Origin of the sequence: Ottowia sp. SB7-C50 (assembly GCF_033110285.1) — a bacterium.
Lineage (GTDB): Bacteria > Pseudomonadota > Gammaproteobacteria > Burkholderiales > Burkholderiaceae_C > Ottowia.
In genome coordinates, this window is record NZ_CP136995.1 from 1,927,358 (window position 1) to 1,983,848 (window position 56,491).

51 protein-coding genes and 2 pseudogenes (2 of these 53 cut by a window edge) are annotated in these 56,491 nt (G+C 67.6%); 30 read left to right on the forward strand and 23 right to left on the reverse strand.

Translation table 11 applies throughout. The features are described from left to right. Together R0D99_RS09200 and hrpA are read right to left on the reverse strand one after the other, a co-directional pair. Position 1, reverse strand: partial view of a cation diffusion facilitator family transporter gene (locus R0D99_RS09200; protein ID WP_317747956.1) — a 1-nt sliver only. 1,040 nt of this gene lie to the left of the window's left edge; only 1 of the gene's 1,041 nt is visible here; only part of the start codon is in view: it crosses the left edge, with 1 base visible at position 1; its stop codon lies off the left edge, out of view. Positions 2-204: 203 nt separating this feature from the next. Further along, positions 205-4,485: an ATP-dependent RNA helicase HrpA gene (hrpA, locus tag R0D99_RS09205; RefSeq protein WP_317747957.1), complete on the reverse strand. Its 4,281-nt coding sequence runs from the start codon at positions 4,483-4,485 to the stop codon at positions 205-207. Between the two features lie 101 nt (positions 4,486-4,586). On the opposite strand from hrpA, the gene R0D99_RS09210 reads away from it, so the two are divergent. From R0D99_RS09210 to R0D99_RS09230, 5 genes are all read left to right on the forward strand, one after another. Further along, positions 4,587-5,009, forward strand: coding sequence for a cupin domain-containing protein (locus R0D99_RS09210; protein ID WP_317747958.1), 423 nt, complete (start codon positions 4,587-4,589; stop codon positions 5,007-5,009). 43 nt (positions 5,010-5,052) lie between these two features. After that, positions 5,053-5,247, forward strand: a complete 195-nt coding sequence (locus R0D99_RS09215) for a hypothetical protein (protein WP_317747959.1) — start codon at positions 5,053-5,055, stop codon at positions 5,245-5,247. Between the two features lie 73 nt (positions 5,248-5,320). Beyond that, a complete protein-coding gene (locus tag R0D99_RS09220; RefSeq protein WP_317747961.1) occupies positions 5,321-6,487 on the forward strand; it encodes a helix-turn-helix domain-containing protein in 1,167 nt (388 codons plus the stop codon). A 149-nt stretch (positions 6,488-6,636) separates the two neighbouring features. Further along, positions 6,637-7,983: an amino-acid N-acetyltransferase gene (gene argA / locus R0D99_RS09225; RefSeq protein WP_317747962.1), complete on the forward strand. Its 1,347-nt coding sequence runs from the start codon at positions 6,637-6,639 to the stop codon at positions 7,981-7,983. Positions 7,984-8,120: 137 nt separating this feature from the next. Then, positions 8,121-8,441 carry a GlsB/YeaQ/YmgE family stress response membrane protein gene (locus R0D99_RS09230; protein ID WP_317747964.1) on the forward strand — a complete coding sequence of 107 codons (321 nt, stop codon included), beginning with the start codon at positions 8,121-8,123 and terminating at the stop codon, positions 8,439-8,441. Position 8,442: 1 nt separating this feature from the next. Here the strand turns inward: R0D99_RS09230 and R0D99_RS09235 are convergent, their stop codons facing one another. Both R0D99_RS09235 and R0D99_RS09240 read right to left on the reverse strand, forming a co-directional pair. Further along, positions 8,443-8,964: a disulfide bond formation protein B gene (locus R0D99_RS09235; protein ID WP_317747965.1), complete on the reverse strand. Its 522-nt coding sequence runs from the start codon at positions 8,962-8,964 to the stop codon at positions 8,443-8,445. Between the two features lie 251 nt (positions 8,965-9,215). Further along, complete coding sequence (locus R0D99_RS09240; protein WP_317747966.1) at positions 9,216-9,764, reverse strand: NADPH-dependent FMN reductase; 549 nt, start codon at positions 9,762-9,764, stop codon at positions 9,216-9,218. 184 nt (positions 9,765-9,948) lie between these two features. On the opposite strand from R0D99_RS09240, the gene R0D99_RS09245 reads away from it, so the two are divergent. The 7 genes from R0D99_RS09245 to R0D99_RS09275 all read left to right on the forward strand — a co-directional run bounded on the left by R0D99_RS09245 (position 9,949) and on the right by R0D99_RS09275 (position 15,745). Beyond that, complete coding sequence (locus R0D99_RS09245) at positions 9,949-10,782, forward strand: IclR family transcriptional regulator (protein ID WP_317747967.1); 834 nt, start codon at positions 9,949-9,951, stop codon at positions 10,780-10,782. Continuing rightward, positions 10,779-11,567: a hypothetical protein gene (locus R0D99_RS09250; protein WP_317747968.1), complete on the forward strand. Its 789-nt coding sequence runs from the start codon at positions 10,779-10,781 to the stop codon at positions 11,565-11,567. Before R0D99_RS09245 ends, R0D99_RS09250 begins: the two co-directional genes overlap by 4 nt. Further along, positions 11,449-12,075, forward strand: a complete 627-nt coding sequence (locus R0D99_RS09255; RefSeq protein ID WP_317747969.1) for a hypothetical protein — start codon at positions 11,449-11,451, stop codon at positions 12,073-12,075. Before R0D99_RS09250 ends, R0D99_RS09255 begins: the two co-directional genes overlap by 119 nt. Before the next feature lie 83 nt (positions 12,076-12,158). Next, positions 12,159-13,121: an MBL fold metallo-hydrolase gene (locus R0D99_RS09260; RefSeq protein ID WP_317747970.1), complete on the forward strand. Its 963-nt coding sequence runs from the start codon at positions 12,159-12,161 to the stop codon at positions 13,119-13,121. Between the two features lie 146 nt (positions 13,122-13,267). Further along, the gene (locus tag R0D99_RS09265) at positions 13,268-14,935 is read left to right on the forward strand and encodes an FAD-dependent oxidoreductase (RefSeq protein WP_416365856.1); all 1,668 of its coding nucleotides are present in this window, start codon (positions 13,268-13,270) and stop codon (positions 14,933-14,935) included. A gap of 12 nt (positions 14,936-14,947) precedes the next feature. Further along, a complete protein-coding gene (locus R0D99_RS09270) occupies positions 14,948-15,172 on the forward strand; it encodes a DUF2783 domain-containing protein (RefSeq protein WP_317747971.1) in 225 nt (74 codons plus the stop codon). 27 nt (positions 15,173-15,199) lie between these two features. Then, a complete protein-coding gene (locus R0D99_RS09275; RefSeq protein ID WP_317747972.1) occupies positions 15,200-15,745 on the forward strand; it encodes a VOC family protein in 546 nt (181 codons plus the stop codon). 395 nt (positions 15,746-16,140) lie between these two features. Here R0D99_RS09275 and R0D99_RS09280 read toward each other — a convergent pair whose 3' ends face one another. From R0D99_RS09280 to R0D99_RS09295, 4 genes are all read right to left on the reverse strand, one after another. Then, positions 16,141-16,497: a heavy metal-binding domain-containing protein gene (locus R0D99_RS09280; protein ID WP_317747973.1), complete on the reverse strand. Its 357-nt coding sequence runs from the start codon at positions 16,495-16,497 to the stop codon at positions 16,141-16,143. Between the two features lie 74 nt (positions 16,498-16,571). Next, entirely contained in the window at positions 16,572-17,489 is a 918-nt protein-coding gene (locus R0D99_RS09285; protein WP_317747974.1) for a hypothetical protein, read from the reverse strand. Beyond that, on the reverse strand, positions 17,486-18,778 hold the full coding sequence (locus R0D99_RS09290) for an O-acetylhomoserine aminocarboxypropyltransferase/cysteine synthase family protein (RefSeq protein WP_317747975.1): 1,293 nt from the start codon (positions 18,776-18,778) through the stop codon (positions 17,486-17,488). Before R0D99_RS09290 ends, R0D99_RS09285 begins: the two co-directional genes overlap by 4 nt. A 187-nt stretch (positions 18,779-18,965) precedes the next feature. Beyond that, positions 18,966-20,072, reverse strand: coding sequence for a DUF6817 domain-containing protein (locus R0D99_RS09295; protein ID WP_317747976.1), 1,107 nt, complete (start codon positions 20,070-20,072; stop codon positions 18,966-18,968). Positions 20,073-20,229: 157 nt separating this feature from the next. Between R0D99_RS09295 and R0D99_RS09300 the strand changes: the two genes are divergently transcribed. From R0D99_RS09300 to mnmC, 4 genes are read left to right on the forward strand one after another with little or no spacing between them, the layout of a single operon-like run. Further along, positions 20,230-20,502 carry an oxidative damage protection protein gene (locus R0D99_RS09300; protein ID WP_317747977.1) on the forward strand — a complete coding sequence of 91 codons (273 nt, stop codon included), beginning with the start codon at positions 20,230-20,232 and terminating at the stop codon, positions 20,500-20,502. After that, complete coding sequence (locus R0D99_RS09305) at positions 20,499-20,924, forward strand: hypothetical protein (RefSeq protein ID WP_317747978.1); 426 nt, start codon at positions 20,499-20,501, stop codon at positions 20,922-20,924. Before R0D99_RS09300 ends, R0D99_RS09305 begins: the two co-directional genes overlap by 4 nt. 39 nt (positions 20,925-20,963) lie before the next feature. Further along, a complete protein-coding gene (locus R0D99_RS09310) occupies positions 20,964-21,716 on the forward strand; it encodes a tRNA (5-methylaminomethyl-2-thiouridine)(34)-methyltransferase MnmD (protein ID WP_317747979.1) in 753 nt (250 codons plus the stop codon). Next, positions 21,713-22,978 carry an FAD-dependent 5-carboxymethylaminomethyl-2-thiouridine(34) oxidoreductase MnmC gene (gene mnmC, locus R0D99_RS09315; RefSeq protein WP_317747980.1) on the forward strand — a complete coding sequence of 422 codons (1,266 nt, stop codon included), beginning with the start codon at positions 21,713-21,715 and terminating at the stop codon, positions 22,976-22,978. Before R0D99_RS09310 ends, mnmC begins: the two co-directional genes overlap by 4 nt. 49 nt (positions 22,979-23,027) lie before the next feature. On the opposite strand, the gene R0D99_RS09320 is transcribed toward mnmC, so the two are convergent. The 4 genes from R0D99_RS09320 to R0D99_RS09335 all read right to left on the reverse strand — a co-directional run bounded on the left by R0D99_RS09320 (position 23,028) and on the right by R0D99_RS09335 (position 26,728). Then, complete coding sequence (locus R0D99_RS09320; protein WP_317747981.1) at positions 23,028-24,161, reverse strand: branched-chain amino acid ABC transporter substrate-binding protein; 1,134 nt, start codon at positions 24,159-24,161, stop codon at positions 23,028-23,030. Between the two features lie 142 nt (positions 24,162-24,303). Further along, entirely contained in the window at positions 24,304-24,702 is a 399-nt protein-coding gene (locus R0D99_RS09325) for a hypothetical protein (RefSeq protein WP_317747982.1), read from the reverse strand. A 3-nt stretch (positions 24,703-24,705) separates the two neighbouring features. Continuing rightward, positions 24,706-25,134: a DNA polymerase III subunit chi gene (locus R0D99_RS09330; protein WP_317747983.1), complete on the reverse strand. Its 429-nt coding sequence runs from the start codon at positions 25,132-25,134 to the stop codon at positions 24,706-24,708. Positions 25,135-25,192: 58 nt separating this feature from the next. Then, on the reverse strand, positions 25,193-26,728 hold the full coding sequence (locus R0D99_RS09335) for a leucyl aminopeptidase (protein ID WP_317747984.1): 1,536 nt from the start codon (positions 26,726-26,728) through the stop codon (positions 25,193-25,195). Between the two features lie 120 nt (positions 26,729-26,848). Here R0D99_RS09335 and lptF point away from each other — a divergent pair, with 120 nt between their 5' ends. From lptF to R0D99_RS09365, 6 genes are all read left to right on the forward strand, one after another. Beyond that, positions 26,849-27,952: an LPS export ABC transporter permease LptF gene (gene lptF / locus R0D99_RS09340; protein WP_317747985.1), complete on the forward strand. Its 1,104-nt coding sequence runs from the start codon at positions 26,849-26,851 to the stop codon at positions 27,950-27,952. Beyond that, entirely contained in the window at positions 27,949-29,055 is a 1,107-nt protein-coding gene (lptG, locus tag R0D99_RS09345) for an LPS export ABC transporter permease LptG (protein WP_317747986.1), read from the forward strand. The genes lptF and lptG overlap by 4 nt, the downstream gene beginning before the upstream one ends. Before the next feature lies 1 nt (position 29,056). Continuing rightward, positions 29,057-29,428, forward strand: a complete 372-nt coding sequence (locus R0D99_RS09350) for a CbiX/SirB N-terminal domain-containing protein (RefSeq protein WP_317747987.1) — start codon at positions 29,057-29,059, stop codon at positions 29,426-29,428. Positions 29,429-29,468: 40 nt separating this feature from the next. After that, a complete protein-coding gene (locus R0D99_RS09355) occupies positions 29,469-30,410 on the forward strand; it encodes a CysB family HTH-type transcriptional regulator (protein WP_317747988.1) in 942 nt (313 codons plus the stop codon). Positions 30,411-30,607: 197 nt separating this feature from the next. Continuing rightward, entirely contained in the window at positions 30,608-31,711 is a 1,104-nt protein-coding gene (locus R0D99_RS09360) for a pyridoxal phosphate-dependent aminotransferase (protein WP_317747989.1), read from the forward strand. A 73-nt stretch (positions 31,712-31,784) separates the two neighbouring features. Beyond that, entirely contained in the window at positions 31,785-32,579 is a 795-nt protein-coding gene (locus R0D99_RS09365; RefSeq protein ID WP_317747990.1) for a hypothetical protein, read from the forward strand. Positions 32,580-32,723: 144 nt separating this feature from the next. Here the strand turns inward: R0D99_RS09365 and R0D99_RS09370 are convergent, their stop codons facing one another. From R0D99_RS09370 to aceE, 9 genes and pseudogenes are all read right to left on the reverse strand, one after another. Next, positions 32,724-32,969 carry a YlcI/YnfO family protein gene (locus R0D99_RS09370; protein ID WP_317747991.1) on the reverse strand — a complete coding sequence of 82 codons (246 nt, stop codon included), beginning with the start codon at positions 32,967-32,969 and terminating at the stop codon, positions 32,724-32,726. Position 32,970: 1 nt separating this feature from the next. Continuing rightward, positions 32,971-33,588: an NAD(P)/FAD-dependent oxidoreductase gene (locus R0D99_RS09375; protein WP_317747993.1), complete on the reverse strand. Its 618-nt coding sequence runs from the start codon at positions 33,586-33,588 to the stop codon at positions 32,971-32,973. 10 nt (positions 33,589-33,598) lie between these two features. Further along, positions 33,599-34,567, reverse strand: a complete 969-nt coding sequence (locus tag R0D99_RS09380) for a class I SAM-dependent methyltransferase (protein WP_317747994.1) — start codon at positions 34,565-34,567, stop codon at positions 33,599-33,601. 252 nt (positions 34,568-34,819) lie between these two features. Continuing rightward, positions 34,820-35,224 (reverse strand): hypothetical protein, encoded by a 405-nt coding sequence (locus R0D99_RS09385; protein WP_317747995.1) that lies wholly within the window; start codon positions 35,222-35,224, stop codon positions 34,820-34,822. A 146-nt stretch (positions 35,225-35,370) separates the two neighbouring features. Continuing rightward, entirely contained in the window at positions 35,371-37,215 is a 1,845-nt protein-coding gene (locus tag R0D99_RS09390; protein ID WP_317747996.1) for a beta-galactosidase, read from the reverse strand. A gap of 180 nt (positions 37,216-37,395) precedes the next feature. Beyond that, entirely contained in the window at positions 37,396-38,745 is a 1,350-nt protein-coding gene (locus R0D99_RS09395) for a dihydrolipoyl dehydrogenase family protein (protein ID WP_416365859.1), read from the reverse strand. Beyond that, positions 38,681-39,235 (reverse strand): annotated as a pseudogene (locus tag R0D99_RS17340) (biotin/lipoyl-containing protein); the annotation flags it as partial. The gene R0D99_RS09395 and the pseudogene R0D99_RS17340, both read right to left, overlap by 65 nt. Positions 39,236-39,250: 15 nt before the next feature. Beyond that, positions 39,251-40,958 (reverse strand): annotated as a pseudogene (gene aceF / locus R0D99_RS09400) (dihydrolipoyllysine-residue acetyltransferase). 12 nt (positions 40,959-40,970) lie between these two features. Further along, complete coding sequence (gene aceE, locus R0D99_RS09405; protein WP_317747997.1) at positions 40,971-43,697, reverse strand: pyruvate dehydrogenase (acetyl-transferring), homodimeric type; 2,727 nt, start codon at positions 43,695-43,697, stop codon at positions 40,971-40,973. Between the two features lie 172 nt (positions 43,698-43,869). Between aceE and R0D99_RS09410 the strand changes: the two genes are divergently transcribed. The 5 genes from R0D99_RS09410 to R0D99_RS09430 all read left to right on the forward strand — a co-directional run bounded on the left by R0D99_RS09410 (position 43,870) and on the right by R0D99_RS09430 (position 50,909). After that, entirely contained in the window at positions 43,870-46,392 is a 2,523-nt protein-coding gene (locus R0D99_RS09410) for a PAS domain S-box protein (protein ID WP_317747998.1), read from the forward strand. After that, the gene (locus R0D99_RS09415; protein WP_317747999.1) at positions 46,389-47,015 is read left to right on the forward strand and encodes a response regulator transcription factor; all 627 of its coding nucleotides are present in this window, start codon (positions 46,389-46,391) and stop codon (positions 47,013-47,015) included. The genes R0D99_RS09410 and R0D99_RS09415 overlap by 4 nt, the downstream gene beginning before the upstream one ends. An 89-nt stretch (positions 47,016-47,104) precedes the next feature. Then, on the forward strand, positions 47,105-47,959 hold the full coding sequence (locus R0D99_RS09420; protein ID WP_317748000.1) for a bifunctional methylenetetrahydrofolate dehydrogenase/methenyltetrahydrofolate cyclohydrolase: 855 nt from the start codon (positions 47,105-47,107) through the stop codon (positions 47,957-47,959). A 246-nt stretch (positions 47,960-48,205) separates the two neighbouring features. After that, positions 48,206-50,236, forward strand: a complete 2,031-nt coding sequence (locus R0D99_RS09425) for a M3 family metallopeptidase (RefSeq protein ID WP_317748001.1) — start codon at positions 48,206-48,208, stop codon at positions 50,234-50,236. 37 nt (positions 50,237-50,273) lie between these two features. Next, positions 50,274-50,909 (forward strand): glutaredoxin family protein, encoded by a 636-nt coding sequence (locus R0D99_RS09430; RefSeq protein WP_317748002.1) that lies wholly within the window; start codon positions 50,274-50,276, stop codon positions 50,907-50,909. A gap of 22 nt (positions 50,910-50,931) precedes the next feature. Here the strand turns inward: R0D99_RS09430 and R0D99_RS09435 are convergent, their stop codons facing one another. Beyond that, positions 50,932-51,912 (reverse strand): AEC family transporter, encoded by a 981-nt coding sequence (locus R0D99_RS09435; RefSeq protein WP_317748003.1) that lies wholly within the window; start codon positions 51,910-51,912, stop codon positions 50,932-50,934. Positions 51,913-51,970: 58 nt separating this feature from the next. Next, a complete protein-coding gene (locus R0D99_RS09440; protein WP_317748004.1) occupies positions 51,971-52,936 on the reverse strand; it encodes a tripartite tricarboxylate transporter substrate binding protein in 966 nt (321 codons plus the stop codon). A gap of 144 nt (positions 52,937-53,080) precedes the next feature. On the opposite strand from R0D99_RS09440, the gene R0D99_RS09445 reads away from it, so the two are divergent. The 3 genes from R0D99_RS09445 to R0D99_RS09455 all read left to right on the forward strand — a co-directional run. Continuing rightward, entirely contained in the window at positions 53,081-53,881 is an 801-nt protein-coding gene (locus R0D99_RS09445; protein WP_317748005.1) for a crotonase/enoyl-CoA hydratase family protein, read from the forward strand. A gap of 180 nt (positions 53,882-54,061) precedes the next feature. After that, positions 54,062-55,963, forward strand: coding sequence for a feruloyl-CoA synthase (locus R0D99_RS09450; protein ID WP_317748006.1), 1,902 nt, complete (start codon positions 54,062-54,064; stop codon positions 55,961-55,963). Positions 55,964-56,092: 129 nt separating this feature from the next. After that, positions 56,093-56,491: the 5' end (the start) of a thiolase family protein gene (locus R0D99_RS09455; protein WP_317748007.1), read on the forward strand. Its footprint extends 849 nt past the window's final position; only the first 399 of its 1,248 coding nucleotides appear in the window; it begins with the start codon at positions 56,093-56,095; its stop codon lies beyond the right edge, outside the window.

The window sequence follows — 56,491 nt, forward strand, 5'->3', positions numbered from 1 at the left end:
TCGGATCAGTTCGGGGGCATGAAGCGATGTCGGCATTCTAGGCGGCCGCCGATGCCGGCAAAGGCGATAGGGCTGTGCGCTTCGGTGCAATCCTTGTGCTTCAATTTGCCCTTGTACGCTTGCCAGAAGCCGGCCTGCAGCTACCAATACGATAGCTTCATCACCGTCACGCCCCAGGTGACGATGCGGTCCGCCGCGTGGGCGCTACGCCGCCAGTTGGGCCCACACCTTGTCCAGCCGCTTCACGCTGACCGGCTGCGGCGTGCGCAGTTCCTGTGCGAACAGCGACACGCGCAGTTCCTCCAGCAGCCAGCGCAACTCCTGCATGCGCGCGTCCTGCTGGCCCTTGCGTTCGGCCACCAGGCGCCAGAAGCGCTGGTCCTGCGCGCGCGCCTCGGCCATGCGCTGCGTGTCGCGCGCGGGGTCGGCGCGCAGCTTGTCCAGGCGCAGCACGATGGCTTTCAGGTAGCGCGGAAAGTGTTGCAGCGCGGTCCACGGCGTGGCGGCCAGAAACTGCCTGGGCATCAGCCGCTGCAGCTGTTCGGCGGCGTCGCGCGTGGCGTCGGGCGCGCCCTTGGTGTCCTTGATCTTGCGCGTGGCGGTGGCGTATTCGGCCAGCACCGTGCCGGCCAGGCGCGCCACCTCGTTGGCGATGAGCGTCAGGCGCGCACGCCCTTCGTCCACGCGGCGCTTGAAGTCGGCCTGGTGGACGGGCAGCGGCTCGGTCAGGAAGGCGCGGTCGAGCGCCACGTCGATGATCTGCTGCCGCAGTTCCTCTGCCGTGCCCAGCGGCATGTAGGCCACGCCCATCTTCTGCAGGTCGGGGATGTTCTTTTCGAGGTACTTCAGCGCGTCCTTCACCTGCAGCGCGAACAGCCGGCGCAGGCCCAGGCGGTGGCGGGCGGCGGCGACTTCGGGTTCGTCGAACACCTCGATGCCGACCGCATCGCCCGCGTCGATGAGCGCCGGAAAGCCCACCAACACCTGCCCCTTGCGGCGGATTTCCATCAGCTCGGGCAGCTCGCCAAAGTCCCACGCGGTGTGGCGGGCGTCGGCCGACGTCGCCGGGGATTCTATGGTTTTGATAGCTGCCGGCGCTTGTCCAGAGAGCGCTGCAGGCTGTTTTTTCTCATGATGCGGGGGCGCACCGGGTGCTGAACTGCCCTCCGCCTCGCCGCCCGCCGCGGTCGCAGGCAAGGCGGCACGCAGGCCAGCCAGCGCCTGGAAGGCGCCTCGCGCCTCGCCGCCCAGCTCGGCCTTCAGCGCGCCCAGGTTGCGGCCCTGCCCGCGCTGGCGACCGTGTTCGTCGACCACGCGGAAGTTCATGAACAGGTGCGCGGGCAGCATGTCCAGCTTGAAGTCGGTGCGCTTCACATCGAGGCTGGTGGCCTCGCGCACCTGCTTCAGCAGCGCGTCGACCAGGCTGCCCTGGCCAAAGACGTCAGGCGCGCCCAGCAACTCGTTCAGGCGCGCGGCGCTGTCGGGCAGCGGCACGAAGCGGCTGCGCGGCTTTTGCGGCAGGCTTTTCAGCAGCGCCTGGATCTTGTCCTTCAGCATGCCCGGCACCAGCCATTCGCAACGCGCCTCGCTCACCTGGTTCAGCACGAACAGCGGCACCGTCACGGTCAGGCCGTCCTTGGCGTCGCCGGGCTGGTGCAGGTAGCTGGCAGCGCAGTCCACGCCGCCCAGGCGGATCATGCGGGGGAAGGCGCTGGTGGTGATGCCCGCGGCTTCGTGGCGCATCAGCTCGTCGCGCGTCAGGTGCAGCAGCCTGGGCGCGCTGCGGCTGGCTTCGCGCCACCAGGCCTCGAAGTCGCGCCCGTTGCAGAGGCCCTGCGGGATCTGGCTGTCGTAAAAGGCGTAGATCAGCTCGTCGTCGACCAGCACGTCCTGGCGGCGGCTCTTGTGTTCCAGCTCTTCCACCTGGGCGATGGTCTTCTGGTTGGCCGCCAGGAAAGGCAAGCGCCGCGACCAGTCGTCGGGCCATTCGCCGCCGACCAGCGCCTCGCGGATGAACAGATCGCGCGCGGCGTGCGGGTCGATGCGTCCAAAGCTGACGCGGCGCCCGGTGTACACCGGCAGCCCGTACAGCGTGGCGCGCTCCAGCGCGATCACGTCGGCCGCCTTCTTTTCCCAATGCGGGTCGAGCAGCTGCTTTTTCAGCAGGTGGCCGCCGACTTCTTCGAGCCACTGCGGCTCGATGTGGGCGATGCCCCGGCCGAACAGGCGCGTGGTTTCGACCAGTTCGGCGCAGACGATCCAGCGGCCCGGCTTCTTGCTGAGGTGCGCGCCCGGATGGCGGTGAAACTTGATGCCGCGCGCGCCCACGTATTCGCCGCTGGCGGCGTCATCGCCTTCCAGCTTGTGGCCCACGTTGCCCAGCAGGCCGGCCAGCAGCGACTTGTGCAGCGCCTCGTAGCCGGCCGGCTGCGCGTTTTCCTTCCACTGGTGCTCGGCCACCACGGTGTGCAGCTGCGTGTGGATGTCGCGCCATTCGCGCACGCGGCGGATGCTGATGAAGTTCTGGCGCAGCAGGCTTTCCCATTGGCGGTTGCTGAGCTTGTGGGCGGGCGCGCCCTCACCCCCGCCCTCTCCCGCAGGCGGGAGAGGGGGTTTCATGTCGCTTGCAGTCGCTGTGCCCGCCGCACGTGCGTTGCCCCCTCTCCCGCTGGCGGGAGAGGGTTGGGGTGAGGGTGATTCGCCCAGCGCGCGCCGGGCGGCCTCCATCGCCAGCGCCGCCCGCTGCGCCGCCGGCAGCGCGGCCAGGTTGGCGGGCTTCTTCGTCGCGCCGCGCCCTTCGGCCGCCGCCATTTCGCCGCGCGTCTTGACCACATGGCCACCGCGCGCATCGTGCAGCCATTTCCACAGGCGCAGATAGCCGCTGAATTCGCTCTTCTCGTCGTCGAACTTGGCATGCGCCTGGTCCGCCTGGGCCTGCGCCTCCAGCGGGCGGTCGCGCACGTCCTGCACGCTCAGCGCGGCGGCAATCACGAGCACCTCGCGCAGCGCGCCGCGGTCGCGGCCTTCCAGAATCATGCGGCCGACGCGCGGGTCCAGCGGCAGGCGCGCCAGTTCGCGGCCCAGCGGCGTCAGCGCCTGCGCGTCGTCCACCGCGCCCAGTTCGTTCAGCAGCTGGTAGCCGTCGCCAATGGCGCGGCCCGACGGCGCTTCGAGAAACGGAAAGTCCTCCACCCGCCCGCCCTCGCCCAGCAGGTTCAGGCTCTTCATGCGCAGGATCACGCCAGCCAGCGACGAGCGCAGGATCTCGGGGTCGGTAAAACGCGGCCGGCTGGTGAAGTCCTTCTCGTCGTACAGGCGGATGCAGATGCCGTCGGCCACGCGGCCGCAGCGCCCGGCGCGCTGGTTGGCCGCCGCCTGGCTCACCGGCTCGATCAGCAGCTGCTCCACCTTGCTGCGATAACTGTAGCGCTTGACGCGTGCCGTGCCTGCGTCAATGACGTACCGGATGCCCGGCACGGTGAGCGAGGTCTCGGCCACGTTGGTGGCGATGACGATGCGCGGCGCGCCATGCGTGTCGAACACGCGGTCCTGCTCGGCCTGCGACAGGCGCGCGAACAGCGGCAGCACCTCGGCGTGGCGCGTCAGCGGGCTGTGCGACAGGTGCTTGCGCAGGTGGTCGGCGGCTTCGCGGATTTCGCGCTCGCCGGGCAAAAAGATCAGGATGTCGCCCGCGGGCCTGCCGGTCCACAGCTCGTCCACCGCCTCGGCCATCGCGTCGTTCAGGTCGTGGTCGCGGCTTTCCTCGAACGGGCGGTAGCGCTGCTCGACCGGGAACATGCGGCCCGACACCATCAGCACCGGCGCGGGCTGGCCCTTGCCATCGGCAAAGTGCCTTGCAAAGCGGTCCGCATCGATGGTGGCCGAGGTGACGATCAGCTTCAGGTCGGGCCGGCGCGGCAATATCTGCTTTAGGTAGCCCAGCAGAAAGTCGATGTTCAGGCTGCGCTCGTGCGCCTCGTCGATGATGAGCGTGTCGTAGGCGCGCAGCAGCGGGTCGGTCTGCGTCTCGGCCAGCAGGATGCCGTCGGTCATCAGCTTCACGCTGGCGCCGGGCGACAGCCGGTCGTTGAAGCGCACCTTGTAGCCCACCACGTCGCCCACCGGCGTCTGCAACTCGTCGGCAATGCGCTTGGCCACCGACGTGGCGGCAATGCGGCGCGGCTGCGTGTGGCCGATGAGCCGCCCGCGCTGCCCGGCCGGCGCGTTGCAGCGCCCGCGCCCCATGGCCAGCGCGATCTTGGGCAACTGCGTGGTCTTGCCCGAACCTGTTTCGCCGCAGACGATGACGACCTGGTGCTGCGCCAGCGCCGCCATGATCTCGTCCTTGCGCGCGCTGACCGGCAGGCTGTCGGGAAAGTCGATCAGCCTGGGTTGGTTGGGTGCTACAAAATCAGGACGCGCCGCGCGCTCGGGGCGCGGGCTGCGGGGCGATCTGGCTTCGGAAGTGGGGCGCGGTTCGGTCATCGGGTGCGGGATTATCCCAGTGCGTCGCGCGCACGAAAATGCGCAGGGCGACCGTAGCATGTGCGCCCTGCCACCCCGAATTTCAACCGGAGCCCACCACCATGATCCGCACCCTGGCCACCCTCGGCGTCTGCGCCGCCCTTGCCGCCTGCGCCTCCGCGCCCGACACCACGAAGATCGCCGCCCCCAGCACCAACAGCGGCCTGGGCGGCGACGTGGCGGTCGGTCTGGTCGACCTGGCCGCGCACAAGCTGCCCGGCAGCAGCGCCGATTACGACCTGCGCGCCCGCGCGCTGACGCTGGCGCCGGGCGGCGGCGTGGGCAACCACCCGCACGCCGGCCGCCCCGGCATCGTGCGCGTGGTCAAAGGGACGGTGGTCGAAGGCCGCGGCAGCGCCAAGCGCGTGCTGAAAGCCGGCGACTTCTGGCTCGAAACGGCCGAGATCAGCCACTGGTTCGTCAACCCCAGCGCCACCGAGGCGGCAGAACTGTGGGTGGTGGACATCGTGCCGAAGAAGAAGTGAAACGGCCGCGCGCGCACCCCGTATTGCACAACGGCATAACGCCATGACACCCCGATTCCGCCCACGCCAGCCGCAGGCGAAAGTCCCCGCGCCCGCGCCGCGCAATGCCGTGGCGCGCGCCTTGGCCGGGCGGCGGGCGTCCAATGCGGCGGGCAAGCATTTGCGCAGCACCGCCGCGCAGCGCCGGGCCGAGCGCGTGGCGTTGGAAAAGCGCCTCAAGGGTGGTCTGGAAGACTGAGGCGCACCCTGCGCGCGGCCCCTCGGCGCTGCATTGACAGGCGGCCATCCGCTGGCACCCGGTTGGTGTGACAATGGTTCCACTCCTGTCGTACACGCACCCTCCGTCCGATTTTTTTTCAGCCATGGCGCCCGACGACCGCATCCGTCAGATCGCCGAAGCCCGCCACGCGGTGCTGGAGGCGGGTTCGTCATCGCCTGAGGCGATGGCAGGCGCCTGGCATGAGCGGGCGTGGCTCGAACGGTCCTGGCGCCGCTGCCTGAGCCAGGGCCAGCGGCCCGATCAGGCCGTCAGCTTCGACATGGTGCCGGCCGCGGCGCGGCGGCGCGCCGAAGACACGCACCACGCGCTGCTGCAGGCCGCGCGCCCCGAGATGCAACGCCTGGCGCGCGCGGTGGCGCCGATCCGGTACTTCGCCATCCTGACCGACGCGCAGGGCACGGTGGTCGAGACCGCCGGCGCCGTCGACCGGTCCGACCGCCGCGCCGAAGCCATCGCGCGCGTGGGCGTCGACCTGTCGGAGCGCAGCATTGGCACCAGCGCCATCAGCGCGGCGCTGGGCGAGCAACGCGCGGTGTGGCTGCACCGCGGCGAGCATTTCTTTCGCGACACCAGCGTCTATTCGTGTGCCGGCGCGCCGCTGTTCGGGCACGACGGGCGCTGCGTGGGCATGCTCGACCTGACCGGTGTCGACGTGGACGAGCGGCCCGAACTGCAGCACCTGGTGGCGCGCGCCGCGCGCAGCATCGGCAATGCGCTGGTGCACGGGGTGCCGCACGCGTTGCGCCTGGGCCTGACCTGGGCCGACGCCTTGCCCGGTGAGGCCCGCGACGATGCCCTGCTGTGCCTGGACGCCGAGGGCGCCGTGGTCAGCGCCAATGCGGGCGCACGGCAGATGCTGCCGCGCCTGGGCGACCTGGCGCACGGCCCCGTCCACGCCAGCGACCTGTTCGCCGTGCCGTGGAGCCAGCTGTTCGACCTGCGCCGGCGCGGCGGCCCGCTGGACGTGCCGCTGTGGTCGGGGCTGCGGGTCAGCGCCCAGGCGCTGCCGCCGCTGACGGACGCGTCGACCGCTACCGGCCCGTCGGCGGGCGCGCGCCCGTCCTTGAAGGCGCTGGAACACACGCTGATCCACCAGGCCGTGCGCGATGCCGGCGGCAACGTGGCCGACGCCGCGCGCGCGCTGGGGCTGAGCCGGGCCACGGTGTACCGGCGGCTGCACGCGCGGCGGTCGTCGTAGATGGGGGGCCGTTTCGGGCCCTTGCCCTTGTGGCGACTGCGCACACAGCTATCATTGTTGAAGTAACCTGCGCGCACTACACTCGCGGCATCGACGCTTTTTGCAGCGCTTTCTGACGGTGCCGCGCGCCGCCCCGCTGAAACCCATCCATGTCCGCTGTCTTCAATTTCACCTTCGTCCCCTGGTTTCGTGCGGTCGCGCCCTACATCCACATGCACCGCGGCAAGACCTTTGTCGTCGGCGTGGTCGGCGAGGCGATTGCGGCCGGCAAGCTGGGCTCCATCGCCACCGACCTGGCGCTGATCCAGAGCATGGGCGTCAAGATCGTGCTGGTGCACGGCTTTCGCCCGCAGGTCAACGAGCAGTTGCGCGCCAAAGGGCACGAGCCGCGTTATTCGCACGGCATCCGCATCACCGACGAAGTGGCGCTGGATTCGGCGCAGGAGGCCGCGGGCCAGCTGCGCTTTGAAATCGAGGCCGCCTTCAGCCAGGGCTTGCCCAACACGCCGATGGCGGGCTCCACGGTGCGCGTGATTTCGGGCAACTTCATCACGGCACGGCCGGTGGGCATCATCGACGGCGTGGATTTCAAGCACACCGGCGTGGTGCGCAAGGTCGACGTCGCGGGCATCACGCGCACGCTCGACACCGGGGCGATGGTGCTGATTTCGCCGTTCGGCTTTTCGCCCACGGGCGAGGCCTTCAACCTCAGCATGGAAGAAGTCGCGACCTCGGTGGCGATTGCGCTGCAGGCCGACAAGCTGCTGTTCCTGACCGAGACGCCCGGCCTGCGCGTGCGACCCGAAGAGCCGCCCGGCGACGACAACCCGATCGACACCGAACTGCCGCTGGAAGCCGCGCAGCGCCTGCTGGCGCGCCTGCCCTCGCCCGAGAAATCGACCGACCTGGCGTACTACCTGCGCTCGTGCGTCACCGCCTGCGTGCACGGCGTGGAGCGCAGCCACATCCTGCCCTACGCGGTGGATGGCGCGCTGCTGCTGGAGGTGTACGTGCACGACGGCATCGGCACCATGGTGGTCGACGAAAAGCTGGAAAGCCTGCGCGAGGCCACGCCCGACGACGTGGCGGGCATCCTAGCGCTGATCGAGCCGTTTGAAAAAGACGGCACCCTGGTCAAGCGCAGCCGCACCGAGATCGAGCGCGACATCGGCAACTACACCATCGTCGAGCACGACGGCGTGATCTTTGCCTGCGCGGCGCTCTACCCCTATCCCGAAGCCAAGACCGGCGAGATGGCCGCCGTCACCGTGTCGCCGCAGTCGCAGGGCCAGGGCGACGGCGAGAAGATCCTCAAGCGCATCGAGCAGCGCGCGCGCGCCATGGGCCTGCAGAGCATCTTCGTGCTGACCACGCGCACCATGCACTGGTTCATCAAGCGCGGATTTCAGCAGGTCGACCCCGAATGGCTGCCCGAGGCACGCAAGCGCAAGTACAACTGGGACCGCAAGAGCCAGGTGCTGGTCAAAAAGCTGTAGTGCGCGGGGGCGCGGGGCCGTCAGACGTGTAGGCGCTTTTCCTACTGTGCGAGCGCGCGTTCATCCCTAGATTGATAGGCAGGATCAGCGGGCGGCCCGTCGGCCGTTTCGCTGCGAAGCATTCAAGGGACGGAACAATGGCTATCGCAGGATTTCTGCTCGTCGGCCTGGTTGCGGGTTGGCTCGGTGGACTGTGGTTGGGAAACCGGGTGTACGGGGTGGCCGGCGATGTGATCGTGGGCATGCTGGGCGCAATGCTCGGCGGCTATGTCTTTGGCGCGCTGGGGCTTCAGCTGGGCGTGGGCGTGTGGGCCAGCGTGGCGGTGGCGGCGCTGGGTGCGCTGATACTGATAGTGGTGATGCGGCTGGTGAAGTCGCCGCCGTCGCTGGGCCGGCGGGCCAAGCCGCACGAAGGTGCACCGCGCCCCGATACGGACGGCGACGCAAAATCGCGCTGACTCAGCGCATCGACCAGGCGGTGCGGCGCGGCGCCTTCTGCAGCGCCGCCAGGATCACCACCATGAAGATCACGAACCACACGAAGGACCAGTTGGCGATGGTGCCGCCAAGGAAGGTCCAGTCGATAGCGCTGCAATCGCCCGAGCCCTTGAAGATCATGGGAATGGCGCGCTGCAGCGGAAAGGATTCGATCATGCCGTACAGGTCGCGCCCGCAGGTGGCCACCTCGGGCGGGTGCCACTGCAGCCAGCTCTGGCGCGCGGCGGTAAAGGCGCCGAAGGCCGCCATGCCCACCGCCAGTAGACCCCACAGCCGCCAGCCCGCCATCGACCTTGAAAACGCCGCCAGCGCGCAGAACACGCCGACGATGATCAGGGCATAGCGCTGCACGATGCACATCGGGCAAGGCTCCAGACCCACCACGTTCTGCAGGTACAGGATGCCGAACGCCAGCATGGCAAGGCAGATCAGGGCAATGGCGCCAAACACGCGGCGCGGACGAGCGAACAGGGAAGCAGACAAACGGGTTCTCCAGGCGGCGCCCAGCGGCGCGGGCGGCCAAGCGGCCGCAGGTGTGAGCCAGCGGCGCCGCTGAAGGTTCCAGGCCCCACGGTCTGAGCGCCACGCCACCGCCGCCAGCAACTACGATTCTAATAGCAGTCTACCCAGACTGAATCTGCGCAGGCGGCGATTTTAGTGCGCTTTTTGTGCGTGCTGATCCGCTCGGCTCGGGCGCGCAAGCCAGCCGGCCGGCGCGCGCCGATGGAGGACGGTCAGGCCGACAGCTTGTTCACCCAGGCCGCGAAGTCGTCCACGAACTTCTGCACGAAGTCCTTGCTGGCCGGCCCAATGGCGCCGTTTTCGACCAGGCCTTCCTTCCACTGGATGAACATCTCGGGTGCGCCCAGGGTCGGCATGTTCAGGTAGGCGATGACGTTGCGCAGGTGCTGCTGCGCCAGCGCCGTGCCGATGGCGCCCACCGACACGCCGCACACGGCCGCCGGCTTGCCGTTCCACACGCTCTTGCCCCAGGGGCGCGAGGCGTGGTCGATGGCGTTCTTCAGCACGCCGGGCATGGAGCGGTTGTATTCGGGCGTGACGAACAGCACGCCGTCGGCCGCCTTGATTTCGTCGCGCAGGCGCGTGACCTGCGGCGCCGGGTTGCTGTCATCGTCCTGGTCGTAGAGCGGCAGGTCGTCGATGCGCACGAAGGTGGCCTTCATGTTGGCCGGCAACTGCTTGACCAGCGCCTCGGCAAACTGGCGGTTGAACGATTCCTTGCGGATGCTGCCGACGACGACGGCGATGTTTTTCTGGCTCATGAGCGCTCCTTGAAGGGGTTGAATCGAATCACCCTTCGACCACACGCGGCCAGACGCCGAGGCACCGCCTGGGCAGCGGCCGTGGACGAAGGGTTCAGCCACGGATGATGCGCGAAATTCAACAGCACCGCGCGCTGCAGAGTTCGTCGGGCTCGTGTAGTGGTGATCGCACCATAATTCCCGCATGACAGAGTTGGACGCGACGGATTTGACGGCTTCACCCGACGACGAAGGCGATGGCGCGGGCGCGCGACGGCGCCAGCGCGGCATCCAGTCGATCGAAGTGGGCATGCGCGTGCTGCAGGCGCTGACCGAGCAACGGCGGCCGCTTCCGCTGAAAGAGGTCGCGCGCCTGGCCGACATGCCGCCGGCCAAGGCGCACCCGTATCTGGTGAGCTTCATGCACGTCGGCCTGGTCAAGCAGAACCCGCTGACAGGCCACTACGAACTGGGCCCCGGCGCCCTGCAGATGGGCTTGGCGGCGCTGCAACAGCTTGACCCGCTGACCGAAGCCAGTCAGGAAGCCGCACAGCTGGCCGCGCGCTCTGACCTCAGCATCGCGCTGGCGGTGTGGGGCCAACTGGGGCCGACGGTGGTGCGGCTGGACGAGCCGCGGTATCCGCTGCATGTGAACCTGCGTGTGGGCACGGTGATGTCGCTGTTCAACACCATTACCGGACGCGTGTTCGCCGCCTACCTGCCCGAGAAGATGGTGCGCAGCATGCTGGAGGACGAACATCGCCGCGTGGTGGGCGGCACATCCAGCCCGTTCGACACGCCCGAGGTGCAGGCGCTGCTGACCGAGATCCGCGCCACCGGCATGGGACGTGGGCTGTCGACGCCGCAGCCGGGCGTCAACACGCTGTGCGCGCCGGTCTTTGGCGCCGACGGCCGCATCGCGCTGGTGATGACCATGATCGGCCCGCAGGGCGTGTTCGACGCCGAGATCGACAGCCCGGCCGGCCGCCTGCTGCGCGAACACGCCGCCAACGTGTCGCACCGGCTGGGGGCGCGATGAACGGCGCGCGGGGCAGCGCGCGCGAGCTGAAGCACCAGGTGCTGGTGATGCTGGCGGCCGCCATGACGGCGGTGCTGGCGCGCTGGTGGGGCGGCTACCCCAACTGCCCGACCGACGAACTGAACTGGGCGCACATCGCGCAGCAACTGGACCAGGGCGTGGACTGGCCGGTGTCGGGGCCGCTGTACCTGGCCGTGCTGCGCGCGCTGGGCGGCAGCCTGCGCCACGACTACCCCCGCACGCTGGCGCTGATGGGCGTGCTGTTCGTGCCCCTGGCCATGCTGGCGCTGATCTGGCGCTACCGGCGGCTGGGCGTCAGCCCGCTGCGCATGACGCTGCTGGCGCTGTGCCTGAGCAGCTACTTCTGGGCGGCGCTGATCGAAAGCCGACCGCAGCAATGGGGCCAGGTGCTGGTGCTGGTGGGCAGCACCAGCCTGTGGCTGGCGCTGTCGGGGCGCGGCCCGTGGCTGGTGTACGCGGCCACCCTGGTGCTGACGGCGTTCACGCACATCCGGTCGTATGCGCTGCTGGTGATGCTGTCGCTGTGGCTGATGGGGTACTTCTTTTTGCTGCGCAACATTTCGCTGGGCACCCTGGCGCGGTGCGCGCTGGCGCTGGCGCTGTCGGCGGGGGGTGTTTCTGTTGCCGGGCGGCCCGTACGGGGCCATGCTGAACGACATCGCGCACAACCACCTGCAGGGCAACGGCTGGCGCATGGCGGGGCTGGCCGCGCTGGGTGCGACGGCGCTCATCATCCTGCTGCTGCAGCGCCATCACCTGCGTGACGTCGTGCTGCCGTGGTTCGAGCACCGGCTGCGGCGCGCGCGGGCACGGCCGCTGCTGTTCGGGCTGGGTACGCTGGCGGTGGTGGGTGTCACGCTGTCCGCCCAGGCGGCCATCCTGCCCGCGGACGCCTGGCGGCCTTACGGCGGCTCGGTGCTGCGCTTTGCGCTGTCGCAGTCGGGCAACCTGGCGTTTGCCACGCTGGTGGTGGCGGGCTGGATCGACACCGTCACGCGCGCCGACGCAACGCCCGCCCTGCGAGCCTTCACGGTGATGGGTCTCGGCTGGGCATGCATCGGCGCCCTGTTGCTGGCCGCGTCGGCGTTTCTGCTCGACACCAACTGGTTGCTGCGCGTACTGAACTACGCCATCCTGTTCGGTGCGCCGCTGGCGGCCGTGCCTTTGGCGGCGCTGCTGCGCAGCCGCCCCGCCGCGTGGCTGCTGGTGACGGCCATCGGTGGCGTCAGCTTCATGCTGGCGGTGCGGCACCTGGCGGTCTACAGCTGCTGATCGATAAAATTTAGATATAGACAAATTCGTTGACTCATAACTAATTTTGTCCTACCATTCACTTCAACACACAGGAGACACGCATGTCCGAAAAGAAATTCGCCTCCCAGGCCGATCTGGAAGAAAAGAAGATCAGCTGGGAAAAGCTGTCCGACAACGCCTATGCGTACACGGCCGAGGGCGACCCGAACACCGGCGTCATCATTGGCGACGATGGCTGCATGATCATTGACGCCACCGCCACGCCCGTGGCCGCGCAAGGTGTCATCAGCAAGATCCGCGAGATCACCGACAAGCCCATCAAGTACGTGGTGCTGACGCACTACCACGCCGTGCGCGTGCTGGGCGCATCCGGCTACAAATCGGAGGGGCTGGAGCAGATCATCGCCAGCCACGACACCTACGACCTGATCGTCGAGCGCGGCCAGCAGGACATGGATTCGGAGATCGGCCGCTTCCCGCGCCTGTTCCAGGCGGTTGAAAGCGTGCCCGGCCTCACTTGGCCCACGATGACGTTCAAGGGCGAGATGACGCTGTGGCTGGGCAAGCTCGAGGTCAAGATCCAGCAGATCGGCCGCGGCCACACCAAGGGCGACTGCATCGTGTACCTGCCCAGCCAGAACATCTGCTTCTCGGGCGACCTGGTCGAGGCCGACGCCGCCTGCTACACCGGCGACGCCTACCTGGCCGACTGGCCGCAGACGCTCGACAACCTGGCGGCCATGAAGTTCGACAAGCTGGTGCCCGGCCGCGGCCCGGCCCTGATGACGGCCGCCGACGTGCAGACAGGCCTGGCCTACACGCGCGACTTCGTGTCCACCCTGTATCGCAGCGCGCAGGAGGCGGTGGCCCAGGGCATGGACCTGAACGCCACCATGAAGCACACGCGCCAGGCCATGGACCCGAAGTTCGGCCACGTCTTCATCTACGAGCACTGCCTGCCGTTTGACGTGACCCGCGCGCACGACGAAGCCAGCGGCATCCGCGATCCGCGCATCTGGACGGCCGAGCGCGACCGCGAGATGTGGCACGAATTACAGAAGTAACCCCCTGAGCGCCTGACGGCGCTTCCCCCTTCTGCTTCGCAAGGGGGACAACGCCGATGCCCGGCGCAGGTCCGGGCATGGCGTTCGCTGGCATGGCCTGCTCCGCGGCCTTCGGATTCGATGCGGAGCGCTCTCGGAGACAAATCGTGCAAAAAACCTTCACCTACCCCAAGTTTGATTTCGTCACACCGCCCGAGCTGGCGGGCGCCGAGCCGGGCCATTACCCGGTCGTCGTGGTCGGCGCCGGGCCGGTCGGGCTGTCGGCGGCCATTGATCTGGCGCAGCAGGGCCAGAGCGTGCTGCTGCTCGACAACGACGACACGGTGTCGATCGGCTCGCGCGGCGTGTGCTACGCCAAGCGCGCCCTGGAGGTGCTGGACCGCATGGGTTGCGGCGACAAGTTTGTTGACAAGGGCGTGAGCTGGGACGTGGGGCGCACCTTTCTGCGCGAGGGCGAGGTGTTCAACTTCAACCTGCGGCCGGAAAGCGACCATCACCGCCCCGGCATGATCAACCTGCAGCAGTACTACCTGGAGGAATACCTCGTCGAACGCGCGCGCCAGTTGCCCAACGTGCAGATGCGCTTCAAGAACGAAGTCATCGCCGTCACGCCGGCGGACGACCGCGTGACCTTGCGCGTCGAAACGCCCGAAGGCGCCTACACCCTGACGACCGACTGGCTGGTGGTGGCCGATGGCGCGCGCAGCCCCATTCGCACCATGATGGGGCTGGACATCGAAGGCAAGATCTTCATGGACCGCTTCCTCATCGCCGACGTGGTGATGAAGGCCGACTACCCCGCCGAGCGCTGGTTCTGGTTCGACCCGCCCTTCCACCCCAACCAGTCCGTGCTGCTGCACAAGCAGGCCGACAACGTGTGGCGCATCGACTTCCAGCTGGGCTGGCAGGCCGACCCAGTGGAAGAGAAAAAGCCCGAAAACGTCATCCCGCGCATCAAGGCCATGCTGGGCGACGAACGCGAGTTCGAGCTGGAATGGGTCAGCGTCTACACCTTCCAGTGCCGCCGCATGAACCAGTTCACCCACGGTCGTGTGCTGTTCGTGGGCGACGCGGCGCACCAGGTCTCGCCGTTTGGCGCGCGCGGCGCCAACAGCGGCATCCAGGACACCGACAACCTGGCGTGGAAGCTCAAGCTGGTGATGGACGGCAAGGCGCCGCCCGCGCTGCTCGACACCTACAGCGAAGAGCGTTGCTACGCCGCCGACGAAAACCTGATGAACTCGACCCGCTCGACCGACTTCATCACGCCCAAGAGCGCCACCAGCAAGACCTTCCGCAACGCGGTGCTGGAACTGGCCGCCGACTACCCGTTTGCCCGCGCGCTGGTCAACTCGGGCCGCCTGTCGGTGCCCAGCTGGCTGCAGACGTCCCGCCTGAACACGCCCGATGCCGACGAGTTTGCCGGCCAGATGATTCCCGGCGCGCCCATGGCCGATGCGCCGGTCAGCGCCGCCAGCGGCGACGCCTGGCTGCTGCGCCAGCTGGGCAACCGCTTCCAGGCGCTGCACTACGTCGAAGACGCCAGCGCGCTGGACGCCGCCACGGCGCAGTCGCTGGCCGACCTGGCGGCCCATGGCATCGCCGTCGAGCCCATCGTGGTGGCGCAAAAAGGCCAGGCGCCGGGCGGCATCAAGACCCTGATCGACACCAAGGGCTGCATCGCCCAGCGCTACGACCTGAAGCCGGGCAGCACCTACCTGGCACGGCCTGACCAGCACGTCGCCGGCCGCTGGCGCGGCTTCGATGCTTCCAAAATCAAAGCGGCCGTGGCCCGCGCCACCTGCAACGCCTGACGGAGACCGACGATGCCCCTGAACACGCAACCCAACTTCAGCGAAGCCGGCAAACGCTACTTCCAGGCCTATTCGCCCGGCGACGACTTCTACGAGGCGCTGATCGACATGCACCGCGACCTGAGCGACGAGCAGAGCGCCATGGTCAACGCGCGGCTGATCCTGCTGCTGTCCAATCACATTGGCGATATCGTCATCCTGCGCGAAGCGATGCAGATCGCCCGTGCCGGCGTATAACCCGGCTCAACCGAAGGAGACACCGCCATGGCCCTGATCGAAAAAATCCACCACGTCGCCTACCGCTGCAAGAACGCCAAGCAGACCGTGGAGTGGTACCAGAAGTACCTCGAGATGGACTTCATCCTGGCGATTGCCGAGAACGAAGTGCCCTCCACCAAGGAGCCGGACCCGTACATGCACATCTTCCTGGATGCGGGAAATGGCAACGTGCTGGCCTTCTTCGAGCTGCCCACCCGTCCCGAGATGGGCCGCGACCCCAACACCCCCGCCTGGACGCAGCACCTGGCGCTGAAGGTCGATTCGGTCGACACCATGATGAAGGTGAAGGCCCGGCTCGAGGCCGACGGCATCGAGGTCATCGGCCCGACCGACCACACCATCTTCAAGTCGATCTACTTCTTCGACCCCTCGGGCCACCGGCTGGAACTGGCGGCCAACACCTCGACGCCGGAAATGGACAAGGAGCTGGACCGCGTCAAGTGGGACATGCTGAACGAGTGGGACCGCACCAAGAAGGCGCCCGAGCACGCGCGCTGGATGCACGATGGGAAGGGACTCACCACCCCCTGAGTCGCTGACGCGCCTTCCCCTTCTGCTGCGCGAAGGGGACACCCCTGCCCGACACAGGTCTGGCCACGGCGTTCGCCGGGATGGCCTGCGCCGCGGCCGCATGACGACGCGCATCGCCCCGGTAACCAGGGGCTTGAACAAATTCCGTTATTCCCGCGTAGGCGGGAATCCCTGCATCCAGCACCAGCGGCACCTGCCAACGCCTCGTGGATTCCGCCGTCGCAGAAATGACGGCGTCAGCGGGAGCCGTTCAAGGCACTGGCTTTCGGTTCAATCATTTCACGTGCGCAGAATTCGCCGTCTTTTCGGGCGCTGACGCTTGTCACGCCACGCCATTATGCTATCGTCCGTATAGCAGACGACTCACGACGCCGTTGCGGCCTGCACCCACCGCCTCACGCCATCTTGACGGCGGTGCCCGTCACCGACACCAGCATCATGCCGTTGGTTTCGCCCAGCACCTCGTAGTCGAAATCGATGCCGACGATGCCGTTGGCGCCCATGTCCCTGGCCACGCTCTTGGCTTCTTCCAGTGCCGCCTCGCGCGCCCCGGCCAGTGCCCGCTCGTAGCCGCCGGCGCGGCCGCCCACCACGTCGCGCACGCTGGAGAACACGTCGCGGAAGATGTTGGCGCCGATGATGGCTTCGCCATTGACCAGCCCCAGAAACTGGGCCACCTGCGCGCCGCCCTGCCCTTGCGGCACGACGGTCGAAAGAAAGAACTGGTCAGAGGACCTTGAAAACCAGGCCATGCGGAGACTCCCAAATTGATAGCACCATCGGCCGTATTTTAAGCGCCTGCAGCCAGTTTTAACGGTCAACGGCGTCAGCGCAGACGGCCCGGGTCCAGCCGGAACAGCAGCGGAAAGCGCTCGCGCCAGTGGCGCCAGCGCAGCGAGCCGGCTTCGGACACGCACCACAGGCGGCCAGCGTCGTCGAAGGCGATGTCTTCGCTGCCGGTCGGCAGTTCAAACGCGGCGTCTGCGTCGCCGGCAGCCGCCAGACGCGTGACACGACCGAACTGGCTGCCGCTGCTGGTGACCCACAGCACGCCATCGCGGTCGAACGCCGCGCCCTGGGCCAGCACCGGCAGCGCGCGCACGCGCACGGCGTGGCGTTCGTCCACGGTGGCGCCGTCGTGGGTATCGAACAGGCTGAGCGGCAGCCAGTACCCCCGCGAGCGGGCGGCGTCCCGGTCGTAACGGCCGATGAACAGCGCTTGCCCGTCGAAGTCGGCAAACGAGCCGCGCAGTTCACCGCCCAGCGCCAGGCTGGCCGTCACCGCGCCCGCAGCGCCGTCGGATGAGAAAGCGCGTTGCACGTCGACAAGATACAGGCGCCGGGTATCGGCCACCACCAGCGTGCCCGGCCCGACCCAGGCCAGCCCGCCCGCATGACCGCAGTCGGCCGGCAACTCGAACTGGCCCAGCGTGGCGCCGCTGTCAGGGTCGATTCGAAACAGCCGGCACGGGCCGCGGTCCACCTTCGGGTCGGTGCTGCGGTAGGCGCTGAGGTACAGCGCGCCCTCGCCCCAGGCCAGGCCCTGCGGCACATAGCCGTCGTCAAGGCCCGGCGCCCAGATCAGCCGGTCGATGGCCTGATGGTTGGCAACGCCAGTGCTGAACGCGCCGATGTGCGCCGGCCGCACGCCCAGCGGCTGCGGCAGGGTGTCCTGCCCGGGCGCCAGCGCCGGCAAAGCCAGCAGGCCGGCGCACCACCAGCGGCGCACGGACCGGAGATTCACACCTTCGCCAGCGCCTGATCCAGATCGGCCAGCAGGTCGTCGATGTGCTCGATGCCGACGCACAGGCGCACGGTTTCTTCCTTCACACCCGTCTTGGCCAGTTCTTCGGGCGACAACTGGCGGTGCGTGGTGCTGGCCGGGTGCGTGGCCAGCGACTTGGTGTCGCCGATGTTGACCAGCCGGGTGAACAGCTGCAGCGCGTCCAGGAAGCGCGCACCGGCCTCGCGCCCACCGGCGGCGGCCTTGACGCCGAAGGTGAGCAGGCCCGATGCGCGCCCGCCCATGTACTGCCGCGCCAGCGCGTGGTCGGCGTGGCCGGGCAGGCCGGCGTAGCTGACCCAGCCCACCTTGGCGTGCTTTTCAAGAAACTGCGCCACCTTCAGCGTGTTGTCGCAGATGCGGTCCATGCGCAACGCCAGCGTCTCGATGCCCTGCAGGATCTGCCAGGCGTTGAACGGCGACAGCGCAGCGCCGGTGTTGCGCAGCGGCACCACGCGCGCGCGGCCGATGTAGGCGGCCGGGCCCAGCGCCTCGGTGTAGACCACGCCGTGGTAGCTGACGTCGGGCTCGTTCAGCCGCTTGAAGCGCGCCTTGTGTTCGGCCCAGGGGAATTTGCCGCTATCCACGATGACGCCGCCCAGCGTGGTGCCGTGGCCGCCCATGTACTTCGTCAGCGAGTGGATGACGATGTCGGCGCCGTGCTCGATGGGACGCATCAGGTACGGGCTGGCCACGGTGTTGTCGACGATCAGCGGCACACCCGCCGCATGCGCGATGGCGGCCACGCTGGCGATGTCGGTCACGTTGCCGGCCGGGTTGCCAATGGTCTCGACGAACACCGCCTTGGTGCGCTCGTCGATCTGCTGGGCAAACGACTGCGGATCGCGGTGGTCGGCAAAGCGCGTGGTGATGCCCAACTGCGGCAGCGTGTGCGCAAACAGGTTGTAGGTGCCGCCATACAGCGCCGTGCTGCTGACGATGTTGTCGCCCGCCTCGGCAATGGTCTGGATGGCGTACATGATGGCCGCCTGGCCGGACGCCACCGCCAGCGCGCCGATGCCGCCTTCGAGCGCTGCGACGCGCTTTTCCAGCACGTCGGTGGTGGGGTTCATGATGCGGGTGTAGATGTTGCCCGCCACCTTCAGGTCGAACAGGTCGGCGCCGTGCTGCGCGCTGTCGAAGGCGTAGGCCACGGTCTGGTAGATCGGCACGGCGACCGACTTGGTGGTCGGGTCGGGGCTGTAGCCGGCGTGGACGAGTTGGGTTTCAAGCTTCCAGGGCTGCGACATGGGGACTCCTTCGAATCGTTGTTGTTGCTATTCAATCAATAGCTGATTGCGCTTGACAGACAAGCGCTGAGGGCCAAAAAAGGCTTCAAACATTGCCCGGCCGATGACGGCACACGGCGCCGTCCGGCCAGTCTAGCGGCCGGCGCACGCGATCCCGCCGCCGGCGTCAGACCGTTTGGTCATGAGCTTATGTCGCGCCGGCCCGCAGCGCGACGTTGTTCAGCTTGTCCAGCCGCTCCGGCCACAGTGCCGGGTCGCGCGCGCCCTGCAGCAGGATGCGCGTCCAGGCGATCCAGGCGTCCCATTGCACGCGCTTGTCCCAGGCGTTGCCCCAGGCGCAGAAGGCGGCCAGCGCGCTTTCGGCCACGCGTGCGGCATCGGCGTGGCGGCCGGCGCTCAGGTAAAGCTGCGCCAGCACCATCTGCGGCTCGCCTACCCAGGGGTTCAGGCGCACGCCCTGCTCCAGCACGCCGGTGGCCACGTCCGGGTCGACCAGCGGCTGATCCTGCTGGATGACGGACCAGTACAGCGACGCGGCGGCCGCGTCGTCGGACGCGGGCAGCGCGGCGCGGCAGTGGTCGAACACGGGCGGCATCGGCAGCAGGCCCTTCAGCGCCGGATGCTGCAGCGCCAGGCCCAGCGCGTTGATCTGGTGCAGCATGCGCCCGCTGGGGCGCATCGGGCCGGGCCAGAGCGATGCCATCCAGTGCACCGGCTGCGGGCGGTGGTCGTTGGTGGCCGGAAAGCGCGAATAGATGTCGTCCTGCCAGCTGAACCACTGCTCGATGGTGTCGGCCATGCTGACGATGATGAAGCTGGCCACCAGCCCGGGCGCCAGCGTGACCGGCTCGCCGGCATTGGTGTGCAGCGCCACCGAGCCATCGGCCTCGATCTGCCCGGCCAGCACCTTCTGTACGAATTCGCGCCGCGACGCGGTGCAGAACAGGTATACCTGTTCCTCGGCCGCGTCGCCGATCAGCGCACGCAGGCGCCCGCGCTCCGACGCGGCGTCGAACTTCACCAGGTCGACAAAGGCGTTGCCGTACACGCTGTGCAGCAGGCCCAGCAGGCGCACCTCGCGCGGCTGCTGCCACAGCGCCAGGCTGCGCGCCACGCCCACCAGGTGGTGGCGGAAGGTGCCGGCCTTGTGCCAGTCCTGCCCCACGCCGCGCGCCAGCACCGTGGGCAGCACGGGTGCCAGGTCGGCGTCCTGGGCCAACCATTCGTCGTCCAGCAGCGGCAGCGCGCGCGCCAACAGGTCCGGATCGAGGGCGTGCAGGGGCAGGTCGGTCATGGTCAACAAGCGCCGGGCGCGGCGGAATACAAAACGATCCGCCAGTGTAGTGAACCGGCGATCCGTCACCCGGGCCGTGGCCATGCAAAGCTTGCTACAGTGGCGGCAGAAATCCGCGCGGCCCGCCGCGCCCCACCATCATGAGGAATTTTTGTTCATGGCACGCATGGTCAACTGCATCAAGCTCGGCACCGAAGCCGAAGGGCTCGACTTTCCGCCCTACCCCGGCGAGCTGGGCAAGCGCATCTGGGAAAGCGTCAGCAAGCAGGCTTGGGCCGACTGGATCAAGCACCAGACCATGCTGGTCAACGAAAACCGCCTGAACCTGGCCGACCAGCGCGCGCGCGACTACCTCAAGCGGCAAATGGAGCAGCATTTCTTCGGCGCCGGCGCCGACCAGGCCGCGGGCTACGTGCCGCCCAGCGCTTGACGCCACGGCCCACGCCCGCCGAATCCGACGCGGCGCTGGCGCGCCTGCGCCGCCAGTACCACTTTCGGCCCGGCCCGCAGGGCTTGCGCGCCTGGGACGTGCACCGGCTGATCCGGCTGGCAGCTGCGCTGCCGGTGGTTCGCCTTCCCCTGGCCGACATCCGTGAACTGGACGTGCCCTACTGGTTCAGCCACGAAGGCGATCTGCCGACCCCGCGCGCGATGGTGGAACACGTGAAGCTCATGGACGCCTGCGACCTGCGCTGGCCGATCATCCTGTGTGCCGATGGCGGCGTGATGGACGGCATGCACCGTGTGGCGCAAGCGCTGCGGCTGGGCCACACGCACATTCCGGCGGTGCGTTTCGCCGAAACCCCCGCGCCCGACCACGTCGGCGTGGCGCCGGCGGACTTGCCGTATTGACCGCGGCAGCGACGCCACGCGACCTGCCACACCCACGCTATGCCAGACGACACCGGCCACGGGCACGATGATCGCCGGCCGCTCGACCCATCATTAGACGACGTAGCGCCTCAGGTTGAGGGTCAAGCCGCATCGGCGCTGGCTGAGGCGCGCGGCCTGTTCCTCAGCGGCTGCGGCCTGCTGGATGAAGGCGCCCAGCCCGCCGTGTGGCGCGGCGTCGCGCGCTGGGCCGTGCTGGAAGCCGGCTTCGACCACGGCCTCCACTTTCTCGCCACCTGGGCCGCCTGGCGGCAGCAGGCGCAGCGCCCGACGCGTCTGTTCTACACCGCCGTCATGGCCGCCCCGCCCGAGGCGCAGGCGCTGATCGGCAGCGCAGCGCGCTTCGCAGACCTGGCGCCACTGGCGTCCGAGCTGGCCGCGCAGTGGCATGGCCTGCTGCCGGGCGTGCACCGCCTGCGCCTGGACGGCGGGCGCGTGCAGCTGACCCTGGCCATCGGCGAAGTCCAGCCCCTGCTGGCCGACATCACGGGCGAATACGACAGCATTTTTTTCGACGGACTCGACCCCGACAGTGACTGGGGAAGCCTGCACACCCTGAAAGCCCTGGCACGCCTGGCCCGGCCCGGCACGCGGGTGGCAGCGGCGTGCGGGGACGACGCACTGCGCGAGCGGCTGGCGGCGTGCGGCTTCAACGTCGGGGCGGATACCGATCCACGAGCGCTGCGCGCCACCTACGCGCCGCGCTGGACGCCTCGCTCCCGGCGCGACGCGTTCGCCCCCCCCCCGTGGTGACGCAGCCGGCGCGCTGCGCCGTCGTCGGTGCCGGGCTCGCCGGCGCCGCGGTGGCCCGCGCGCTGGCGCAGCGCGGCTGGCAGGTCACCGTGCTCGACCGCACCGCGCCCGCCGCAGGCGCCAGCGGGCTGCCCGCCGGGGTGGTGGCCGCGCACGTGTCGCCCGACGACCGGCCGCTGTCGCGCCTGACGCGGGCCGGCGTGCGCGCCACGCTGGCGGCGGCGAGAGCATTGCTCAGCGAAGGCCGCGACTTCGGGCTGACCGGCGTGCTGGAGCGCCACGCGCCGGGCGAACGTCGCCTACCCGACGACTGGAACGGCACTGCCCCTTCGGTCCAAAGCGCGGGCGTGAACCCCGCCAACGCCACGGTCACGCAGGCCAAGGCGCGCGCCGCCCACGTGACGCTGGACGCCGAGCACCCCGCGCTGTGGCACGCCCATGCCGGCTGGCTGCGCCCGGCCGCATTGGTGCAGGCCATGCTGCAGACGCCGGGGGTGCGTCTGCAAGCCGGCGTGGCCGTGCATGGCATCGATCAGGACGGTGCCCTGTGGCAGCTGCGGGACGACGCGGGCGGCGTGCTGGCCGAGGCCGAGCTGGTGGTCATCACCGCCGGCTTCGATTCGCTCGCCTTGCTGGGCTCGGCGTCCGGCCAGGGCGCGTCTGCCCTGCCCTTGCATGCGCTGCGCGGCCAGGTCGCGTGGGCGCCGATGCCGGGCGGCGCCGCAAACGAAGCGCTGCCGCGCTTTCCGGTCAACGGCCTCGGCAGCCTGATCGCCCACGTGCCGGGTCCGGACGGTCCGTGGTGGATCACCGGCTCTACCTTCGAGCGCGGCAACCCGGTGGCCGAGCTGCTGCCGCAGGACCACGCGCACAACCGGCAGCGGCTGGCGCAGCTGCTGCCTGCCGCCGCGGCGGCGCTTCAAGACGCCTGGGACCGCGGCGACGTGCGCGCCTGGGCAGCCGTGCGTGCGACCTTGCCCGACCGCCTGCCCGCCGTCGGCGCCTGGTGGCCAGAAGATGAAGAAAAAACCGTGCCCGCGCTGGCTGAATCAGCGCAGGCAGCTATTAAAACTGCAGCAAAACCCGCCGCACTGCCGCTGCACCTGCTCACCGGCCTGGGCGCGCGCGGGCTGACGCTGTCGCTGCTGGCCGCCGACATTCTGGCCGCGTGGCTGCATGCCGAGCCGCTGCCGGTCGAGCGGTCGCTGGCGCAGCGGCTGCGCGCATCGCGCTGGCAGCGCCCCACACCGCCGCGCGCATGAAAAAGGGCCACCCGAAGGTGACCCTGGCAGCGAACGACCGCGTGGGCGATCAGTTCAGCGGCACTTTCTTGCCGTCCTTGTACGCGTACAGGGTGATGGCGGGGTTCTTCAGCTCGCCGCTCGGCTCGAAGGCGATGCTGGCGGTGACACCCTTGTAGTTGGACTCGATGATCTTGGGCAGGTACACCTTCGGATCGGTCGAGTTGGCGCGCTTCATGGCGTCGACCAGCAGCATGGTGGCGTCGTAGGTGTACGGGCTGTAGACCTGGAACTGGCCAGGGAACTTGGCGTCGTACTTGGCCTTCCAGGCCGCGCCGCCCGGCATCTTCTGGATGGAAGAGCCGCCTTCGGCGCACACCACGTTGTTCAGCGTCTTGGCGCCAGCGGCCAGCTCGGCCAGCTTGACGGTGCAGATGCCGTCGCCGCCGAAGTACTTGACGTTGCCCATGCCCAGCTGCTCCATCTGGCGCAGCATCGGGCCGCCCTGCGGGTCCATGCCGCCGAAGAAGATGCCGTCGGGGTTCTTGGACTTGATGGCGGTCAGGATGGCCATGAAGTCGGTGGCCTTGTCGGTCGTGAACTGCTCGTCCACCACCTGGATGCCCTTTTGCTTGGCGGTGTTCTTGAACACGTCGGCCACGCCCTGGCCATAGGCCGTGCGGTCGTCGATGACGGCCACGCGCTTGAGCTTGAGCGCGTCGGCGGCGTAGTAGGCCAGGCCAGCGCCCAGGGCGTTGTCGTTGGCGATGATGCGGAAGGTGGTCTTGTAGCCCGGCTTGGTCAGCGTCGGGTTGGTGGCGGCGCCGGTCACCATGGGCACGCCGCAGTCGTTATAGACCTTGGACGCGGGGATGGTGGTGCCGGAGTTCAGGTGGCCGACCACGGCGTTAACCTTGGAGTCGCACAGTTTTTGTGCAGCGGCCGTGCCCTGCTTGGGGTCGGCGGCGTCGTCTTCGGCCTGCAGTTCGAACTTGATCTTCTTGCCACCGATGGTGATGTTCTGGGTGTTGAGCTCTTCCACGGCCATGCGCGCGCCGTTTTCGTTGTCCTTGCCATAGTGCGCCTGGCCGCCCGACATGGGTGCCACATGGCCGATCTTGACCACTTGTACGTCCTGCGCGGACACGATGCCGGCCGTCAGTGCCAGAGCGGCGGCGGCGGTCAGTTTCAGCTTCATCTGCATTTGGATTACCTCCATAAGGGGATATAAAGTCGAGACCAGGATGTGCTCAACGGGCGCGAACGATAGCGCAATTCGCATACCAAGCGAATCAGGAAAACGATAGTGTCCGCTCGGCGCCGAATTGCGGGTATGTACCGATTTCCTATTCGCCACCACCCCGCGCGACGGCCTTGGCGACCTGTTCGCGCACCAGTTCACCCACCGCCTTCTGCACGCGGGCGTTGAAGCCCAGCATCTGTTCGTGCAACAGCCGCGCCACGGTCTCGGCCACCAAACGGTCCAATTCGGGCGCCAGGCGGGCCAGCAGCAATTCGGCCGCGCGGTCGACGGCGCCAGGGGGCAGCGGCGCGTCTGGCACGGCGGCGGGCGGCACCCATTCTGGGGGCGGCGAGGCCACCTCTGGCGGTGCAGCGGGCGCGATGGGCTCGGGCCATGGACCGGGCTGGGCCGGCGCAACGGCATCGCCGGGGCCCACTACCTCGGTCAGCGTGGGCACGAAGCGCGGCGCCGGGTGCGAAAGCGGTTCATCGTCGATGGGCATGCGTCACTCCTTGGCGGCCAGGTCGTGCCGCTGGATCTCGTAGCCGCGCTCGGCGTAATGCCGCCAGCGCACCCGCGCGTGGGCGCGGTCGGCATCGTCGGTGGCGACCAGTTCGATCAGGCGCTCGAACCGTTCAAAACCCGGTGGCACCCCCTCGCCCAGGTTCACCAGCACGCCGGCGTCGGGCAGGCGGGCACAATCCTCGCCCAGCACGATGGGCGTGGCCGCCAGCACCGGGGCGGGCGCGCCCGCGCGGCAATGCGGCACGAAGTCCAGCGCCGAAAAACTCCACAACGCTGTGTCCAGCGCCGCCAGCACGTCCGGCGGGCCGATCACCGCCACCCGCTCACCCACGCCATAGGCCTTGCGCAGCAGCCGGCACGCATAGTCCAGCTTGCCGGGCACGTTGAAATGAAACGCCACGCGCGTCAAGCGAATCGTCCTTGGAGCGGTTCAATGCGGGCCATGGCGCTCGCGCACGTCGATGCGGTCAGCCACGCTTGCGTTTGGCCGGGGCGCCCTTGTCCGACTTCTTGGCTTGCGACGCCGAGCGGCGCGTGGCCTTCGCCGGGCCAGCCTGGTCCAGCAGGTATTGCGTCAGCAGGCAGACCGGGCGGCCGGTGGCGCCCTTGGCAGCGCCGCCCTTCCAGGCGGTGCCGGCGATGTCCAGGTGCGCCCACGCAAACGCGCTGGTGAAGCGCTGCAGGAACTTGGCCGCCGTCACCGCGCCCGCAGGGCGCCCGCCGACGTTGGCCACGTCGGCGAAGTTGGTTTTCAGCGACTCGGCGTATTCGTCGTCCAGCGGCATGCGCCAGGCCGGGTCCAGCGCCTGATCGCCGGCCGCCATCAGGGCGTCACCCAGCGCGCTGTCGCTGGCGAACAACCCATGGCGCACGCCGCCCAGGGCGATCACACAGGCGCCGGTGAGGGTGGCGATGTCGATCACGGCGCGCGGCTTGAAGCGCTCGGCATAGGTCAGCGCATCGCACAGCACCAAGCGGCCTTCGGCGTCGGTATTGAGGATCTCGATGGTCTGGCCGCTCATGCTGGTCACCACGTCGCCCGGCTTGACCGCACCGCCATCGGGCATGTTCTCGCACGCCGGGATCAGGCCGACCACGTTGAGCGCGGGCTGCAGATGGGCCAGGGCGCGGAACACGCCCAGCACGCTGGCGGCCCCGCTCATGTCGAACTTCATCTCGTCCATCTCGGGCGCCGGCTTGAGCGAAATGCCCCCCGTGTCGAAGGTGATGCCCTTGCCCACCAGCACCACCGGCGCGTCGGACTTGGCCGCGCCGTCGTAGCGCAGCACGATGAAGCGTGCCTCCTGGCGCGAACCCTGTGCCACCGCCTGGAACGCGCCCATGCCCAGTTTGGCGATGTCGCGGGGACCCAGCGCCTCGCAGCGGATGCCGGGCAGCTTGGCCAGCGCCAGCGCGGCCTCGCCCAGCAGGGTGGGCGTGGCGTAGTTGGGCGGCCGGTTGGCCCATTCGCGCGCCAGTTCCACACCGGCGGCCACGCCCACCGCGCGGTCAAACGCCGCGCGCACAGGCCGGGCGTCGGGCAGACCGATCACCACCTCGGTCAGGCGCGGCTCGTCCTTCTTGGCGTTGTCGCGCACGCGGCCCTTGGTGGTGCGGTAGACGTAGCCCGCCTCGCCCGCCGCCAGCGTGGCGGCGCGCACCGCCGCGTCATCGGCCGGCTGCGCAAAGCACACCGTGAGCGACCGCGTCGGCTGGCCCTTGAGCGCCGCCATGCCCGCCAGCACGGCCTTGCGCACCTTGGCCGCTGCGCCGTCGCCCAGGCCTGCCAGCACGACGCGCGCGGTGGCCAGGCCGGCGGCTCCATAGGTGGACAGCAGCGCACCGGCCTCGGTCTTGAAGTCGCCGCCCGCCTGCGCGCGCGCGATCAGCCCCGACACCGCGTCTTCGCCTGGCTCGAAGCCGTCGGCCACCAGCACCAGCAGCGCCGGGGCGGCGGTCCTGGCCGCATCGGCCAGGCGCATCGATTTCAGTTGGAAGTCCATAATCCGTGTTTTCCTTTCAACCGGAAAGGGGTGTGGCGCCCAGGCCCGCGCGCTGTTCACGCCGCTCAGCGCCGCGGCGCCAGAGCGATGGGCACGCTTGCCGCTTTCCGAGTTCGAGCGATGTTATTCGATTCGTCCCTGCGCAAAGAACTCGGTCGCAGCTTCGGCGCGACCCTGGTGGTGCTGGTCACCATCGTCATGACGGTGATGCTGATCCGCACGCTGGGCCAGGCGTCGATCGGCCGCGTCAACCCGTCCGAAGTGCTGCTGGTGATGGGCTTCACCGTGCTGGGGCACCTGCCGACCATCCTGACGCTCAGCCTGTTCATCGCCATCACCGCCACGCTGACGCGCATGTACGCCGCCAGCGAAATGGTGGTGTGGTTTGCCAGCGGCCAGGGGCTGCTGACCTTTCTGCGGCCCGTGCTGCGCTTTGCCTGGCCGGTGCTGCTGGCGGTGGCGGTGCTGGCTTTGCTGGTGTGGCCGTGGTCCAACCAGCAGATCCGTGAGCTGCGCGACCGCTACCAGGCGCGCGGCGACATCGAACGCGTGGCGCCCGGGCGCTTCATCGAATCGGCGGGCGGCCAGCGCGTGTTCTTCATCGACAAGGACACGGCCGACGCGCAGACCGGCAACAACATCTTCATCGCCGCCACCGAGCGCGGCAAGGAGACCGTGACCTCCGCCCAGACCGGCCGGCTGGACACCATCAACGGCGAGCGCTTCATCATCCTGGAGCACGGACACCGCCTGGAAACGGACCTGAAGACCGGCGAGACGCGCATCAGCCAGTTCGAGGAATACGCCAACCGCGTCAGCCAGCGCATGGACGGCCCCGCCGCCGCCGATGCGCCGTCGATGAAGCCCACCCTGACTCTGCTGCGCGAGCCCACGCCGCGCCACATGGGCGAGCTGTCGTGGCGGCTGGGGCTGGCGCTGGCGGCGCTCAACTGCGTGATCTTCGCCCTGGCGGCCACGCGCGTGAACCCGCGCGTGGGGCGCAGCGCCGGGCTGGTCTTCGCGCTGTTCGCCTTCGTCACCTACTACAACCTGATCACCTTCGGCGAAAGCTGGATCGGCCGCGAGCGCGTCGGCTTTGTGCCCTACGTGGTGTTGCTGCACGGCGGCATCTTCCTGCTGGCCATGGGCTGGCTGATGGCGCGCCAGTACGACTGGCTGAGCCGCTGGCGCCTGCGCGGGCCGCATGCCGGGGGCACCACATGAGGACCATCCGCCGCCTGATCTACACCGAGGTGCTGCGCGCCGTGGGCTTTGTGGCGCTGGCCTTTCTGGCGCTGTTCTTCTTCTTCGACCTGGTGGACGCGCTGGGTGACGTGAACCGCGGCGCCGCGGCCGGCTACCACGTGGGCTACGCGCTGCTGTACACCGCGCTGCAGATACCCAACCACCTGTACGAGCTGCTGCCCATCGCCGCGCTGATCGGCACCATCTTCGTCATGGCGCGGCTGGCGGCCAGTTCGGAGTTCACCATTTTGCGCACCAGCGGCCTGGGCCCGCTGCGCGCGCTGGGCACGCTGCTGCTGCTGGGCGTGGGCTTCGTGCTGGTGACTTTCCTGTTTGGCGACTACGTGGCGCCCACGGCCAACCGCGCCGCGCAGAACCTGCAGGCGCGCTTTCTGGGCGACATCACGGTGGGCCGCACGGGCGCCTGGCTGAAAGACCGCCAGGCCGACCGCAACTATTCGGTCAACGTGGGCGCGATGACGTCGGACGGCACGCTGAACCACGTGCGCATCTTTGAATTCAGCAACGCCGATGGCCGCCCGCTGTCGACCACCAACGCCGCCAAAGGGCGCTTCGTGGGCGAAGGCTGGCAGCTGGAACAGGTCGAGCGCCGCACGTTCGAGCATGCCAACGCGCCGCAGCCGCGCGTCGGCGCCGAGCGGCTGGAGCGCTGGACCTGGGCGACCGAGCTGTCGCAGGACATGGTGGCCGCCGCCCTGCTCAGCCCCGACCGCATGCAGACGCTGGACCTGTTCCAGTACATCCGCCATCTGGAGGGCAACGCCCAGAACGCCCAGCGGTATGAAATCGAGTTCTGGCGCAAGGTGTTCTACCCGCTAAGCTGCCTGGTGATGATGGTGCTGGCGCTGCCCTTTGCCTACCTGCACTTCCGGGCCGGCAACATCACCGGCTACGTGTTCATCGGCGTGCTGGTGGGCATCAGCTTCTTCCTGCTGAACAACGTGTTCGGCTACGTCGGCAACCTGCGCAACTGGCAGCCCTGGCTGGCGGCGGCGGCGCCCGGCATCATCTATTCGGTGCTGTCGCTGGGCGCGTTCGGCTGGCTGGTACTGAGGCAATGACATGACCACCGCCACCGTCCTGTTCGCCCACGGCTCGCGCGACCCCGCCTGGCGCGCGCCCATCGAGGCCGTGGCCGCGCGCATGCGCGAGCTGTCGCCCGGCGTGCGGGTGATGTGTGCCTATCTCGAATACACGTCGCCCACGCTGCAGGACGCCGTCGACGCGTTGCGCGCCGCCGGCGCCACGTCGGTCGCCATCTGGCCGATGTTTCTGGGCACCGGCCGCCACGCCCGCGAAGACCTGCCGCAACTGGTGGACGAACTGCGGGCCGCCCACCCCGGCGTCGTTTTTACCCTGCACCCCGCCATTGCCGAGCATGCCGACGTGCTGCAGGCCATGGCCAGCGCCGCGCTCGGCCCGTCGCCGCCTTAGACGTTAATTCATATAATGATCGGGATTCATATAAACGACTATGAACCTGCATCAATTCCGCTTTGTCCAGGAAGCCGCGCGCCGCAACCTGAACCTGACCGAGGCTGCCAAGGCGCTGCATACCTCCCAGCCAGGCGTCTCCAAGGCCATCATCGAGCTGGAAGAAGAGCTCGGCATCGACATCTTCATGCGCCACGGCAAGCGCCTGAAGCGCATCACCGAGCCCGGCCAGCACGTGCTGGAAAGCATTGCCATCATCCTGCGCGAAGTCGGCAACCTGAAGCGCATTGGCGAGCAGTACAGCGCGCAGGACTCGGGCACCCTTTCCATCGCCACCACGCACACCCAGGCACGCTATGTGTTGCCCATGCCCGTGGCGCGCCTGCGCGAGCAGTACCCCAAGGTCAACATCAGCCTGCACCAGGGCGCGCCCGACCAGGTGGCGCGCATGGTGATCGAGGAAACGGCCGAAATCGGTATCGCCACCGAATCGCTGGCCAACTACCCCGAACTGGTCACCCTGCCCTGCTACGAATGGCAGCACGTGCTGGTGCTGCCCGCCAGCCACCCGCTGGCAAAAAAGGAGCGCCTGACGCTGGAGGACATTGCGGCGCAGCCCCTGATCACCTATCACCCCTCGTTCACCGGCCGCACCCGCATCGACACCGCGTTTGCCCAGCGCCACCTGCAGCCCAGCGTGGTGCTGGAGGCGATCGACTCCGACGTCATCAAGACCTATGTGCGCCTGGGCCTGGGCGTCGGCATCGTGGCCGAAATGGCCGTCGCGGGCGACAAGGACCCTGACCTCGTCGCGCGCCCGCTGGGCCAGTTGCTGGGCCAGAACGTGGCGCGCATCGCCCTCAAGCGCGGTGCCTACCTGCGCGACTTCGTCTATCACTTTGCCAGCCTGCTGTCGGACCGGCTCGACAAGAACCTCATCCTGAAGGCCATGTCCGGGCATGTCGCGGACTACGAGCTGTGACCGTTTGCTATTGTGTTGATAGCTGTCTGCGCTTGTCTACAAAGCGCTGGCGGCCAATTTTGATCTGAACCCCGGACGGCACAGCGCCCCACGCCCGCTGCGCCCCGTACCCCGCCGTTCCTCCATCGCCATGAGCCCCACCACCCCCCCGCTTCCCTTCGCGCCTGCCCAACGTCGGCACCACCATCTTCACCGTCATGTCGGCGCTGGCAGCGCAGCACAAGGCCGTCAACCTGGGCCAGGGCTTCCCCGACTTCGACTGCGACCCCCGGCTGACCGAGGGCGTCACCGCCGCCATGCAGCAGGGCCACAACCAGTACCCGCCCATGCCCGGCGTGCCCGCGCTGCGGCAGGCGATTGCTTCAAAAATTGAAGCGCTCTACGCCCGCCCCTACAGCGCCGACACCGAAATCACCGTGACGGCCGGGGCCACGCAAGCCATCCTGACGGCCATCCTGTGTTGCGTCGGCCCGGGCGACGAAGTCATCGTGCTGGAGCCCTGCTACGACAGCTACGTGCCCAACATCGAGCTGACCGGCGCCACCGTCGTGCGCGTGCCCCTGACCCCCGGCACCTTCCGCCCCGACTTCGACAAGATCGGCGCCGCCCTCAACCCCAAGACGCGCGCCATCCTCATCAACACCCCGCACAACCCCAGCGGCACCGTCTGGTCAGCCGAAGACATGCGCCAGCTGGAAGAACTGCTCGCGCCCACCAACGTGCTGGTCATCAGCGACGAGGTGTACGAGCACATGGTCTATGCCCCGCTGCGGCACGAAAGCGTGGCGCGCTACCCGGGCCTGGCCGCGCGCAGCTTCATCGTCAGCAGCTTCGGCAAAACGTATCACGTGACCGGCTGGAAAGTCGGCTACGTCGCCGCCCCCGCCGCGCTGACCGCCGAATTCCGCAAGGTGCACCAGTTCAACGTGTTCACCGTCAACACGCCCATGCAGGTCGGCCTGGCCGCGTACATGCAAGACCCCACGCCTTACCTGCAACTGCCCGCGTTCTACGACGCCAAGCGCCAGCTGTTCCGCGACGGCCTGGCCAACACCAAGTTCAGGCTGCTGCCGTGCGAAGGCACGTACTTCCAGTGCGTCAGCATCGCCGACTTGGCCGTGCCCGAGCGCGATCTGCCCGAAGCCGACTTCTGCCAATGGCTCACCCGCGAGATCGGCGTGGCGGCGATTCCGCTGTCGGCGTTTTATGGGGGTGGGTTTGACCAGAAGGTGGTGCGGTTTTGTTTTGCGAAGAGGGATGAGACGTTGAGGAAGGCGGTGGGGAGATTGGCAAGACTGTGAATTGTCTCCACGCCCCACACAGCTGAGTCAGGCCTCATATTCCCCATAGCTTCACAACCTACTCGCATATGTCATGCCGGAACTGCAAGATCGTCCTCTAGGAACGTCGCCACAGCACAAAGTGTTGCATGCCGTGGCTCAGACCGGCTCTCGACTGGTCGGAGATAGATTCTTGGCAAACTATCTCGCTGACTGCCTGCACATGGTGGGAGGCCTGGGGCCCATCCACAAAGTCTTGTTGGCTGATGCGGGGCATAAAAGACGAGCTGCTCCTGAAACGGTCACAAGATTCCTCGCTCAAGCGGATGACAACATCAGGTGGGCAGGTGAAATGCAAGCAGAGGACTATCACCGGGTCAACGTGCTTGCATTCCTGAGTCTATGGTCTGCGTATGAGTCCGGCACTGAAAACATCGTCGCCGCAGCCATGGGGACTATCAGTTCAGTTGCTGCATCGGCAGCGGCCAGATTTTCTCGCGGAAGATATGACATGGACGGCTGGCCGTGGTCGGACGAGCAATGCTTGGAAATTGCGCAAAAGCTTGATCAGAAAGCGAAGGCAGATACGCCTGACGGTGGATGGGATGTTGCCGCCCGACTAACGACGCTATTCGGCTGGTTAGGAGCGGAACTGGCTATACCGTCAAATACAGCAAAGACTCTGAACGAGGCGTCTATGGTGCGCAATGTGCTTCTCCATAGATACGGTCGAATGGGCCCTCGAGACATTGAACGCGCACCGCACCTCAACGTGAACGGAAACAACGCTGTGCAGATTACCCGCGAACGATTGGTTCAGTATTCGCAAGCCGTAAACGAGACTCATGTTGCCGTCATGGAGGGAGTGGTCGCAGCAGGATGGGAATGAATGATGGAAGCTCCTTTAATGACAGGCGCAATCCGACGACCTGAAGAGGCCTGAAATCCAAACGAATCGGTCAACAGACATTTCCGGAAACCGCCTCACACACACAATTTAAGGCAGTTCCAAACCGCATTGCGCACCGGCAAATTAAGGCCAGTCGTCGGGTTCGGGGCTCTTCCCGCCAGCACGATTCAGCGTGACAAGTGCGTCAGCCAAATTACCCCGCCCGGCTCGCTGCGCGAAATAGTCAGCCGTCTTCAGCGCCGCCAGTTTCTCGGCGACGGCGCTGACGATGAACTGATTCAGCGTGGCGCCGTCCTCCCGCGCGGCCTGTTCGGCGCCAGCCTTCAGCGAGCGGGGCAGGCGCAGGGCATAGTTGCTTGGGGTTCCCATATCAATCTCCTTGAATCACTTGCCGGGGCGACAACACCGCCACGCCGAAACGCTCGGCCTGCGGCAAAAAATCGCGCTGGTTGAAGGTAACGATGCCCACCGGTTTCTCAAGGCGCTGGGCGTTGACAGCCAGTTCCAGCACCATGTCGTCGTCGGTGGCCTCGTAGCCGTCGCACACGGCGCACAGGCGCACGGCCTGGCGGTCAATGGCTTCGACCAGGCCTTGCATGGCCGGCATGCGGTCGACCACCCCGGTGGCCAGGATGACCATCGGCGCCTGCCATGTCTGTCCGTCGTCGGCGGTGGCGGTGAAGGTGCTGCCCTGCTTCTGCAGCTGGGCGACGTGCGTGGCGATGGGCGTGACACCGTAGACCTGTGCCTGCTGGCGGTAACGCTCCAGCAGTTGATCGCCCTCCAGACCGAACGGGAAGCCCGGGCAGTTGTGGCTGGTGGGAATCCAGCGCGCGCGGCTCTTGCCGCCATCCAGCACCACGACTCGGCGACGATAGCGCGCAAGGTAGGTGGCCGCGGTCAGGCCGGCAGGACCGGCGCCGATGATGATGGCATCCAGCGCGGGTTCGGTTGTGGATGACGGTGCGGGAGCAGGCGTGGAGGTCATGGGCGCAAGATCAAGGGGCGTGGGGCGCGGCACGGTAGACGGCGACCTTGAGCGCGCGGTCGGCGTCCACATCGGCGAACGCGGGCGGCGGAGCCACGCGCTCGATGAACTGCAGGCCCGGTGCGTGCTCGCGCACCTGCGCCTGCAGCCAGGCCAAGGGCAGCTCCGGCGCGTTCAGGCACAGCAGCGCATGGCCACCGGGCGCCAACAGCTCAGACAGGCGGCGCAGCAGGCGGGCGTAGTCCTTGGTGGCGACGAAGCTGCCCTTCTGGTAGCTGGGCGGGTCCGCGATGACCAGGTCGTAAGGGCCGCCGCGCGTCACCTTGCCCCACGAATTGAACAGGTCGTGCGCCAAAAAGCTGGCGCCGCCGTGCAGGCCGTTGAGTTGGTGGTTCTGCTGGCCGGTGGCGAGGGCGCCGCGGGCCATGTCGATGTTGGTGACGTGCGCCGCGCCGCCCTGCAAGGCGGCGACGGAGAAGGCACACGTGTACGCGAACAGGTTGAGCACCTTGGCGCCGCGCCCTTCGCGGTGCAGAAAGTCGGCTGCAAAGTCACTCACCCAGCGTCGGCCTTTGGCCATGTCGAGGAACAGGCCATGGTTCTGGCCGCGCAGCACGTGCACCAGGTAGCGCGCCGTGCCTTCGGTAACGACGTGCGGCTCAGGCACGGCACCGGACATGACGCGCGCCTCGCTGCGCCCTTCGCGCCGCAAGTCATGGCCGCGCTGCTGAAACACCCAGGTCAGCCCATCCTGCTGACCAGGCGGCGCAATTTGCTGCCAACGGGTGTGCAGCGCCGCGCCGATGCCGCCCAGCTCATCGTCCGTCGTGGGTGCGAAGCTGGTCAGGACAAAGACCGGCGGGTAGGCGTCGAGCGTCCACTGCTCGCACCCCGGATAGCGGCCGCCACGGCCGTGGAAGATGCGGCAGGCGTCGCCAGACGGCGGCATGGCGGCGATGGCGTCGAGCAAGGCCTGCATGGAAGCGCGTTTGGAGAGATATTGGCGGCCAGCGCTTGATGAATAAGCGCCGCCAGCTATTTTTAGTGTAGCACTGGAAATCGCGTGGCCCGCTGCACGAGGCGACACATCCCTTTGGGTAGCGCACCGGAACAGCGGCTTTTCCCGGCCTGCACGCCGCATCTCGCCGATAGCGCATGGGCGCCCATGCCGCAGGCGCTCGCAACCCCTGTTGAGCGCCAGCGCACCGCGCGCCTCAGGCGCACCAATCGATCATCGCCGCTCGATGATGGTCGTCTTGCTGGTCATCCGCGGATAGCCGCCTTCCACCTTGACCGGACGTGCGCGCGGGTTGGCCTTGAGCTGATTGGCAATGGCCATGTCGGCCTTGAACTGCTCCTGCGCCTGCGCCTGGCAAGCGCGGCGTTCGGCAGCGGCCACCGTGCGGCATTCCGCGAGGTTGTTCTTGCGGGCGCCATGGGCTTCGCGCAGAGCGGTGTTGTAGCGCTCGGCAGGCGTCGCGTCCGGCACCGCGCCACGCGCCAGCTCGGCCTCATCCTCGGTCGCACGAAGTGGTAGGTTGCCCTGGGCCTGTGCGACACCAGCTGCGAGAAGGCAAGCGATACCTGCAGTAACAACCCAGGCGCGGAGAGGCAATGGTGCGATGTAGGCGTTCATGTAAACCTTCCTGATGTCTCGATGGGCTTGGGAGTAGGCGCACCTCGCTCCATGGGGCACGCAGTAAACACCTTATCGTGGCACGTGCGCCGCTGACACAGGACTTTTGAGCTGTTGGGCGTAGGACGTCCCTGACGTGGCGCCGCCTACTCCGCAGCGATGGTTCGAATAGCCTCGTAGAAAGCGGCTGAGCCTTCTTTGTGGTTATCGGGGCGCAGTTCCATCCGATTTACGCCATGCTCCACTGTCGCACGGAACCGCTGCGCAATCAGGGAAAAGTAATACGGGCTGATGAACCGTGCGCCTGAATCGTAATGGGCACGCATGGCAGCCAAGTGCAAACCGGGCGTTTTCCATTGCTGCGGGTTGAATTCGGGCACGCCGTAGTCGTCGACGGCGTTTTCTTTGAGGAATCTTGCCAGCCAAGCGCTGTTAGTGGATCCTCCATAAAGGTTGAACCCAGGCCGCCAAAGGTGGCCCATACCCAGTGTCTTTTCGACGGCAAATAACTGGTGATTCCATGCCGAATTAACGTCTGGTAACACCTGATGCGAATAAAGCTTGTGGGCAGGCAGGCCGGCGTCGATCGCGGTTCGCGTGAAGTGTTCGAGAAAATTCGCCGCCTGCCACGCACGAAACGCGTCCCAATCGCGTGCCAGCGGATTGAAATAAACGTCCTGCATGGGGTTCGGCAAATCGACCCAGGCGTGCACCAATTGAGCGAGTTCCCTGGGCAACCCTTCGGCGGGGGTGGATGCGCTAACCCACCCGGTGCGGACCAACCATGCCTGCAGCCAGCGCGGAACGAAACGGCGCCATCCCCGCTGTGCTGCGCCCAGGGTCGCCACCCCTTGGGGAATCTCATCCGACACGCTAGACTGATCACGCGGCACCACAACCAGGATGCGTTCCCCGAGCAGGTATTGGGCATCGTCGGACTTGACGACGATCTGGAGTCTATGCCGGCCAGGTGCAAGTGCCGAAAAATCCAGGTCGTGGCGGAATCCGACGTTGGGCGTGGTGATGTCTTCGCGCGCCCGATAAACGTCGAGCCGATTGAAGCCTTGCGCTATCGGCGCCACAAGCTTGCCATCGACATACAGCTCCAGGCTTTGCACCTTTTTGCTGGGGTCCCACAACCATCCGCCGACCGGCAGGCGCCCTGCGGCAAAAGCGTCATAGTGCTCGCCAAAGCCGGTGAGCTTGGCCTTGCGAATGTCTTTACCGGGGGCCGGAATCTGATCAAAACCCGAGAAGCTAAATCCCGTGGCTTGATTGAGTTGAGCAATGGTGTGGTACTTGTTCTTCAGCCAGTCCCTGAACAGGACGACGCTGGCGGGATCGTAGTCGGTCACCTTGACGTCAGAAAAATTGCCGGTGCCGTTCTCGAAATCCGGAAACAGGTGGTGAACCTCGCCCACCAGGGTGATGGCGACGATGAGATCTTGCACCGGCAGGGGCAACTGCTTCACCCGACGGGCAATTTCCCTAAGCGCAGCGTAGCGATACTGATTGACCGGTATGCTCTCGTCCGGCCTGAGTGTGTAAGGGTTAATCGGATAGCCGAAATAACTCAGGGACGGCGCCCGTCCGTCTGCCAGCTTCATGAGGTTCGCCGGGTCCTTGACCAACTCGGCCGGCAGTGCACCAATGGAATCGAAGTGGCTGGACGACAGGTAGAGCACCACCGGCCGCTTGGCCTCGGCCATCAGCTTCATGATGGCGTCGAGGTGCTTGTCGTCGAGCGCCCATTGGCCGTTCGACTGCCGGCGATACAGCTCCAGCAACTGCACGGTCAGTGTGTAGCCCACCTGCACCTTGCCTTGCGGCCCGCCGGGCTCCAACGTATCGAGCAATCGCGTGAGCGCCTGCGCGCCGTGTTGCCCTTTGTCCATGCAATAGCGGAACGCCTCCGAAGCATGCACCAGTTGCTTCAACCCGACCGATTCGTCGCATTGCATCAACCCTTCGACGTTGGGCAGGATGTACATGGGGTTTTGCCGCTCCGCCGCTGTAGCCAGGCCACTGCACATCACGGCGCACGCCAGAAACACTTTTGCCCACATATCCAATCGACTTCAGTGACGTTTCAAGAAAAAATCCCTGCACTGTCTGCGCCAGCACAGGGACTCGGAACGGCCCTGAAGATCAGGGCACGCAGGTCTATCGTATCAGCGCCGTTGCGGTGGCAGATCCGTGCAGCTGCCGTGCGCCACCTCGGCCGCCATGCCAATGCTTTCGCCCAGCGTGGGGTGCGGGTGGATGGTCTTGCCGATGTCCACGGCGTCGGCGCCCATCTCGATGGCCAGGGCCACCTCGCCAATCATGTCGCCCGCGTGCGTGCCGACGATGCCGCCGCCCAGGATCTTGCCGTGGCCATGCGCTTCGGGGCTGTCGTCAAACAGCAGCTTGGTCATGCCCTCGTCGCGGCCGTTGGCAATGGCACGGCCCGAGGCCGTCCAGGGGAACAGGCCCTTCTTGACCTTGATGCCCTGCGCCTTGGCCTGGTCTTCGGTCAGGCCGACCCAGGCGACCTCGGGGTCGGTGTAGGCCACGCTGGGGATCACGCGGGCGTTGAAGGCGGACTTGGCCAGCGCCTCCTCGCCCTTCAACTCGCCGGCAATCACTTCGGCCGCCACGTGCGCCTCGTGCACCGCCTTGTGCGCCAGCATGGGCTGGCCGACGATGTCGCCGATGGCGAAGATGTGCGGCGCGTTGGTGCGCATCTGGATGTCGACGTTGATGAAGCCGCGGTCGGTCACCGCCACGCCCGCCTTGTCGGCGCCGATCTTCTTGCCGTTGGGACTGCGACCGACGGCTTGCAGGACCAGGTCGTAGGTTTGCGGCGCCGGGGCGCCCTCGCCTTCAAAGCTGACCTCGATGCCCGCATCGGTCACCTTGGCGGCCACCGTCTTGGTCTTGAGCATGATGTTGTCGAAGCGCGGCGCGTTGAGCTTCTGCCACACCTTCACCAGGTCGCGGTCAGCGCCCTGCATCAGGCCGTCGAGCATTTCGACCACGTCCAGGCGCGCGCCCAGCGTGCTGTACACCGTGCCCATCTCCAGGCCGATGATGCCGCCGCCCAGGATGAGCATCTTCTTGGGCACCGATTTCAGCGCCAGCGCGCCGGTGGAGTCGACCACGCGCGGGTCTTCGGGCATGAAGGGCAGGCGCACGGCCTGCGAGCCGGCGGCGATGATGGCGCGCTTGAACTGAACCACCTGCTTCTTGCCGGTTTTCTCCTGGCCGGTGCCGCTGGTTTCTTCCACTTCCAGGTGGTTGCTGCCGACGAAGGAGCCGTAGCCGCGCATCGTGGTGACCTTGCGCATCTTGGCCATGGCGCCCAGGCCGCCGGTCAGCTTGCCGATGACCTTCTCTTTGTGGGCGCGCAGCTTGTCGATGTCGAGTTTGGGCGCGCCGCCGTAGTCGATGCCCAGCGCGGCCAGGTGGCTGACTTCGTCCATCACCGCCGCCACGTGCAGCAGCGCCTTCGACGGGATGCAGCCGACGTTCAGGCACACGCCCCCCCAGTTGCGCGTAACGCTCGACCAGCACGACCTTCAGGCCCAGATCGGCCGCGCGGAAGGCCGCCGAGTAGCCGCCGGGGCCGCCACCCAGCACCAGCACATCGCAGTCCAGGTCGGCCTGGCCGCTGTAGGCCACGCCGGGGGCGGCACTGACGGGCGTCGGCGCCGGCGCAGGCGCTGCACTTTGTGTAGCGGCTGGCGCTGATGGAGCGGGCGCTGGCGCCGGTTTTGGCTCGGCAGCGGCGCCTTCGGCGTCGAGCACCAGCACCACCGTGCCTTCGTTCACCGTGTCGCCCAGCTTCACGGCCAGCGACTTCACGACGCCGGCGTGGCTGGAGGGAATCTCCATGCTCGCCTTGTCGGACTCGACGGTGATCAGGCTCTGCTCCACCTTCACGGCGTCGCCGGGCTTGACCAGCACTTCGATGACGGCGACGTCCTTGAAGTCGCCAATGTCGGGCACCTTGACTTGAATTTCTGCCATGTCGTCAGCTCCCGATCACAACAGCACGCGGCGGAAGTCGCCGAGGATCTGGCCAAGGTAGGCGTTGAAGCGCGCAGCCGCCGCACCGTCAATCACGCGGTGGTCCCACGTCAGCGACAGCGGCAGCATCAGGCGCGGCTGGAAGGCCTTGCCGTCCCACACCGGCTCGATGTTCGAGCGGCACACCCCCCAGGAACGCCACCTCGGGCGCGTTGATGATGGGCGTGAAGTAACGCCCGCCAATGCCGCCCAGCGACGAGATGGTGAAGGTCGCGCCGCTCATGTCGGCCGGGCCCAGCTTGCCGTCGCGCGCCTTCTTGGCCAGCGCGCCCATTTCTTCGCTGATCTGAAGCACGCCCTTCTTGTCGGCGTCCTTGATGACGGGCACGACCAGGCCGTTGGGCGTGTCGGCGGCAAAGCCGATGTGCCAGTAGCTCTTGTAGATCAGCGCGTCGCCGTCCAGGCTGGAGTTGAACTCGGGAAACTTCTTCAGCGCGGCCACGCAGGCCTTGATGAGGAAGGCGAGCATCGTCACCTTGACGCCGCTCTTCTCGTTCTCCTTGTTGGTGGAGACGCGGAAGGCTTCGAGATCGGTGATGTCGGCGTCGTCGTGGTTGGTGACGGCCGGAATCATGATCGCGTTGCGCAGCAGGTTGGCGCCGCTGATCTTCTTGATGCGGCTCATCTCCTTGCGCTCGATCGGGCCGAACTTGGCAAAGTCGACCTTCGGCCACGGGATCAGGTTTAGCTCGCCGCCACCCGTCACCGCGCCACCGCCGGCGGCCGGCGCGGCGCCCTGCGCCTTGGTGCGCGCGGTGCCGGCCATGACGGCCTTGGTGAAGTTCTGGATGTCGTCCTGCGTGATGCGGCCTTTGGGGCCAGTGCCGCTCACCTCATCGAGCGGCACGCCGAGTTCGCGCGCAAACTTGCGCACGGACGGGCTGGCGTATGGCAGGCCGATGGGCGGCTTGGTCGGGTCGTGTGCAGCAGCGGCAGCCGGCGCGGCGGACGCCGATGCCGCGGCGGGTGCGGCCACCGGGGCGGCAGCCGGTGCGGCCGGTGCGGGTGCGGGGGCCGCAGGCGCAGGCGCGCCGGCGGGCGCGGCGGCCGAGCCTTGCAGTATGGCGATCAGGTCACCCATGTTGACGGTGTCGCCCACCTTGATCTTCATGTCCTGGATTACACCGGCGTGGCTGGAGGGGATCTCCATCGACGCCTTGTCCGATTCGACGGTGATCAGGCTCTGCTCGACCTTGACGGTGTCGCCGGGCTTGACGAACACCTCGATCACGGCGACGTCCTTGAAGTCGCCGATGTCGGGCACGCGCACTTCCACCGGGCCGCTGGCGGCCGCGGGCGCGGCACCGCCGGCACCCGCGGTGTCGGCCGCGCGCGCCTGGGCCGAGGCTTCGCTGGCGCCCGGAACGACTTCGCTGCCGCCCACCGGCGGCTCGGCGTTGGCTGCAGCGTCGGCTGCACCGGCGCCGCTGGCCTCCAGCACGAGCACCACGGAACCTTCGTTCACCGTGTCGCCCACCTTGACCTTGAGTTCCTTCACCACGCCGGCGGCGCTGGACGGAATCTCCATCGACGCCTTGTCGCTTTCCACCGTGATGAGGGACTGTTCGACCTTGACCGTGTCGCCGGCCTTGACCAGCAGTTCGATGACGGCCACATCCTTGAAGTCGCCGATGTCCGGGACCTTGACTTCCACCAATGCCATGTCTTGTCTCCCTCAGGCGTACAGCGGGTTGATCTTGTCGGTCTTGATGCCGTAGCGCTGGATGGCCTCGGCCACCCGGCTCATCGGCAGCTTGCCCTCGTCGGCCAGCGCACGCAGCGCGGCGACAACGAGGTAGTGCCGGTTCACCTCGAAGTGCTCGCGCAGCTTGCTGCGGAAATCGGAGCGGCCGAAGCCGTCGGTGCCCAGCACCATGTAGCGGCGGCCCACGCCCTTGTCGTCCTTCGGCAGGAAGGGGCGGATCTGCTCGACGAAGCTCTTCATGTAGTCCGTCGACGCCACCACCGGCCCGGCGTGCGCGGCCAGCTGTTGCGCCACGAAAGGCACGCGCTGCGGTTCGGTCGGGTGCAGCAGGTTCCAGCGCTCGCAGTCCTGGCCTTCGCGCGCCAGTTCGTTGAAGCTGGGGCAGCTCCACACGTCGGCGCCCACGCCCCAGTCCTTCAGCAGCAGTTCCTGTGCGGCGATCGACTCGCGCAGGATGGTGCCCGAGCCGAGCAGCTGCACGCGCGCGGCGCCAGCGCCGGCGTCGCTGCCGGGCTTGCACAGGTACATGCCCTTGATGATCTGTTCTTCGGTGCCGGGCTGCAGGCCGGGCATGGCGTAGTTTTCGTTCAGCAGCGTCAGGTAGTAGTAGACGTTGTCCTGCTGTTCGACCATGCGCTTCAGGCCGTGGTGCAGGATCACGCCCACTTCGTGCGCGAAGGTCGGGTCGTACGACACGCAGTTGGGCACCGTGCCGGCCAGGATCTGGCTGTGGCCGTCTTCGTGCTGCAGGCCCTCGCCGTTGAGCGTGGTGCGCCCGCTGGTGCCGCCCAGCAGGAAGCCGCGCGCCTGCATGTCGCCGGCGGCCCAGGCCAGGTCGCCGATGCGCTGGAAGCCGAACATCGAATAGAACACGTAGAACGGCATCATGATGCGATTGCTCGTGCTGTAGCTGGTGGCGGCGGCAATCCAGCTGGCCATGCCGCCGGCTTCGTTGATGCCTTCCTGCAGGATCTGGCCGGCCTTGTCTTCCCGGTAGTACATCACCTGGTCGCGGTCGACCGGGGTGTAGAGCTGGCCTTTCGGGTTGTAGATGCCGATCTGGCGGAACAGGCCTTCCATGCCGAAGGTACGTGCCTCGTCCACCAGGATGGGCACCACGCGCGGGCCGAATTCCTTGTCGCGCAGCAACTGCGTCAGAAAGCGCACGAAAGCCTGCGTCGTGCTGATCTCGCGGCCTTCGGCCGTGGGCTCCAGCACCGCCTTGAAGGTGTCGAGCGGCGGAATGGTGAAGCGCTCGTCCGACACCGGGCGGCGCTGCGGCAGGTAGCCGCCCAGCGCCTGGCGGCGTTCCTGCAGGTACCTCATCTCCGGCGTGTCGTCGGCCGGCTTGTAGTACGGCAGCTTGTCCAGTTCGCTGTCGGGCACGGGGATGTTGAAGCGGTCGCGGATGTAGCGGATGTCCTCGTCCGACAGCTTCTTGGTCTGGTGCACGGTGTTGCGGGCTTCACCCGCCTTGCCCATGCCGTAGCCCTTGATGGTCTTGACCAGCAGCACCGTGGGCTGGCCCTGGTGGTGGTGGGCGGCGTGGAAGGCGGCGTACACCTTCTCCGGGTCGTGGCCGCCGCGGCGCAGTTCGAACACTTCCTCGTCGGTCATGTGCTCGACCAGCTTGGCGGTCTCGGGGTACTTGCCGAAGAAGTGCTTGCGCACGTAGGCGCCGTCGTTGGCCTTCATGGCCTGGTAGTCGCCGTCCAGTGTTTCCATCATCAGCTGACGCAGCTTGCCGGACTTGTCGCGTGCCAGCAGCTCGTCCCAGCCCTTGCCCCAGATCAGCTTGATGACGTTCCAGCCGCTGCCGCGGAATTCGCCTTCCAGTTCCTGGATCACCTTGCCGTTGCCGCGCACCGGGCCGTCCAGGCGCTGCAGGTTGCAGTTGACGACGAAGATCAGGTTGTCCAGCCCTTCGCGCGCGGCCAGGCCGATGGCGCCCATGCTCTCGGGCTCGTCCATCTCGCCGTCACCCAGGAACACCCACACCTTGCGCTTGGCCGTGTCGGCAATGCCGCGCGCGTGCAGGTACTTGAGGAAGCGCGCCTGGTAGATCGCCATCAGCGGGCCCAGGCCCATGCTGACGGTGGGGAACTGCCAGAAGCGCGGCATCAGCTTGGGGTGCGGGTAGCTGGACAGGCCCTTGCCATCGACTTCCTGGCGGAAGTTGTCCATCTGCTCTTCGGTGATGCGGCCTTCGAGGTAGGCGCGCGCGTAGATGCCGGGCGCGCTGTGGCCCTGGATGTAGAGGCAGTCGCCGCCGTGGTCGCCGCTGTCGGCGTGCCAGAAGTGGTTGAAGCCTGCGCCCAGCATGGACGCCAGCGAGGCGAAGGAGCCGATGTGGCCGCCCAGGTCGCCGCCGTCGGCGGGGTTCAGGCGGTTGGCGCGCACCACCATGGCCATGGCGTTCCAGCGCATGTAGGCGCGCAGGCGCTTTTCGATGGCGATGTTGCCGGGCGAGCGCGCTTCCTGCGCCGGCTCCAGCGTGTTCACATAGCCGGTGGTGGCCGAAAACGGCAGGTCGATGCTTTGCTGGCGCGCGTGTTCCAGCAGTTCTTCCAGCAGCTCGTGGGCGCGCTCGGGGCCTTCGCGCTCGATCACGGCAGAGAGCGCATCCAGCCACTCTCGGGTTTCCTGGGCGTCTATCTCTGCAGCGGCAACGGAATTTGCCTTGGGATCCTCGGACATCGCTTGTCTCCTCGTCTTTCTATGTCGATGAAGGTCATTGTGAATCAAGCCGCGATCATCGCACAAACTCCGTATTTTTCAAATAGAGAATTTAAATATCACAATACGAAATATCACTGGTTTTGAGCCCCATCACGGGCCGGCAATCACCGTACCACTACACTGGCCGCCCATGCCGACCCACAGCGCCGCCACCGTGCTCGACCCCAGCGCATCGCGCCCCTGGTGGCAGCGCGGCCTGCTGGCGCAGGACCGCATCGCCCATCTGGCGCCGCTGGCGGCGGTGCTTTTGTTCCTGGCCGCCATCGTGTCGGCCTTCTGGTACCTGCGCCTCGAAGAAGTGCGGCGCGAGCAGGAAGCGGTCAAGCGCGACGTCGAATACAGCCAGCAGCGCCTGCGCCTGCGGCTGCTGGAGCGGCAGGAGCAGCTGATGCGGCTGGCACGCGACATGGCCGACCGCGAGATGTCGACACTGCAGTTCGACTTTCGCGCCGAGGCGCTGGTGTCGCAGTTCCCCGAGCTGGTGGCGCTGAGCTGGCTGGACCAGAACCGCCAGTTCCGCGCCAGCCAGGCGTCGCCCAGCGTGTCGCCGGTGCGTGACTGGGTGTCCGAAGGTCAGCTGAAACCCGGCGACGCTGAAATCGGCTACGGCCTGGCCAAAGACCTGCGCCAGCCCGTCTATACCCAGCCGCACGCCACGCCCGGCAGTGAGCCCGAGCTGTACCTGCACGTACCCATCACCCCGCGCGGCGAATTCGCCGGCACGCTGCTGGCCGAATACTCGGTCGACGGCCTGCTGCGCTACAGCGTGCCGGCCGAAGTGCTGGCCAAGTATGCGGTGGCGCTGCTCGACGCCAAGGGCCAGCTGCTGGCCGGGCAGACCATTCCGGATCGCCAGGGCCTGGCCGAGCAACTGCCGTGGGCGGGCAAGGTGAACGAGTTCGAAATTCCCGTCTCGCCCGTCGGCAACGGGCTGGTGCTGCGAGCGCAGGCCTGGCGCACGTCGCAGGGCGTGGTGGGCGGCACGCTGTTCTGGCTGGTCGCCGTGCTGGCGACGATGACGGCGTGGATGCTGATCGCCAACTGGCGCCAGTCGCAGCGCCGCCAGCAGGCGCAGCAGGCGCTGCAGGCCGAAACCAGCTTCCGCCGCGCGATGGAGAACTCCATGCTCACCGGCATGCGCGCGCTCGATCTGCAAGGCCGCATCACCTACGTCAACCCCGCCTTTTGCCAGATGACCGGCTGGAGCGAGGACGAGCTGATCGGCCAGACCGAGCCCTTCAGCTACTGGCCGCCCGAGGACCACGACGCGCTGTCGGCGCGCCTGAACGACGAGCTGGACGGCGGCGCCGAATCGTCGGGCTTTCAGATGCGGGTGCAGCGCAAGGACGGCACCGTGTTCGACGCCCGGCTGTACGTGTCACCGCTGATCGACGCCACCGGCAAGCAGACCGGCTGGATGGCATCGATGACCGACATCACCGAGCCCAACCGCGTGCGTCGCCAGCTTTCGGCGTCGTATGAGCGCTTCACGACCGTGCTGGAAGCGCTGGATGCTTCGGTTTCCGTAGCGCCACTGGGCAGTGAGGAACTGCTGTTTGCCAACAAGCTGTACCGCCAGTGGTTCGACGCCACCACCAGCGGCCACCTGAAGCTGGTGGCGCGCGCCGGCACGCCCGAAACACAGCTGTCCGACGAAAGCCTGGACACGGTGGATTCGTTTGCCGGTCTGCCGATGGACAGCCTGACCACCACGCCGGTGGCCGAGCACGCCGAGGTCTACATCGAGCGCCTGGGCAAGTGGCTGGAAGTGCGTTCGCGCTACCTCAACTGGGTGGACGGGCGGCTGGCGCAGATGGTGATCGCCACCGACATCACCGCGCGCCGCCATGCCGAGGAGCAGGCCGCCGCGCAGGCCGAGCGCGCGCAGACCGCCAGCCGCCTCATCACCATGGGCGAAATGGCGTCCAGCGTGGCGCACGAACTGAACCAGCCGCTCACGGCCATCAGCAACTACTGCACCGGCATGATCTCGCGCATCAAGGGCGGCAGCATCAGCCAGGACGACCTGCTGGGCGCGCTGGACAAGACCGCGCGCCAGGCGCAGCGTGCCGGCCAGGTGGTGCAGCACATCCGCAGCTTCGTCAAGCGCAGCGAGCCGCGCCGCGAATGGGCCGAGGTGGCCACCATGATGGAACAGGTGCTGGAACTGGCCGACATCGAGCTGCGCCGACGCCAGATCCGGCTGACGCACCACATCGCTCCGGGTCTGCCCGCGATGTATGTCGACCCGATCCTGATCGAGCAGGTCGTCATTAACCTGATCAAGAACGGCGCCGAATCCATCGACGCCGCGCAGCGCGTCACCGGCAACCGCGTGGTCGACCTGCGCGTGATGCAGCGCGACGTCGAAGACCTGCCCACCATGCACTTCAGCGTGACCGATTCGGGCCGCGGCCTGTCGCCCGAAGCGCTGGCGCGGCTGTACGAAGCTTTCTTCTCCACCAAGGCCGAAGGCCTGGGCATCGGGCTCAATCTGTGCCGCTCGATCATCGAGTCGCACCAAGGCCGGATCAGCGCGGAGAACCTCTACAATGCCGGCCAAGTCGTGGGCTGCCGCTTCAGTTTCTGGATCCCGGTGGGCCCCGTTCCGGATGCGCTGGCATCCACCCCGAACGCCAGGACAGTTGCATGAGTTTGATCCCGAAGCGAGGCACGGTTTATGTGGTGGACGACGACGAGGCCGTGCGCGATTCGGTGCAATGGCTGCTCGAAGGCCAGGCCTTCCGCGTGCGCTGCTTCGAATCGGCCGAAGTGCTGCTGGCCCGCTACGACCCGCGCGAAGTCGCCTGCCTGATCGTCGACATCCGCATGGACGGCATGAGCGGGCTGGAGTTACAGGACCGCCTGATTGAGCGCAACTCGCCGCTGCCCCTGGCCTTCATCACCGGCCACGGCGACGTGCCGCTGGCCGTCGACGCCATGAAGAAAGGCGCGATGGACTTCATCCAGAAGCCCTTCAAGGAAGACCACCTGGTTCCGCTGGTCGAGCGCATGCTGGAGCACGCGTGCACCACCTTCGCCGAACATCAGCAGGCCGCCACGCGCGACGCGCTGCTGGCCAAGCTGACGGGCCGCGAGGCGCAGGTGCTGGAACGGATCGTCGCCGGCCGCCTGAACAAGCAGATCGCCGACGACCTGGGCATCAGCATCAAGACGGTGGAGGCGCATCGCGCCAACATCATGGAAAAACTCGGCGCCAATACCGTGGCTGACCTGTTGAAAATTGCGCTGGGCCAGAACTCGGGCAAGACCTGAGCCGCGAGCCGCCATCCTCATACTCTTTTTTTGATAGCTGCTCGCGCTTTACTGACAAGCGCCAGCGGCTTTTTTGTTGATAAATCACCATGACAGCTCAATTGATTGACGGCAATGCCCTGGCGCAGCAGGTGCGCGGCGAAGTGGCCGGGCGCGTGGCCGCGCTGAAAGCCCGTGGCGTGCAGCCGCACCTCACCGTCATCCTGGTCGGCGAAGACCCTGCCAGCCAGGTCTACACGCGCAGCAAGGTGGCCGACAGCGAACAAACGGGCCTGGGCGCCACGCTGGAGCGCTACCCCGCCGACATGACGCAGGCCGACCTGCTGGCCCGCATCGCCGCGCTCAACGCCGACCCGGCAGTGCACGGCATCCTGGTGCAGTTGCCGCTGCCCCCGCACATGGACAGCCACGCCGTCATCGAAGCCATTGCGCCGCACAAGGACGTGGACGGCTTTCACGTCGCCAGCGCGGGCGCGCTGATGGTCGGCCAGCCCGGCTTTCGGCCCTGCACGCCCTACGGCTGCATGAAGATGCTCGAATCGATCGGCATGAAGGACCTGAAAGGCAAGCACGCCGTGGTCATCGGCCGCAGCAACATCGTCGGCAAGCCGATGGCCATGATGCTGCTGGCCGCCAACGCCACCGTCACCGTGTGCCACAGCGGCACGCCCGACCTGGGCGCGCTGACGCGCCAGGCCGACATCGTGGTCGCCGCCGTCGGCAAGCGCAACGTGCTGACGGCCCACATGGTCAGGCCCGGCGCGGTGGTGATCGACGTCGGCATGAACCGCGACGACGCGGGCAAGCTGTGCGGCGACGTGGACTTTGCCGCCTTGAAGGAAGTCGCCGGCTGGATTACCCCGGTGCCCGGTGGCGTCGGGCCGATGACGCGCGCGATGCTGCTGGTGAACACACTTGAAGCGGCTGAGCAAGCGGGTGGGTGAGACAAAACCCAACAGCCGGACGCAGAGGACGCAGAGATTTCGCAGAGAACGCAAAAGAAATTCAAAAAAATTTGGTTTTACTTTTGCGTCCTTTGCGAATCCTTTGCGTCCTCTGCGTCCGGCTGTTCGAATGCCCGAAGAATTCCACACAAATCAGGCTCCAGCGCAGGCCCAACAAGCGTAAGAAGCTATCGTTTTCATACCGTCGTGCTTGACATTGCACGCCCTGCCCCCACCTGACGCACCATGCCCAACCCCCTCCTCGACTTCACCGACCTCCCCCTGTTCGACCAGGTTCGCCCTGAACACGTGGGCCCCGCCATCGACCAGCTGCTGGCCGAATCCGAAGCCGCGCTCGAAGCCACTGTCGCGCCCGATTTGCCCGCCGACTGGCTGACGCTGTCGCGCACGCTCGACGTCGCGACCGAAAAGCTGGGCCGCGCCTGGGGCGTGGTCGGCCACCTGAACGCCGTCATGGACACGCCCGAGCTGCGCGCCGCCTACAACGCCGCGCTGCCCAAGGTGACCGAGTTCTGGACGCACCTCGGCAGCGACGAGCGCCTCTACGCCAAGTACAAGGCCATCGACCCCGCCGCCCTGAACGCCGAGCAGCGCCAGGCGCACAAGAACGCGCTGCGCGGCTTCTTGCTGGGCGGTGCCGAACTGCAGGGCGCGGCCAAGGAGCGCTACGCCGCGATTCAGGAAGAACAGGCCGCCCTCAGCCAGAAGTTCAGCGAGAACGCGCTCGACGCCACCGACGGCTACGCCTACTACGCCACCGAGGCCGAGTTGGACGGCGTGCCACCCGACGTCAAGGCCGCCGCGCGCGCCGCTGCTGAAAGCGAAGGCAAGGCGGGTTACAAACTGACGCTCAAGCTGCCCAGCTACCTGCCCGTGATGCAGTTCGCGCACGACCGCGCGCTGCGCCAGCGCCTGTACCGCGCCTACGTCACGCGCGCGTCGGACCAGGCCGAGGGCGATGCCGTGAAATACGACAATGCGCCGCTGATCCGCGACATCCTGGCGCTGCGGCGCGAAGAAGCCGGCTTGCTGGGCTACGCCAACTTCGGAGAAGTCTCGGTCGTGCCCAAGATGGCCGATTCGCCCAAGCAAGTCGTCGATTTCTTGCGCGAACTCGCTGCCAAGGCCAAGCCTTACGCCGAGCGCGACATCGCCGACCTGCGCGCCTTTGCCCAATCCGACCTGAAACTGGCCGACCCGCAGCCCTGGGACTGGCCGTACGTCAGCGAAAAGCTGAAGGAAGCGCGCTACGCCTTCAGCGAGCAGGAGGTCAAGCAGTACTTCCAGGCACCCAAGGTGTTGCAGGGGCTGTTCAAGATCGTCGAGACGCTGTTCGAGGTCGCCATCCGCCGCGACGTGGCGCCCGTGTGGCACCCGTCCGTCGAGTTCTACCGCATCGAACGCGACGGCAAGCTGCTCGGCCAGTTTTACCTCGACCCGGGCGCGCGCAACGGCAAGCGAGGCGGCGCGTGGATGGACGATGTGCGCGCCCGCTGGCTGCGGCCCGACAACGGCCAGCTTCAGACACCGGTCGCACATCTGGTCTGCAACTTCGCCGAAGGCGTCGACGGCAAGCCGCCGCTGCTGACGCACGACGACGTCATCACCCTGTTCCACGAATTCGGCCACGGCCTGCACCACATGCTGACGCAGGTGAACGAGCACGACGTGTCCGGCATCAGCGGCGTCGAGTGGGACGCGGTCGAGCTGCCCAGCCAGTTCATGGAAAACTTCTGCTGGGAATGGGATGTGCTCAAGCACATGACGGCGCACGTCGATACCGGCGAGCCGCTGCCGCGCGCGCTGTTCGACAAGATGACGGCGGCCAAGAACTTCCAGGCCGGCATGCAGACCGTGCGCCAGATCGAGTTCGCGCTGTTCGACATGCTGCTGCACACCGAGCACGACCCGGCGAAAGACTTCCAGCCGCTGCTCGACGCCGTGCGGCAAGAGGTCGCCGTTATCCAGCCGCCGCCGTTTTCGCGCACCGCGCAGACCTTCAGCCACATTTTTGCCGGCAGTTACGCGGCGGGCTACTACAGCTACAAGTGGGCCGAGGTGCTGAGCGCGGATGCGTATGCGGCGTTCGAGGAAAGCGTCACGCCCGATGGCTTGCCCAGCGTGGAAACGGGGCGAAAATACCGCCGCGAGATTCTGGAAGCCGGCGGCAGCCGCCCGGCCATGGAATCGTTCAAGGCCTTTCGCGGCCGCGAGCCCAGCCTGGAGGCGCTGCTGCGCCACCAGGGCATGGCGTAAGCGCCGCGCCCATCCACCGCACCTGAGCGCCCCAGCCATGCCTGTCCGTCATCCTTCGATCATCGCCTTCCTGGCGCTGCTGGCCGCGGGCATGGCCGTGAGCGCGCAGGCGCAGGTGCAGCGCAGCGTGGGCGCAGGTGGCCGCGTCACCTATTCCGACCGGGTGACGGCAGCGCCGGAATCGGCCCCGGCCGCGGCCCCTGGCGCAGGCGTGGCCAACCTGCCGTATCAACTGGCCCAGGTGGCCCAGCGCTATCCGGTGGTGATCTACACCAGCCAGGACTGCGCGCCCTGCCAGAGCGGGCGCAACCTGCTGGTCAACCGCGGGGTGCCGTTCAGCGAAAAGACCGTGGAATCGAACGACGACATTGCCGCGCTGCGCCGCCTGGCCGGCACGCAGGACCTGCCGGTGCTGACCATTGGCGCCCAGCGCATCCAAGGCTATTCGGACGCGGAATGGTCGGCCTACCTGGACGCCGCGGGCTACCCGAAGTCGTCGCAGTTGCCCGCCAGCTACCGCCGACCGGCCGCCACGCCCCTGACGCCGCCGCGCGCCACGGCTGCGGCGCAGGCGCCGGACGCACCGCCCGCCTACCGCGCCGCGACGACGCCAGAGGCGCCCAGCATCGCGCCGCCGCGCACGCCGACCAACCCGGCCGGCATCCGGTTCTGACGCGGCGCGTTCAGGCGCGCGTTCAGCGCAGCACCCACAGCGCCGCGCTGATGGTGAAGAACGACGCCACCGTGGTGCCCAGCAGCGCCGCCGCGGCCAGGCCTTCGTGGCCGTGCTTCTGCGCCAGGATGGGATAAATGCCGAACATCGGGCACGCGGCGGCCAGCACGACGCCGACGCGCAGCTTGGCGTCCAGCGGCGGCATGCCCAGCGCTTCCAGGCCCCACAGGGCGGCAAACGTCAGCAGCGGGTGCAGCACCAGCTTACCGACAGCGATGGCCGCCACCTGCCGGCGCATGCCCGCCAGCCCCAAACCCGCCAGCGACCCGCCGATCACGAACAGCGACAGCGCCGCGCTGGCCTGCGCGAACAGGCCGACCGACTTTTCCACCGGCGCCGGCAACTTCAGCCCCAGCGCCGCTGCGCCCAGGCCGGCCACCAGCGCCAGCACCATCGGGTTGCGCAGCAGCCCGGCTGCCGCGCCGCGCACCACCGCCCGCCAGTGCCCGCCACCCGCGGCAGCGTCCATCAGCGCCAGCAGCAAGGGAATGAGCAGCAGGTTTTCGACCAGCATGTTCATGCCCAGGATGACACCCGCCACCGGCCCCAGCACCAGCAGGTTGACCGGGTAGCCCACAAAGCCCGAATTGGGGCAGCACATGCCCATGGCCTGCACCACCGACGCCACCGGCGCCTGGCCCGCCACGCGGCGCATCCAGAACAGGCCCAGCGCCATCGTCGCCAGGCCGCCCAGCGCGAACACCGCCATGTAGCGCCATTCCAGGATGTCGCCCAACGGCCGGCGTGCCACCGCATCAAACAGCAGCGCCGGCAGCGCCACGTACAGCACGAAGCGGCCCAGCACGCGCATGTCGCTGCGCTCGAACAGCCCCGCCCGCGTCGTCAGCCAGCCCAGCGCGATGGCGATGTAGATGGGGCCGGTGATGGACAGGATGTCGATCATGGCCACCTGCCCGCGCGGCATCGAAAGCGGCGCCCGCACAACCGGCAGCCCGCGCCGATGGCGCCTTCCGCGCTGCGCACTGCCTGATCGCGCGCGGTCATTGGCGCTCGATCTTCGCCTTGGTGATCACGTCGCTCCAGCGCCGGATATCGCCTGCCAGCATGGCCGCCGCATCGCCCGCGGTGCCGGGCCGCGGGTCGAGGTTGAGCGCCTCCAGCTTCTGCCGCACCCCCGCGTCCTGCAGCGCGGCGTTGACCGCCTGGTTGAGCCGCTCGATGGCGCCGGCGGGCGTGCCGGCCGCCACGGCCAGGCCATTCCACGACGCGGCGTCGAGCCCTTTGACGCCGGCTTCGTTCGCCGTCGGCACCTCGGGCAGCACGCGGGATCGCCGGGCGCCGGTCACGGCCAGCGCGCGCAGGGCCTTGCTCTGAATCTGCGGCAGCAGCGGGCTCAAAATGTCCAGCCCGGCGTGGATCTGCCCGCCGCGAAGGGACGTGACGACGTCCGGCGTGCCCTTGAACGGCACCACCTGCGCCTGCAGGCCCGCAGTGGTCTTGAACAGCTCGGCCGCCAGGTGCTGCGTGGTGCCGATGTTGGGCGTGCCGATGTTCAGCTTGCCCGGCTGTGCGCGCGCAAAGGCCAGCAGATCGCCCAGCGTCCTGAATTCGCCGCCCTCCGCCGCCACGATCACCAGGTCGAACGTGGCCAGCGGCGCCACCGGCGCGAAGGCCTTCAGCGTGTCGTACGGCAAGGCCTTGAACAGCGCCTGGCTCACCGCCGTGCCGCTGGAAATCAGCAGCAGCGCATGCCCGTCGCGCGGCGCGGCGATCACGTTCTGCGCCGCCACCACGCCGCCTGCGCCGGGCTTGTTGTCGATGATGACGGGCTGGCCCAGCGTGCGGGCCATGTGCTCGCCCACCGCGCGGGCGGTGATGTCGGCCGCGCCGCCCGGTGCGTTGGGCACCACGATGCGCAGCGGCTTCTGGGGGAAAGCGCCTTGGGCGACGGCCGCGCGGCCCAGCGCCAGCCCGGCGCCGGCCAGCAAGAAATGTCTGCGGGTCATGGAAACATCCTCGTGAGTTTTCTGCATTGTGCGGTGCCGCCGCCCGCCACGCCCGATCAGGGTAAACACCTAACTGCAAGCTCGGTCGCGGCCTTGCATTTGATTATCTAATATAACCATAATGCGTCCACAGGAGACCCACCCATGACCCGAGCCAGCCAGGACCTTTCGGTCGAGATCATCGGCAAGAAGAAGAACATTGCCGTCGTTCGACTCACGCGCGGCAAGAAGCGCAACGCACTGTCCGACGGCCTCATCCTGGCCATCCGCGACGCCTTCCAGAACCTGCCGGCCAGCGTCCGCGCGGCCGTGCTGGACGGCGAAGGCGAGCACTTCTGCGCCGGGCTGGACCTGAGCGAGCTGAAGGAGCGCGACGCCGGCGAAGGCGTACACCACTCGCGCATGTGGCACGCCGCGCTTGACGCGCTGCAGTACGGCCCGGTGCCCGTGGTGGCTTCGCTGCACGGCGCCGTGGTGGGCGGCGGGCTCGAACTGGCCAGCGCGGCGCACATCCGCGTCGCAGACGCCACCACCTTCTACGCCCTGCCCGAAGGCACGCGCGGCATCTTCGTGGGCGGCGGCGGTTCGGTGCGCATCCCCAAGCTGATCGGCGTGGCCCGCATGATGGACATGATGCTCACCGGCCGCGTCTACAACGCCGAGGACGGCGAGCGGCTGGGCTTTGCGCAGTACCTGGCGCCCGAAGGCCAGGCCTTCGACAAGGCGCTGGACCTGGCCGAGCGCATCGCCGGCAACGCGCCGCTGACCAACTACGCGCTGATGCACGCCCTGCCCCGCATTGCCGAACAGCCGGCCGACCACGGCTTCATGACCGAAGCGCTGATCAGCGCCATTGCCCAGGCCGCGCCCGAAGCCAAGCAGCGCGTGCGCGACTTTCTGGAAGGCAAGGCCGGAACGAAAGTGAAGAAGACCCCCCTGAAGTAAAACACCCCCTGAGTCGCCTGCGGCGCCTTCCCCCTGGAGGGGGACAACGCTGGCGCTCGGGGGGGACCCCGAGCGCGGCGTTCCAAGGTGGCCTGCTCCGCGGCCTCTGGACAATTTTTGATCCCAGCGCTGGATGCATAAGCGCAAGCAGCTATCAATATAAGAGTGGAGTGAGACAAGATGAGCAACCCACAGGCCGCGCCGGCGGCCCCGCCCAAGTACCGGCCGCTGACCTTTGGCGTGACGCGCGCCGAGGTGCGCGAGCAGCCGGACGGCGCGCAGTACGTGCGTGCCGAACAGGCGCTGGACGCGCATGCCCAGCGCATGTCCGACCGGCTGATCCACTGGGCGCGCGAGGCGCCTGACCGCACCTTCATCGCCCAGCGCGTGCGCACCGCCGACGGCAAGACGGGCGACTGGCGCCACGTCACCTACGCGCAGGCGCTCGACGCCGCGCGCCGCATCGGCCAGGCGCTGCTGGACCGCGGGCTGTCGCAGGACCGGCCGGTGGTCATCCTCAGCGACAACGGCATCGACCACGCGCTGCTGGCGCTGGGCTGCCTGTATGTGGGCGTGCCCTACTCGCCTGCGTCGCCCGCGTATTCGACCATCAGCAAGGACTACGGCAAGCTGCGCCACGTCGTCGACACGCTGACGCCCGGCCTGATCTGGGCGGAGGACGGCGACCGCTACGGCGCCGCCATAGCCGCCGTCGCGCCCGCCGGCTGCGAAGTGGCGGTCTCGCGCCACGCCGACCATGCGCACCTGAAGGGGCGCACGACCACTTCGTTTGCCGACCTGCTGGCGACCGAACCGACGCCCGCCGTCGATGCCGCGCACACCGCCACCGGCCCCGACACCATCGTCAAGTTCCTCTTCACCAGCGGCTCCACCAAGCTGCCCAAGGCCGTCATCAACACCAACCGCATGTGGTGCGCCAACCAGCAGCAGATGCGCCAGTCGATGCCGGTGCTGGCCGAGGAGCCGCCGGTGCTGATCGACTGGCTGCCGTGGAACCACACCTTCGGCGGCAACCACAACGTGGGCTTGGTGCTGAACAACGGCGGCACGCTCTACATCGACGAAGGCAAGCCCACGCCCGCGCTGATGCACGAGACGCTGCGCAACCTGCGCGACATCGCACCCACGCTGTACTTCAACGTGCCGACCGGCTTCGAGGCGATCGCCAACGCCATGAAGCAGGATGCCGAGCTGCGCCGCAACTTCCTCTCGCGCGTGAAGATGTTCTTCTACGCCGGCGCCGCGCTGGCGCAGCCGGTGTGGGACTCTCTTTTTGAGAGCGAAGAAGCCGAGATCGGCGAGCGCATCGTGATGACCAGCGGCTTAGGGATGACCGAGTCCAGCCCCTACGGCCTGTTTGTCACCAGCCCCAACGTCAAGGCCGGCGACCTGGGACTGCCCACGCCCGGGCTGGAGCTGAAGCTGGTGCCCATCGACGGCAAGCTGGAGATCCGTTACCGCGGCCCCAACATCACACCCGGCTACTGGCGCGGACCCGAGGCCACGGCCGAGGCGTTTGACGACGAAGGCTTCTTCTGCACCGGCGACGCCGTGACCTGGATCGACCCGCAGGACAAGCACCAGGGCCTGCGCTTCGACGGCCGCATTGCGGAAGATTTCAAGCTGGCGACCGGCACCTTCGTCAGCGTCGGCCCGCTGCGCGGCCGCGTCATCGCAGGCGGTGCGCCCTACGTGCAGGACGTGGTCGTCACCGGGCTGAACCGCAAGGAAGTCGGCGCGCTGATCTTTCCCACCCCCGCGGTGCGCTCGCTGGTCGATCTGCCGGCCGATGCGCCGATGAGCGAAGTGCTGAAGCAGCGCGCGGTGCTGCAGAAATTTCAGAGCCTGGTGACCGACCTGTCGCTCACCGCCACCGGCAGCGCCAACCGCGTCGCGCGCCTGATGCTGCTGGCCGATCCGCCGTCCATTGACAAGGGCGAGATCACCGACAAGGGCAGCATCAACCAGCGCGCCGTGCTGAAGGAGCGCGATGCGCTGGTGCAGGCGCTGTATGACGAAACGCCGGGGCACATCGTCATCAAGCCCGGAATGAATTTATGACCACCCCTGAGTCGGCCTGCGGCCGCCATCCCCTCAAGGGGACGCTTGCAGCAGCCGGGGGAACCCCGGCTGCGCAAGCCGCGAACATCGCCCCGCTGCGCGCGGGCTCTTAGAAACGGAATATTCGACATGGCCACCAAAGGATTCTTCACCGCCTTCAACGACGTCTGGATGCTCGACGGCGTGCGCACACCCATGGTCGATTACTGCGGCGCGTTGGGCCACATCAGCCCGACCGACCTGGGCATCAAGGCCGCGCGTGAGGCACTGAAACGCGCGGGCGTGCCGGGCAGCGACATCGGCTCGGTCGTCACCGGCAACATGGCGCCGGGCGACTTCGACCAGTTCTTCCTGCCGCGCCACATCGGCCTGTACGCCGGCGTGCCGGTGGCGGTGCCGGCCATCATGGCGCAGCGCATCTGCGGCACCGGCTTCGAGCTATTCCGCCAGGCGGGCGAGCACATCCAGGGCGGCGCCTGCGAGGCGGCGCTGGTGGTGGGCACCGAGAGCATGACGCGCAACCCGATT

What these genes read in the sequence shown, in the direction of transcription:
- hrpA (WP_317747957.1), bottom strand. Translation starts at nt 4,485, where the DNA reads ATGACCGAACCGCGCCCCACTTCCGAAGCCAGATCGCCCCGCAGCCCG.
- R0D99_RS09210 (WP_317747958.1), top strand. Translation starts at nt 4,587, where the DNA reads ATGATCCGCACCCTGGCCACCCTCGGCGTCTGCGCCGCCCTTGCCGCC.
- R0D99_RS09215 (WP_317747959.1), top strand. Translation starts at nt 5,053, where the DNA reads ATGACACCCCGATTCCGCCCACGCCAGCCGCAGGCGAAAGTCCCCGCG.
- R0D99_RS09220 (WP_317747961.1), top strand. Translation starts at nt 5,321, where the DNA reads ATGGTTCCACTCCTGTCGTACACGCACCCTCCGTCCGATTTTTTTTCA.
- argA (WP_317747962.1), top strand. Translation starts at nt 6,637, where the DNA reads ATGTCCGCTGTCTTCAATTTCACCTTCGTCCCCTGGTTTCGTGCGGTC.
- R0D99_RS09230 (WP_317747964.1), top strand. Translation starts at nt 8,121, where the DNA reads ATGGCTATCGCAGGATTTCTGCTCGTCGGCCTGGTTGCGGGTTGGCTC.
- R0D99_RS09240 (WP_317747966.1), bottom strand. Translation starts at nt 9,764, where the DNA reads ATGAGCCAGAAAAACATCGCCGTCGTCGTCGGCAGCATCCGCAAGGAA.
- R0D99_RS09245 (WP_317747967.1), top strand. Translation starts at nt 9,949, where the DNA reads ATGACAGAGTTGGACGCGACGGATTTGACGGCTTCACCCGACGACGAA.
- R0D99_RS09250 (WP_317747968.1), top strand. Translation starts at nt 10,779, where the DNA reads ATGAACGGCGCGCGGGGCAGCGCGCGCGAGCTGAAGCACCAGGTGCTG.
- R0D99_RS09255 (WP_317747969.1), top strand. Translation starts at nt 11,449, where the DNA reads ATGCTGAACGACATCGCGCACAACCACCTGCAGGGCAACGGCTGGCGC.
- R0D99_RS09260 (WP_317747970.1), top strand. Translation starts at nt 12,159, where the DNA reads ATGTCCGAAAAGAAATTCGCCTCCCAGGCCGATCTGGAAGAAAAGAAG.
- R0D99_RS09270 (WP_317747971.1), top strand. Translation starts at nt 14,948, where the DNA reads ATGCCCCTGAACACGCAACCCAACTTCAGCGAAGCCGGCAAACGCTAC.
- R0D99_RS09275 (WP_317747972.1), top strand. Translation starts at nt 15,200, where the DNA reads ATGGCCCTGATCGAAAAAATCCACCACGTCGCCTACCGCTGCAAGAAC.
- R0D99_RS09280 (WP_317747973.1), bottom strand. Translation starts at nt 16,497, where the DNA reads ATGGCCTGGTTTTCAAGGTCCTCTGACCAGTTCTTTCTTTCGACCGTC.
- R0D99_RS09290 (WP_317747975.1), bottom strand. Translation starts at nt 18,778, where the DNA reads ATGTCGCAGCCCTGGAAGCTTGAAACCCAACTCGTCCACGCCGGCTAC.
- R0D99_RS09295 (WP_317747976.1), bottom strand. Translation starts at nt 20,072, where the DNA reads ATGACCGACCTGCCCCTGCACGCCCTCGATCCGGACCTGTTGGCGCGC.
- R0D99_RS09300 (WP_317747977.1), top strand. Translation starts at nt 20,230, where the DNA reads ATGGCACGCATGGTCAACTGCATCAAGCTCGGCACCGAAGCCGAAGGG.
- R0D99_RS09310 (WP_317747979.1), top strand. Translation starts at nt 20,964, where the DNA reads ATGCCAGACGACACCGGCCACGGGCACGATGATCGCCGGCCGCTCGAC.
- R0D99_RS09320 (WP_317747981.1), bottom strand. Translation starts at nt 24,161, where the DNA reads ATGCAGATGAAGCTGAAACTGACCGCCGCCGCCGCTCTGGCACTGACG.
- R0D99_RS09325 (WP_317747982.1), bottom strand. Translation starts at nt 24,702, where the DNA reads ATGCCCATCGACGATGAACCGCTTTCGCACCCGGCGCCGCGCTTCGTG.
- R0D99_RS09335 (WP_317747984.1), bottom strand. Translation starts at nt 26,728, where the DNA reads ATGGACTTCCAACTGAAATCGATGCGCCTGGCCGATGCGGCCAGGACC.
- lptF (WP_317747985.1), top strand. Translation starts at nt 26,849, where the DNA reads ATGTTATTCGATTCGTCCCTGCGCAAAGAACTCGGTCGCAGCTTCGGC.
- lptG (WP_317747986.1), top strand. Translation starts at nt 27,949, where the DNA reads ATGAGGACCATCCGCCGCCTGATCTACACCGAGGTGCTGCGCGCCGTG.
- R0D99_RS09350 (WP_317747987.1), top strand. Translation starts at nt 29,057, where the DNA reads ATGACCACCGCCACCGTCCTGTTCGCCCACGGCTCGCGCGACCCCGCC.
- R0D99_RS09355 (WP_317747988.1), top strand. Translation starts at nt 29,469, where the DNA reads ATGAACCTGCATCAATTCCGCTTTGTCCAGGAAGCCGCGCGCCGCAAC.
- R0D99_RS09360 (WP_317747989.1), top strand. Translation starts at nt 30,608, where the DNA reads ATGTCGGCGCTGGCAGCGCAGCACAAGGCCGTCAACCTGGGCCAGGGC.
- R0D99_RS09365 (WP_317747990.1), top strand. Translation starts at nt 31,785, where the DNA reads ATGCCGGAACTGCAAGATCGTCCTCTAGGAACGTCGCCACAGCACAAA.
- R0D99_RS09370 (WP_317747991.1), bottom strand. Translation starts at nt 32,969, where the DNA reads ATGGGAACCCCAAGCAACTATGCCCTGCGCCTGCCCCGCTCGCTGAAG.
- R0D99_RS09375 (WP_317747993.1), bottom strand. Translation starts at nt 33,588, where the DNA reads ATGACCTCCACGCCTGCTCCCGCACCGTCATCCACAACCGAACCCGCG.
- R0D99_RS09380 (WP_317747994.1), bottom strand. Translation starts at nt 34,567, where the DNA reads ATGCAGGCCTTGCTCGACGCCATCGCCGCCATGCCGCCGTCTGGCGAC.
- R0D99_RS09385 (WP_317747995.1), bottom strand. Translation starts at nt 35,224, where the DNA reads ATGAACGCCTACATCGCACCATTGCCTCTCCGCGCCTGGGTTGTTACT.
- R0D99_RS09390 (WP_317747996.1), bottom strand. Translation starts at nt 37,215, where the DNA reads ATGTACATCCTGCCCAACGTCGAAGGGTTGATGCAATGCGACGAATCG.
- aceE (WP_317747997.1), bottom strand. Translation starts at nt 43,697, where the DNA reads ATGTCCGAGGATCCCAAGGCAAATTCCGTTGCCGCTGCAGAGATAGAC.
- R0D99_RS09410 (WP_317747998.1), top strand. Translation starts at nt 43,870, where the DNA reads ATGCCGACCCACAGCGCCGCCACCGTGCTCGACCCCAGCGCATCGCGC.
- R0D99_RS09415 (WP_317747999.1), top strand. Translation starts at nt 46,389, where the DNA reads ATGAGTTTGATCCCGAAGCGAGGCACGGTTTATGTGGTGGACGACGAC.
- R0D99_RS09420 (WP_317748000.1), top strand. Translation starts at nt 47,105, where the DNA reads ATGACAGCTCAATTGATTGACGGCAATGCCCTGGCGCAGCAGGTGCGC.
- R0D99_RS09425 (WP_317748001.1), top strand. Translation starts at nt 48,206, where the DNA reads ATGCCCAACCCCCTCCTCGACTTCACCGACCTCCCCCTGTTCGACCAG.
- R0D99_RS09430 (WP_317748002.1), top strand. Translation starts at nt 50,274, where the DNA reads ATGCCTGTCCGTCATCCTTCGATCATCGCCTTCCTGGCGCTGCTGGCC.
- R0D99_RS09440 (WP_317748004.1), bottom strand. Translation starts at nt 52,936, where the DNA reads ATGACCCGCAGACATTTCTTGCTGGCCGGCGCCGGGCTGGCGCTGGGC.
- R0D99_RS09445 (WP_317748005.1), top strand. Translation starts at nt 53,081, where the DNA reads ATGACCCGAGCCAGCCAGGACCTTTCGGTCGAGATCATCGGCAAGAAG.
- R0D99_RS09450 (WP_317748006.1), top strand. Translation starts at nt 54,062, where the DNA reads ATGAGCAACCCACAGGCCGCGCCGGCGGCCCCGCCCAAGTACCGGCCG.